Origin of the sequence: Hallella seregens ATCC 51272 (genome assembly GCF_000518545.1) — a bacterium.
GTDB classification, from domain to species: Bacteria; Bacteroidota; Bacteroidia; order Bacteroidales; family Bacteroidaceae; genus Prevotella; species Prevotella seregens.
In genome coordinates, this window is sequence record NZ_JADU01000027.1 from 1 (window position 1) to 46,904 (window position 46,904).

At 59.5% G+C, this 46,904-nt stretch carries 29 protein-coding genes, 3 tRNA genes and 1 pseudogene; 10 read left to right on the forward strand and 23 right to left on the reverse strand.

Annotated features, from left to right (window positions below; genetic code table 11):
- Positions 1-274: 274 nt before the first annotated feature.
- The 3 genes from porE to L888_RS0109015 all read right to left on the reverse strand — a co-directional run bounded on the left by porE (position 275) and on the right by L888_RS0109015 (position 4,880).
- Complete coding sequence (gene porE, locus L888_RS0109005; protein WP_027952650.1) at positions 275-2,365, reverse strand: PorE family type IX secretion system protein; 2,091 nt, start codon at positions 2,363-2,365, stop codon at positions 275-277.
- 3 nt (positions 2,366-2,368) lie between these two features.
- Entirely contained in the window at positions 2,369-3,691 is a 1,323-nt protein-coding gene (locus tag L888_RS0109010; RefSeq protein ID WP_027952651.1) for a DEAD/DEAH box helicase, read from the reverse strand.
- A gap of 85 nt (positions 3,692-3,776) precedes the next feature.
- Entirely contained in the window at positions 3,777-4,880 is a 1,104-nt protein-coding gene (locus tag L888_RS0109015) for an Mrp/NBP35 family ATP-binding protein (protein WP_015310377.1), read from the reverse strand.
- 218 nt (positions 4,881-5,098) lie between these two features.
- On the opposite strand from L888_RS0109015, the gene L888_RS0109020 reads away from it, so the two are divergent.
- Positions 5,099-7,585, forward strand: a complete 2,487-nt coding sequence (locus L888_RS0109020) for a glycosyl hydrolase 115 family protein (protein ID WP_044249049.1) — start codon at positions 5,099-5,101, stop codon at positions 7,583-7,585.
- A gap of 22 nt (positions 7,586-7,607) precedes the next feature.
- On the opposite strand, the gene trmB is transcribed toward L888_RS0109020, so the two are convergent.
- The gene (gene trmB, locus L888_RS0109025; protein WP_027952653.1) at positions 7,608-8,378 is read right to left on the reverse strand and encodes a tRNA (guanosine(46)-N7)-methyltransferase TrmB; all 771 of its coding nucleotides are present in this window, start codon (positions 8,376-8,378) and stop codon (positions 7,608-7,610) included.
- Between the two features lie 317 nt (positions 8,379-8,695).
- Between trmB and L888_RS0109035 the strand changes: the two genes are divergently transcribed.
- Positions 8,696-12,442, forward strand: a complete 3,747-nt coding sequence (locus tag L888_RS0109035) for a glycoside hydrolase family 88 protein (protein WP_027952655.1) — start codon at positions 8,696-8,698, stop codon at positions 12,440-12,442.
- A 194-nt stretch (positions 12,443-12,636) separates the two neighbouring features.
- Here the strand turns inward: L888_RS0109035 and L888_RS0109040 are convergent.
- The 10 genes from L888_RS0109040 to L888_RS0109085 form a co-directional block, all read right to left on the reverse strand.
- Positions 12,637-12,708 (reverse strand) — tRNA-Glu (locus L888_RS0109040).
- Between the two features lie 72 nt (positions 12,709-12,780).
- Positions 12,781-12,852 (reverse strand) — tRNA-Glu (locus L888_RS0109045).
- A gap of 23 nt (positions 12,853-12,875) precedes the next feature.
- Positions 12,876-12,962 (reverse strand) — tRNA-Ser (locus L888_RS0109050).
- A 183-nt stretch (positions 12,963-13,145) separates the two neighbouring features.
- Complete coding sequence (locus L888_RS0109055) at positions 13,146-13,682, reverse strand: TlpA family protein disulfide reductase (RefSeq protein ID WP_027952656.1); 537 nt, start codon at positions 13,680-13,682, stop codon at positions 13,146-13,148.
- 64 nt (positions 13,683-13,746) lie between these two features.
- Complete coding sequence (locus L888_RS0109060; protein ID WP_027952657.1) at positions 13,747-16,554, reverse strand: M16 family metallopeptidase; 2,808 nt, start codon at positions 16,552-16,554, stop codon at positions 13,747-13,749.
- A gap of 65 nt (positions 16,555-16,619) precedes the next feature.
- Entirely contained in the window at positions 16,620-18,212 is a 1,593-nt protein-coding gene (locus L888_RS0109065; protein WP_027952658.1) for a DUF6850 family outer membrane beta-barrel protein, read from the reverse strand.
- A 3-nt stretch (positions 18,213-18,215) separates the two neighbouring features.
- On the reverse strand, positions 18,216-19,349 hold the full coding sequence (locus L888_RS0109070) for a DUF4876 domain-containing protein (protein WP_005846428.1): 1,134 nt from the start codon (positions 19,347-19,349) through the stop codon (positions 18,216-18,218).
- Between the two features lie 44 nt (positions 19,350-19,393).
- A complete protein-coding gene (locus tag L888_RS0109075; protein WP_005846427.1) occupies positions 19,394-19,906 on the reverse strand; it encodes a T9SS type A sorting domain-containing protein in 513 nt (170 codons plus the stop codon).
- A gap of 60 nt (positions 19,907-19,966) precedes the next feature.
- The gene (locus tag L888_RS0109080; RefSeq protein ID WP_027952659.1) at positions 19,967-20,344 is read right to left on the reverse strand and encodes a hypothetical protein; all 378 of its coding nucleotides are present in this window, start codon (positions 20,342-20,344) and stop codon (positions 19,967-19,969) included.
- Positions 20,345-20,347: 3 nt separating this feature from the next.
- Complete coding sequence (locus L888_RS0109085) at positions 20,348-23,341, reverse strand: TonB-dependent receptor (RefSeq protein WP_245594854.1); 2,994 nt, start codon at positions 23,339-23,341, stop codon at positions 20,348-20,350.
- A 250-nt stretch (positions 23,342-23,591) separates the two neighbouring features.
- On the opposite strand from L888_RS0109085, the gene L888_RS0109090 reads away from it, so the two are divergent.
- Positions 23,592-28,148, forward strand: coding sequence for a rhamnogalacturonan lyase family protein (locus tag L888_RS0109090; RefSeq protein WP_027952661.1), 4,557 nt, complete (start codon positions 23,592-23,594; stop codon positions 28,146-28,148).
- A gap of 338 nt (positions 28,149-28,486) precedes the next feature.
- Here L888_RS0109090 and L888_RS0109095 read toward each other — a convergent pair whose 3' ends face one another.
- Genes L888_RS0109095 through xpt form a run of 3 tightly spaced genes read right to left on the reverse strand, consistent with a single transcriptional unit; the run spans position 28,487 to position 30,664 of the window.
- Positions 28,487-28,720, reverse strand: coding sequence for a YecH family metal-binding protein (locus tag L888_RS0109095; protein WP_005846422.1), 234 nt, complete (start codon positions 28,718-28,720; stop codon positions 28,487-28,489).
- A 6-nt stretch (positions 28,721-28,726) separates the two neighbouring features.
- Positions 28,727-30,073: a nucleobase:cation symporter-2 family protein gene (locus L888_RS0109100; protein WP_027952662.1), complete on the reverse strand. Its 1,347-nt coding sequence runs from the start codon at positions 30,071-30,073 to the stop codon at positions 28,727-28,729.
- An 18-nt stretch (positions 30,074-30,091) separates the two neighbouring features.
- Positions 30,092-30,664, reverse strand: a complete 573-nt coding sequence (xpt, locus tag L888_RS0109105) for a xanthine phosphoribosyltransferase (protein ID WP_027952663.1) — start codon at positions 30,662-30,664, stop codon at positions 30,092-30,094.
- 195 nt (positions 30,665-30,859) lie between these two features.
- Here xpt and L888_RS0109110 point away from each other — a divergent pair, with 195 nt between their 5' ends.
- Entirely contained in the window at positions 30,860-32,332 is a 1,473-nt protein-coding gene (locus tag L888_RS0109110; RefSeq protein ID WP_005846419.1) for a flotillin family protein, read from the forward strand.
- Positions 32,333-32,500: 168 nt separating this feature from the next.
- Here the strand turns inward: L888_RS0109110 and L888_RS0109115 are convergent, their stop codons facing one another.
- The 3 genes from L888_RS0109115 to L888_RS0109125 all read right to left on the reverse strand — a co-directional run bounded on the left by L888_RS0109115 (position 32,501) and on the right by L888_RS0109125 (position 34,037).
- A complete protein-coding gene (locus L888_RS0109115) occupies positions 32,501-32,851 on the reverse strand; it encodes a MarR family winged helix-turn-helix transcriptional regulator (RefSeq protein ID WP_005846418.1) in 351 nt (116 codons plus the stop codon).
- A gap of 6 nt (positions 32,852-32,857) precedes the next feature.
- On the reverse strand, positions 32,858-33,367 hold the full coding sequence (gene trxA / locus L888_RS0109120; RefSeq protein WP_156924994.1) for a thioredoxin: 510 nt from the start codon (positions 33,365-33,367) through the stop codon (positions 32,858-32,860).
- 214 nt (positions 33,368-33,581) lie between these two features.
- Complete coding sequence (locus tag L888_RS0109125; RefSeq protein WP_005846416.1) at positions 33,582-34,037, reverse strand: peroxiredoxin; 456 nt, start codon at positions 34,035-34,037, stop codon at positions 33,582-33,584.
- A 232-nt stretch (positions 34,038-34,269) separates the two neighbouring features.
- Here L888_RS0109125 and rfbB point away from each other — a divergent pair, with 232 nt between their 5' ends.
- From rfbB to L888_RS0109140, 3 genes are all read left to right on the forward strand, one after another.
- On the forward strand, positions 34,270-35,409 hold the full coding sequence (gene rfbB / locus L888_RS0109130) for a dTDP-glucose 4,6-dehydratase (protein WP_005846415.1): 1,140 nt from the start codon (positions 34,270-34,272) through the stop codon (positions 35,407-35,409).
- Positions 35,410-35,428: 19 nt separating this feature from the next.
- On the forward strand, positions 35,429-36,484 hold the full coding sequence (locus tag L888_RS0109135; RefSeq protein ID WP_027952665.1) for a mannose-1-phosphate guanylyltransferase: 1,056 nt from the start codon (positions 35,429-35,431) through the stop codon (positions 36,482-36,484).
- Between the two features lie 117 nt (positions 36,485-36,601).
- Entirely contained in the window at positions 36,602-37,633 is a 1,032-nt protein-coding gene (locus L888_RS0109140) for a type I phosphomannose isomerase catalytic subunit (protein ID WP_027952666.1), read from the forward strand.
- Positions 37,634-37,638: 5 nt separating this feature from the next.
- Here L888_RS0109140 and L888_RS0109145 read toward each other — a convergent pair whose 3' ends face one another.
- Together L888_RS0109145 and L888_RS0109150 are read right to left on the reverse strand one after the other, a co-directional pair.
- Complete coding sequence (locus tag L888_RS0109145; protein ID WP_027952667.1) at positions 37,639-38,685, reverse strand: DNA/RNA non-specific endonuclease; 1,047 nt, start codon at positions 38,683-38,685, stop codon at positions 37,639-37,641.
- Entirely contained in the window at positions 38,675-39,556 is an 882-nt protein-coding gene (locus L888_RS0109150; protein ID WP_027952668.1) for a hypothetical protein, read from the reverse strand. Before L888_RS0109150 ends, L888_RS0109145 begins: the two co-directional genes overlap by 11 nt.
- Before the next feature lie 316 nt (positions 39,557-39,872).
- On the opposite strand from L888_RS0109150, the gene L888_RS0109155 reads away from it, so the two are divergent.
- Together L888_RS0109155 and L888_RS0109160 are read left to right on the forward strand one after the other, a co-directional pair.
- A complete protein-coding gene (locus L888_RS0109155; RefSeq protein ID WP_027952669.1) occupies positions 39,873-42,170 on the forward strand; it encodes a thiol protease/hemagglutinin PrtT in 2,298 nt (765 codons plus the stop codon).
- A 215-nt stretch (positions 42,171-42,385) separates the two neighbouring features.
- Positions 42,386-44,500, forward strand: coding sequence for a DPP IV N-terminal domain-containing protein (locus L888_RS0109160; RefSeq protein ID WP_027952670.1), 2,115 nt, complete (start codon positions 42,386-42,388; stop codon positions 44,498-44,500).
- 175 nt (positions 44,501-44,675) lie between these two features.
- Here L888_RS0109160 and L888_RS13525 read toward each other — a convergent pair whose 3' ends face one another.
- The gene (locus L888_RS13525; protein WP_052323295.1) at positions 44,676-46,400 is read right to left on the reverse strand and encodes a hybrid sensor histidine kinase/response regulator transcription factor; all 1,725 of its coding nucleotides are present in this window, start codon (positions 46,398-46,400) and stop codon (positions 44,676-44,678) included.
- A 373-nt stretch (positions 46,401-46,773) separates the two neighbouring features.
- On the opposite strand from L888_RS13525, the pseudogene L888_RS14760 reads away from it, so the two are divergent.
- Positions 46,774-46,904, forward strand: a pseudogene (locus L888_RS14760) (ATP-binding protein); the annotation flags it as partial.

Sequence of the window (46,904 nt, forward strand, 5' to 3'; positions counted from 1 at the left end):
TCACTTCCCGTTGTCTTGGACGAATTTCCCGCGGGAAATGTTCACTTCCCGTTGTCTTGGACGAATTTCCTGTGGGAAATGTTCACTTTTCATTGTCTTGGACGAATTGACGACCGTCGACGTTCACTTCCCGTTTTTTGATGGGTTGACCAGGACAACGGGGAACAACAAATAACAACGGCAGTACCGTGGTGTATGGTTGTTTTCTGTTGTCATGGTTTTCTTTCAAATCCTCATACGCTGTTGCTTTGTGTGCCCTTCATGTGTTGTGCATCTAATTGAAGAGAATGTCGAAGCCGTTGTCGGCCGATGACTCGCCGTTGCGCGGCTGGAGCTTGGGCTTGGGTGGGTTCTTGAGGCGGCCGTTCTCGTCGAACATGCCGTAAGTGGTGCGCAGCACGGTGAACTCCGTGCGGCGATTCATCTGGTTGCAAACCTCCTGTTGTTGTTCGTCCTTGAGGGCTTTGATGAAGGCTTCTGTGAGCACGTCGCCCTCTTTGAGCCACGGATACTTCTCGGTGGTCTTCTTGCGGATGGTCTTGGGCCGCTCCTTGCCGTAGCCTACGGGCGTGAGCCGGTCGGCCGCAATGCCGTGGGCGATGAGATAGGCCACCACCGACTCGGCGCGCCGCTGGGAGAGCCGCTTGTTGTAGTCGGCCGAGCCTTTGTAGTCTGCATGGGCGCTCAGCTCGATGGTGACGTTGGGATTCTCGTTGAGCAGCGTCACGAGCTTGTCGAGCGCGGTCTTGGAACTGTCGCGCAGAGTGGCTTTGTCGAAGTCGTAGAAGATGTTGTCGATGAGCGTGGGGGCCGAGATATTGGCCAGTGCAAACTGGAGTGTGGTCTCGTGCGACTCCTTGGGTGCGGTCTGGGCACGCACTTCTTCCTGATGGTTCAGGAAGCCCTTGCAGGTGGCCAGGAAGAGATAGGACACGCCTTCGTCGAGCACTTTGGTGAACGACCCGTCGCTGCGCACGCTGAGTCGCTCGTTGGTACCGTCGTCGCCGACGACGTAGACCTGGGCGGCGGGCAGCTCGTAGCCCTCCATTTCGTAGACCCATCCCTTGACCGTCTGCACGATTTCGGGATTCTCGAACGCGTAGATATGGTCCCAGCCACGGCCGTCGCCCCGGTTGCTGGAGAAGAAACCGCGGTTGTAGGCTCCCTCGAACGTCATGCCGAAGTCGTCGCCTTGGGAGTTGAGCGGGTATCCGGGGTGGGTGAGATGGTACCGTTTGTCCTTGCCGACATGGGCGATGAAGATGTCGAGCCCGCCAAGCCCGGGGTGCCCGTTGCTGGAGAAATAGAGGTCGCCGTTGGGCCGAAAGGTGGGAAACTCCTCGTCGCCGGCCGTGTTGATGGGGGCGCCCAGGTTCTCTACGCCGCCGAATCCGGCTGCCGTGAGGCGCACGCGCCAGATGTCGAGACCGCCCTTGCCGCCCGGCATGTCGGACGTGAAGTAGAGCCATTCGCCGTCGGGCGAGAGGGCGGGATGGGCAAAACTCGACAGCGTGTCGCTGGTGAGCTTCACCTCCGAGACCTTGCCCCAAGCGGCATCCGCGCGGTTGGACTTCACTATCTGTGCGTAGCGGGGGTATGACGGGTCGGTGAGACACTGCGTGAGATACATCTCGCGGCCGTCTGTCGAGAAGCAGCACGCCCCCTCGTCAAAGTCGGTATTGAGTCCGCCGGTGACGGCTTCGGGCTTGCTCCACTTGCCTTTGTCGTCTTTTTCGGAGAAGAAAATGTCGGCCGGCTTGGTGCCGGTGATGCCGCTGAGCTCGTTGCCCTGCGCCTCGTTGCGCGTGGAAGTGAAGTAGAGCAACTCGTAGTTGTCGCCCTGAAGCATGGGCGAGTATTCGGCCCGACGGGAGTTGAACACCTCCATTTTCCGTACCGTGTAGCGGCTTCCCTGCTCTCGAATGGCGGGGGCTTGGCGCGACGCGTCCAGCCCGTTCAGGGCCAACGTGTTGCCGGGAAGCGAGTCGAGCACAGCCTGGAATAGGCCCTCGGCCTCCCGGTAACTGCCATTCTTGAGCAGCAACCGGGCCATGTCCAGCCGGTCGGCGGGGGTGAGGCGGTGGTAACGCTCGGCATTGCGATAAGCAGCAATGCCTTTTCCTGTTTGCAGGCTGCGGTCGTAGCAGTAGCCCATTCGGCGTGCGATGTCGCCTCGCTTGTCGCGATTCTTGGCTTCGGTGCGCTGATAGGCCTGGCGGAACTCATTGGCCGCATCGTAGTATTCGCCCAGGGCCAGATATTTCTCGCCCCGCTTGATATTGCGGTCGGCCCCGCAGGAGACGGCCATCAAGGCCAGCACCGGCAGGAGCACCGCCCAAAAGAGGTGTCTCGCAGTCTGCTTCATGCCTTATTTAACGTTCCGTCCGCGCGAATATTGCTCCCGCCGGTTGCCCGATTGTGGCGATTTCGGCCGTCGGTTGTGCGGTCGCCGGCCCTGCGTGGGCTGGCTTTTGGGCTGCGTAGACTGCTCGCCCTTGGGTGCCTTGGACTGTTGGCGCGCGGGCTGGGCGGGCTGTTCCTTGGCTGTCTGCGCGGCCTCGGCCAGCGATTCCTGCAATGTGTTCTGGGCGTCAAGGCGGCGACCGGTGAGCTTCTGGATGTCGCGGAGCATGGGAAGATCCTCTTCTGTGCAGAAAGTGACGGCCAGCCCGCTGTGCCCGGCGCGGCCCGTGCGGCCGATGCGGTGCACGTAAGTCTCGGCCACATCGGGCATGTCGAAGTTCACCACCAGCTCCAAGTTGGCAATGTCGATACCTCGGGCAGCGATGTCGGTGGCCACGATGACGCGCGTCTTGTTGTCCTTGAAGTTGGAAAGTGCGCGCTGCCTCGCCGTCTGGCTCTTGTTGCCGTGGATGGCGTCGCAGAGAATGCCGCGGGCTTTGAGCTTGCGTGCTATCTTGTCGGCACCGTGTTTGGTGCGCGAAAAGACCAGGGCCGAGCGGTTCTCGTCGGCAGTCAGCACCTGGGCCAGGCGGTCGATCTTCTGCGGTTTCTCCACATAGTAGAGCTGTTGCTCGATGGTATCGACCACCGACGACACCGGCGCCACCTCGACTCGCTGGGGATTGTGGAGGATGGATTTGGACAGCGTGGCGATGGATTGCGGCATGGTGGCAGAGAAAAAGAGCGTCTGCCGCCGCTTGGGCAGCAGGGGAATGATGCGCCGGATGTCGTGGATGAAGCCCATGTCGAGCATGCGGTCGGCCTCGTCGAGCACGAAGTGGCGGATGGTGGAGAGCGAAATGATGCCCTGTCCGATGAGGTCGAGCAGACGGCCCGGAGTGGCTATAAGGATGTCGACGCCCCGTTGGAGCTGCTGCACCTGAGGTGCCTGGCCGACGCCTCCAAAGATGACACACGAGCGCACCCGGGTGTAATGGGAGTAGTCTGTGACGCACTCTTGTATCTGGATGGCCAGCTCACGGGTGGGCGTGAGAATAAGGGCCTTGATGCCTCGCTGGCGCAGCAGGTCGGGCTGGTCGAGGTGCTGGATGATGGGAATGGCGAAAGCGGCTGTCTTGCCGGTGCCGGTCTGTGCCAGCCCCAGCACGTCCTCGCCGTCGAGTGCATAGGGAATGGCCTGCTGTTGGATGGGTGTGGGCTGTTCGTAATTCTTGTCGGTCAGCGCCCGCAGAATGGGTGCCGAGATGTTTAATTCTTGAAATGTCATGCTTGTTGTGGCCCCGGGATAGCGGAGCGGCGTTGTGAAAAAGCAGCCGCCGATCGGTGGCTGCTGTGAATAAAATAGTGAAAAATCAGTCGTTGTGCACCTTGACAATCTTGGTCTTGGGCATCTCCTTATTGCGGCGGTTGGTCACGGTGACCACGGCCTGGGCCAGATTGATGAAAGCCTGCCCGGTGACGGTGTCGACGTTGAGGGCGGCCGGCGTACCGGCATCGCCGTTCTCGCAAATGCTCTGTACGATGGGAATCTGGGCTAGCAGCGGGCATCCCATCTCCTCGGCCAGCTTCTTGCAGCCGTCCTGACCGAAGATGTAGTACTTGTTCTCGGGCAGCTCGGCCGGCGTGAACCAAGCCATGTTCTCCACAAGTCCCAGGATAGGCACGTTCACCTTGTCGTTGCGGTACATGTCGATGCCCTTGCGCGCATCGGCCAGAGCCACTTTTTGCGGTGTGGAGACGATGACGGCGCCGGTGATGGAGAGCGTCTGGAGCAGTGTAAGATGGATGTCACTGGTGCCGGGCGGCGTGTCGAGGATGAAGTAATCGAGCTCGCCCCAATGGGCATCGGCAATGAGTTGGCGCAGGGCCGAGGTGGCCATGCCGCCGCGCCACAGGGTGGCCGTGTCGCGATTGACGAAGAAGCCGATGCTGAGTAGCTTGACGCCGTACTTCTCCACAGGCTCGATGAGCTGGCGCCCGTCCACTTTCACGGCATAGGGCCGCTCCTCTTCCACGCCAAACATCTTGGGCATCGAGGGGCCGAAGATGTCGGTATCGAGCAGTCCCACCCTGTAGCCCAGCTTGGCCAAGGCGATGGCCAGATTGGCCGAGACCGTGCTTTTGCCCACGCCGCCCTTGCCGGAGCTCACGGCGATGATGTTTTTCACCTGTGGAAGCAGCTTTTCCACCTCGGGGCGCGGGGCCGACTTGAACTCGGTCTCCACGGTCACCTCGACTTCTTTGCCCACATGATAGTGGATGGCAGCCTCGGCGGCCTTGACGGTGGACTTGAGAAAGGGGTCTGTATCGCGTGGGAAAATCAGTGTGATCTTCACCTTGTTGCCGTTGATGCTTGGGGTGTCGGCCAGCATGCCGCTCTCTATGAGGTTCTTTTTGGTGCCTGCATAGATGACCGTGGCCAGTGCATCGGTAATCAATTTGGGATAAATCGTCATCTTGTTCTTGCGTTCTTTTAGGACAAAAGTACCCAATATTTGGCAAAATGGCAAATAAAAACGGAACTATTTCGGATTGTGGCGACTTTTCATTAACTTTGCCTTTGCACCGTGAACACCGTTTCGGGCATCATGCGCCAATGGACGGTCGAAGCTCCATGCAGTGCTGCCTCGATGCGGTTGAGCGGCAGCACACGAATCAAGAACAAATCTACCACATGAGAATCAACAGAATATGGATGGCAGCCTTACTGCTGCTACCCGCTGCTGGACAGGCTCACGAAGTGGCCTGGTACGCGGGCGGACACGTGACGTACAGCGTTCAGAAAAGTCATGGAACAGTTGTCGGGAAAGCCTTGGAGATGTTCCGGGCCGACATGCGGGCCGTCACTGGCAAGGCTGCACAGCACCGCGAGGGCGGCAATGTGGCCGTCTTCCAGCTTGACATGGCCAACAACAAGGAGATGCGGGCCATCAAAGAGCTCGGCGTGCCCTACGAGAAGTTCATCACCAAGCCCGATGCTTTCTGGATGGGAGTGCGCCGGGGCAGGGTGGTCGTCGTGGGCAGCAACGGCCGCGGCACGGCCTACGGCATTCTGGAACTGTCGCGACGGGCCGGCGTGTCGCCGTGGATCTACTGGGGCGACGTGACGCCCGAGCGGCGGTCGCGGCTCACCCTCGACGAGCATTTCGAGACCTTGCAGAGCCCCTCCGTGGAATATCGCGGGGTGTTTATCAACGACGAGGACTGGACCAACCGCGAGTGGGCCCACCGCAAGCTCGACACCCACCAGCGTAAAGGCGTCATGGGCCCACGTTACTACCACAAACTGTTCGAGCTTTTGCTGCGCTTGCGCGGCAATGCACTGTGGCCAGCCATGCACGAGGGCACCGCAGCGTTCTTCAAGGTCAAGGGCAACAAGGAGGTGGCCGACTCATTCGACATCTTCGTGGGCTCGTCGCACTGCGAGCCCATCCTGCGCAACAACGTGGACGAATGGAACACAGCCAAGCGCGGGCCCTACAACTGGATGACCAACCGCGGGGAGGTGGAGAAGTATTGGCGCGAGCGAGCCCGCGAGACGGCCGGCATGAACGCTCTCTATACCATAGGCATGCGGGGCATTCACGACGGTTCGATGGAGGGCGTGAAGACTCCGCAGGAGAAGCTGGACGCGCTGCAGAGCGTCATCGACGCCCAGCGCCGTCTGCTCTCGCAGGAGGTGAACCGCCGCGTGGAGCAGGTGCCGCAGGTGTTTGTTCCCTATAAAGAGGTGCTGGAAATCTATGAAGCCGGGCTCCGGGTGCCCGATGACGTGTGCCTGATGTGGTGCGACGACAACTACGGCTACTTGACGCGCCTCTCTGATGCCGCCCAGCAACAGCGCAGGGGCGGGGCCGGCGTGTACTACCATCTGAGCTATTGGGGCCGCCCGCACGACTATCTCTGGCTCACAACCACGCAGCCGGGCCTCATCTACAACGAGATGCGCGAGGCCTACGACCACCAGGCCCGACGCCTTTGGATAGTCAATGTGCACGACCCCAAGGTGGCCGCTTACCAGCTGAGCCTCTTCATGGACATGGCGTGGGACATCAATGGCGTGACCGCCAACACCTTGCAGCAGCACCTGGCCGACTGGCTGGTGCAGCAGTTTGGCGAAACTGTAGGCCGCAAGCTGGTGGAGCCCATGACCGAGTTCTACCGGCTTTGCGGCATCCGCCGCCCGGAATTCATGGGCTGGAGTCAGGTGGAGCTGGACAAGAAGAAGTACAACCGGGGATGGTCGCCCGTGCAGGACACGGAGTTCAGCGCCGACGAGTTTGGCAATGAGCTGGAACGCTACCTGGCAGACTACGCTGACGTGAAGCGCAAGGTGGGCGAAGCCGAGCAGTTGCTGCGGCCCGAACTGCGGGATGCGTTCTTTGCCGCCGTCAAGTATCCGGTGTTCTGCGCTGCCGCCATGGCCACCAAACAACTGCAGGCCCAGGAGGCTCGCCACCTTGCACGCCCCGCAAACTTCCACAATGACGAGGAAGCCCTGGAGTCGGCCGTGCGCAGTTGGAACGCCTATGTCGAGATACGACAGCTCACCGACGAGTACAATCAGCGCATGGCTGGCGGCAAATGGGCCGGCAACATGGACATAGCGCCGCGCGGCCTGCCGGTGTTCCAGGCCCCGCTGCTCCCCGGTGAGCTCACGGCAGAGGAAATCAGGCGGTACGCGTCGGCCCAGCCCGCACCCTCAAAGTGGGACACCGATGGCTGCATCGTGCGCAATGCGTGCGACTATACCCGGGCCACGCCGGGTGCTCGGATCGTGCAAATGCTGGGCCATTCCATGCAAGCCGTGGCCCTGCCCAAGGGTGGCAGCCTCACCTACAACTTCTATGCCGGCGACGGCGACGCCGTGCTGCGCACCGCGCTGATTCCCACCCAGGCCAACGACAAGGGCGACATACGCTACTCGGTGAGCCTCGACGGGCAGCCGCCGGTGGTCTATTCGCTGAAAGAGAAGTTCCGGTCGGAGCGGTGGAAAGTGAATGTGATGCGCGGACAAGCCATCCGTTCGGAGAACGTCAGGCTTTCGGCGGGCAGCCACACCCTCGTCATCACGGCACTGGACGACCATATTGTGGTGGACCAGTGGATGATAGACTTCGACCCCGACCGCCAGTTCTACGTGTTTCCCACGCATCCTTAAGCGGCCGGTACGAGGTGCTGGCCTATCGGGCTGTCGTCTTGCTGCTCCGCTTGGTGCGGTGATAGCTACGGTATTCGTCGAGCGGAATCTCCACGTCGGGCTCTGTGAGCGTGCCCGCCTGGGGCAGATGGAAGCGCAGGTAACGGATGTTGAGCCCGCGTTCTATCCACATCGACTCATAGTAAGTCTGGATGGTGAGGAGGGGCGAACCCATCAGACCCTCGGGTGTGGCATGGTAAAGGTCGTCGGTGCACACGTCCGTGGGCAGTCCGTTTCGCTCTACCATGAGCCGGGTGTAGGTGAAGAGGAAGTTCGAGTCGGTCTTCAGATGGATGAGGCCGCCGTCGACAAGGAACCGCCGGTAACGCTCCATGAAGAACGTAGAAGTGAGCCGTTTGTGCACGTTCTTCATCTGCGGGTCCGAGAAAGTGAGCCAAATCTCCTGCACCTCGTCGCGGTCGAAGAAGCGGTCTATGATTTCAATGCTCGTGCGAAGAAAGGCCACATTGGGCAGTTGCTGCTCCAGCGCGAGCTTGGCTCCCGTCCACATGCGTGCGCCTTTGATGTCTACACCGATGAAGTTCACGTCGGGATAGAGCCTGGCCAGCCCCACCGTGTACTCGCCTTTGCCGCAGCCCAGCTCCAGCACGATGGGGTTGTCGTTGTGAAAGTATTCGTCGCGCCAGTGGCCTTTCATCGTGAAAGGCACGTTGTCGACCACCGAGAAGGGATATTCAAACACGTTGCTCATCTCCTTCATTTCCGCAAACTTGGCGAGTTTTCCTTTTCCCATGATTCTGTTTTGTGGTGCTAAGATTCTGTTTTTGAGCTGCAAAGTTACAAAAAATCCCTGTTTGCCAAGGCATGCGGGCGCAGTTATCTTTCTCGAATGCGCCGGCAAAGAGCCGGCCATGCTCCCGGTGTTGCCCGAAGTCATGCAGGTATTCCTTATTATAATAGGTGGGAAAGCCATGCGGCGACCGTCGTTTTTGTCCAGAAACGGAGGGGAATCATGGGCGTGGACGTGCATATAAGGGGAAACACGGACGCGCCCATCGGGTTTGGACAATGCGCAAACGGGGTGCGGAGTAAAAAGCATTTCTTTGCAATATGAATCCAAATCACCCTCTCCGAACGATGACGACCCTGAAGCAGGGACTCCTTTTCGTACTTTTGCTGCCGGCCTGCATCGGCATGTGCATGAGTGCCAGGGCTTACGGCCATGCAGCCGCGGCCGGCATTATCCACCCCGGCGGACTGTCCGCGCAAGCGGATTCCGGCCGTGTAAGCATGCTGACGGCAGCCGAAGCTCCGTCTGCGGTGGCGGCCGGCAACGGGCAAAGGGCCAGTCGCAACACCATGAAGGCCCCGACACAACCCGACTGGCGGCACTACCGCATGGCCGGCCCCTACGAGACCGTGGCGCGCGACGGCGCGTTTGCCCACACCAAGCAGGGCAGCGAGCGCGACATGTTTGCAGCCTTGGCATGCGCCCGACTTGCCGGGACGGCCAAGGACAATGCCGACCGCGAGGCCTGTGAGGCCAACGCTCTCGCCATTATCAACGCCTATGCACAGACGCTGCAGGGCTTCGACGGCCACGATGCGCCGCTCTGTGCCATACAGGGTTTCTGGCTGGTGAGGGCCATGACGCTGATGCGGGCGCATGCCGTCCCCGCATGGGCAGCCATGCTTCGCCGCGCCATGCTCCCCATGATGCAGCGATTCGAGGCCGCCAGCCCCTACGCCAATGGCAACTGGGGAGCCATCGTCAACCGGCTGCGCATGGCGTGCGGCATCTTCCTGGAGGACAGTGCGCTGTATCAGGCTTCCGTCGACTACTTTCTTAATGCCAACGACAACGGGTCGTTGCCCCGCTATGTTGGCCCGACGGGACAGTGCCAGGAGAGCGGACGCGACCAGGCGCACGCCCAACTGGGCCTCGGCGCACAGTGCGACATTTGCGAGATAGCCTGGAGCCGGGGCGACGACCTCTGGGGCGCGTTCGACAACCGACTGATGAAAGGCATGGAATATACGGCCCGTTACAACCTTGGCCACCCCGTGCCTTTCGAGACGTGGACGGACTGCACGGGACTGTACTGCGACTGGACGGAGCCGGGCTCCATGGGGCGCGGCCGCATTCGCGACATTTACCGAAAGCCCTACGACCATTACACGCGGGTGAAGCATCAGGCAATGCCCTACACCCGGAGGCTGCTTGCCTTGCAGGCGAGGGCGGAGAAGCGGGGCGAAATGAGGCCCGGCATGGAGGCCGACGAGTTCACGGCGAGGGGCGTTAAGGAGGGCGTCAGGCTTCATCGGGTCTTTACTTATGCTGCCCCGACGGGGGCTCCGCTGAAGCACGACTATGTGGTCTCGGTGCGTCCGCGCGGCAGCGAGGAGTGGACGCAGGTGGATACGTATATGGCAAAGGTCAATGCAGCCGTGGGTTGCAACAAGCACAGCGTGTCGGAAATCAGCTATGCCCTCTTCGACTTTACCGGCGACGTGTTCGTGCGCGTGGTGTGCAAGAAGCGCAAGTTTAAGTCGGCCCGCATACGTCCCGCCTATCGCGGCGTCATAGCCAACGTTCAGAACGACTCCACCGTGCAGTTTCTCCTGTTCCAACCCGAGAATGTAAGCGTGGAGTTCGACGGCGACATCACCGACAACCTGTTGCTCTTCACCTCGAAGCCACCCGTCGGCAAGGAGACGGCCAGGCTGCAGGCCGCCGGCGAGAAGCGGCAGTTCGTCTACTATGCACCGGGCTTTTACGGGCAGGACACCGTCAGAATTTCCTCCAACAGCACCGTCTATCTTGCTGGCGGAGCCTACTTTACCGGCACCTTTGCCATAGAGGACGCCACGAATGTGACCATCCTTGGCCGGGGCATTGCCCGCCCGGAGAACGGTTACGAGGGCTGCCACGTCCACCGTTCAAGCAACGTATTGATCGACGGCCTCGTGGTCAACACCTGCCCCGTGGGCGAAAGCGACGGCGTGACGCTCCGCGACGTGCGCAGCATTTCGCATCCCGGCTGGGGCGACGGCCTGAATGTCTTTGCCAGCAGCAACGTTGTCTACGACCGCGTGTTCTGCCGCAACAGCGACGACTGCACCACGGCCTACGCCACGCGCAAGGGCTTTCGGGGGAGCACCCGCAACGTCACCATGCGCAATTCCACGCTCTGGGCCGACGTGGCACACTCCATCTTCATTGGTCTGCACGGCAATGCCGAGCGCGGCGACACCATCGAGAACCTGCGCTACGAGAACATCGACATTCTGGGGCAGGCCGAACCGCAGGTGGATTACCAGGGATGCCTGGCCATTAACTGCGGCGACAACAACCTCGTACGCAACGTTACGTTCGACAACATCCGCATCGAGCAGATTCTGCAAGGTAGCCTTTTCCATGTGAGGGTGGGCTACAACCGAAAGTACTGCACGGCCCCGGGCCGGGGTGTGGAGGGTGTTGTCTTCCGCAACATACGCTACAACGGCGAGCTGCCCCGCAGCCTCTCCGTCGTCAGCGGCTACGACGGCGGGCGGAACGTGCGGGGCGTCAGCTTCGAGGGGCTGCGGGTCAACGGCCGTCTGCTGCACGACCGCATGGAGGGCAAGCCCGCCTGGTATGCCACGGCCGACTATGTGCCCATGTATGTAGGCCCCCATGCGGGCGACATTGTGTTCTGTGCCGATGCCCGCCACGGCTTGGCCAGCCGGTCGCTGGCCTACTGCTCCCGCCAGACCGACCGTGCCTTGGAGTCGCTACGGCCCTACGACTTCACGATGATGCCGAGAAACGTCCTGCGTGGCGACACGGCATGGAATCTCCGCAAGGCCTCGCCCGAGGAGTGGTGTTCGGGTTTCTGGCCCGGCATTCTCTGGATGGACTTCGCCTACAACCGAAGCGAGGCCGTGCGCAAGGCCGCCGAGGGCTACACCGCGGCCCTGATGCCCGTCCTGGAAAAGCCCGTCTTCGACCACGACCTGGGCTTCATTGCCATCGGCTCCATGCTGAAAGGATACGAGGCGACGCAGAACGAGGCCTACCGCCGGGCCGCCCTTCGCGCCGCCGACTCGCTGGCCACGCTCTTCAATCCCGCCGTGGGCACCCTCCTTTCGTGGCCCCGCCATGTGAAAGACTATGGCGGACACAACACCATCATGGACAACATAATGAACCTCGAACTGCTGTTCTGGGCTTCTGAGCACGGCGGCCCCCGGCGTTTGAGGGACATGGCCGTGCGCCATGCCGAGACCACGATGCAGCATCAGTTCCGTGCCGACGGGTCGTGCTACCATGTTGCCGTCTACAATCCCGTCTCGGGTCGTTTCGTCAAGGGCGTCACCCATCAGGGCTATGCCGACAATTCCATGTGGAGCCGCGGCCAGGCCTGGGCCGTCTACGGCTACACCATGGTCTATCGCTACACCCGCGACCCTCGTTTTCTCGCCTTTGCGCGCAAAGTGACCGACACCTACCTGAAACGTCTGCGCGAGACCAGCGACGACTGCATTCCCCGTTGGGACATGGATGCTCCCGACGATGTGAAGGATGTGTCGGCCGCCTGCATCGTGGCCTCGGCCCTGCTGGAGCTGGCCGACTACCTGCCCGCCGGCCAGTCGGCCCGCTATCGCGACTTCGCCGTTGAAACACTCGGCCAGCTGGCCACCCCGCGCTACCGGGAACAGGGCGGCCGTCCGGCCGCGGCAGGCCAAGCGTCGCTTGCCTTTCTGCTGCATTCCACCGGCCATCATCCCGCCGGAACCGAGGTGGATGCCGGCATAGTCTATGCCGACTACTACTATATAGAGGCACTGTCGAGGCTGTATGGAAGTGGAAAGTAAGGAAGATGCCCTTGCGAGGGCACCGTGGAGGCTGCGCGATTGCGCCGTAACGGCCTTGCGTTTAGGCCGTTATGGCCTCGCGTTTACGGCGTGACGGCGGGGCGAAAAAGGCGTGGACGCAACGCGTGCAAGCCATGGCGGCTGCGCCGTGACCGAATGGAGAGGGATGATGGAGCGGGAGAGGGGTGCCGGTGTAGTCGGTAAGGGAATCGAACCCTTATGCCAAGATTGAGAATCTTGTATCCTAACCGTTAGATGAACCGACCGGCTTGGGCATAAAAAACCTCTGTAATCTGTGACGGTTGCAGAGGTGGAACGACTGCCGCGAGGCAGTGTTGTAGTCGGTAAGGGAATCGAACCCTTATGCCAAGATTGAGAATCTTGTATCCTAACCGTTAGATGAACCGACCGTTAGCCGAAGTTATCGTCCTTGCGGAAGCTGGGGGATTCGAACCCCCGGTACGCAAACGCGCACGGCAGTTTAGCAAACTGCTGGTTTCAGCCACTCACCCAAACTTCCTTTTCGACGGGTTTTCAACCTCACAGCATCCTTTTGAAATGCGGTTGCAAAGGTAGCGTTTTCTTTTCGTTCTGCCAAACGTTTACGGCGTTTTTTCATCAAAAAACCGCCCTTGGGCCCTTTTTCGCATGGAAAGACGGGCCCAGGAGCGGCTGGAGAGGGGGCTGGCGCCGGCGTGCCGGCCTACTTGACGGTGGCGTCGAGCACGGTGTAGAAGCTGTCGTCCTCGCCCACGAAAGTCTTCACCACCTTGCCCTCGGGGTCTACGAGCAGCTTGGTGGGGAAGGCGGTTATGCCGAGCTTCTTGGCGAGGTCGCCGTCGCCGCGGGGGTTGTAGACGTTGACCCAGGGCATGCCGTGCTTCTGCACGGCGGCTTTCCAGCGGGCCTCGCTGTCGTTGCAGTCCACGCTCACGATTTCGAGCTGGCCCCGATGCTTCTGGTAATACTCCTTCATCTTGGGGAATCCCTTGATGCAGTTGATGCACCAGCTGCCCCAGAAGTCCACCACGACGTACTTGCCCTTGAGGCTGGAGAGGGTGAAGGTCTTGCCCGCGAGGTCGGTCAGGGTGAAGTCGATGGCTTCGCCGTCGTTGGGAGCGGGCTGGCTGGCGACGGCCGGAACGGCTGCTGTGGCAACCATGGCCGGGTGCATGGGCTCGGCCGAGGCCCCCATGTGGAGCCCGGCGAGCAGTGTGAAACAGAGGATGGTCTTCTTCATGATGGTGCAAAAATACCTGTTTTCTGCCTTTTCGGCAAATCCGGAGTCTTAAAAGAGCTGAAAACTATTCGGACTGCATGGTCACCTCGATGCGCCGGTGGCTCTGGAGCAGGCGGCCGGCCATCTGTTGCACGTCGGCCGGCGTCACGCCGTCGACCAGCTTCAGGTAGTCGCGGTCGTAGTCGATGCCGTAGCGCAGCTGGTTGTAGAGCACGTAGTTCCAGTAGTCGTTGGTGATGGCGGCCTGGCCATACTGCTTGGACAGATACTCCTTTACCTTTTGCATGCTCGTGGGCTCGGGGCCTTTCCGGGCGATGTTGTCCAGTTGCCTGTAGACGATGGGTATCACCATGGCATACTTGGCAGGGTCGGTGGTGAACTGTATCTTGAGCAGCGACGTGGGCTTGGACGTCTTGTCGATGCTGGCCTCCAGCCCCACGCCGTAGACTCCGCCTTTCTCCTCGCGCACGCTGTCGGTGTAGGCAATGCTGAGCACACGCCTCAGCACGTCGAGCGTGAGGTCGGCTTTGGGCGTGAACGGCTCGTCCCAGGAGTAGAAAATGGTGACCTTGGCGAGCGGAGTGCTCATGGGCCGCTTCCAGAGGCGCGTCTCGTCGGCCTGGCGAATGTGGGGGTAGGTGTCGGCAAAGGTCTCGTGACGGCCCGTGGAGGGCAGCGAGGCCACATACTGTTCGAGCAGCGGACGCACGCGCTCGATGGGCAGGTTGCCCAGCAATATCATCTTGAAGTTGGAGGCGTTGCTGAACCGCTCGCGGTAGATTTGCAGGATGCGGTCGTAGGACACGCGGTCGAGCGTGGCGGCCTTGACGGGCTGCACGCGCGGGCTGTTGCCGTAGACGATGGCGGCCAGCGAGTCGTTGTAGCTCACGTTGGGGCTTGCCTCGCGGTTGGTCAGGAAAGAACGCATGCGGTCCAGCTCGCTCTTGAAGGCCACGTCGTCGCGCCGCGGCTGGGTGAAGTAGAGGTAGACGAGCTGGAAGAGGGTCTCCGCATCTTTCACCGAAGACGTTCCGTTGATGGCCTGGGTCTCGTTGCCGATGCTGGGCTGCACCCTGACGGTCTTGCCCGAGAGCATCTTGCCCAGCGTGGTTTCGTCGAAATTGGCCACGCCGGCCTTGGTGATGGCGGTGGAGATAAGGCTGAAATTGGGCACGTCGGCATCGGGGTAGAGCGAGGTGCCGCCCTCTCCGAAGAAGCGCATCGACAGCTGATCCTTCTGGTAATCGGTGTGGCGGTAGTACACTTTCACGCCGTTGCTGAGCGTGATTTCGGTGGTGCCGTGCATCGATGGCTTCTCGGACACGATGCGTCCCTTGCGCGGCAGCTTGTCCATCAGCCGTTCGGCCACGGGCCGCTCCTGGTAGGGGGCGTAGGTCTGGGCCTGGGCCTCAAGCACGTACTGGCGCAGCTGGCCCTTGGTGGGCACGGCAAAATCAGGTCGGTCGGGGGCATAGACCACGAGTACCTGGTTGCGGTCGCTGATGGCTTCGCGGGTGGCGCGGTTCACTTCGTCGAGTGTCACCTCGCCGGCCAGCTGCTCGCAGAGCTGCCTGTCGTAGGCCTCGGTGGTCATGGGCTCGCCTTGAAGGAAGTGGGCCTGGGCCTTGCGCACGTAGTAACCGTTCTTGCGGTCGTTGCGTTCGTTGTACATTCGGTCGACGGCTTTCTGGCGGAAGGCCTTGGCCCGGTCGAGTTCAGCCTGGGTGAATCCGTGCTGGCGGATGCGCTCCACCGTGCCCACGGCGGCGGCAAACGAGCCGCGAACGTTCTCCTGGCGCGCGCCGAACGAGAGCGAGAAAGCGTCCTTGGTGCGACTGATAAGGAAGCTGCCCAGCCGGGCCGAGGCGCTCAGGCAGGGCTTGGGGTCGGCCTTCTGTATCTCGTCGAGGCGTTCTCCCGTCATGTAGGCTATGAGGTCGTCCACGTAATCCTCGCGCTGATGCTGCACGGTGGGCTTCAGACTGTCGGGCGTGGCCTCGCGCTTCATGTGGAGCGTGGCGAGCATGATGGGCTGTTCCTTGTCCTTGAGCAGGGCCACAATCATGTCTTCGTTGTCGGGCACGGGGTAGTAGATGCGTTCGGCGGCGGCCGGCGGCATGGGAATGGAGCCGAAGACGCTCACGATTTTCTGCTCCATGCGGTCCACGTCCACGTCGCCCACCACGATGATGGCCTGCAGGTCGGGGCGGTACCACTTGTGATAGTAGTCGCGCAGGTCCTGATAAGGAAAGTGGTCCACGATGTCCATGCTGCCGATGGGCATGCAGTCGGCGTATTTGGAACCGCGGTAAACGATGGGCATGGCGTCTTCCGTCATGCGCTGCGAGGCCATGCCGGCCCGCCGCGTGCGCCACTCCTCGTGTATCACGCCGCGCTCCTTGTCAATCTCCTGGTCGGTCAGGTTCAGGTAATGGCTCCAGTCGTGCAGGATGAGCAGGCAGGAGTCGACGTTCTGTTCGCGTGTCACGGGCACGGATGAGACGTGGTACACCGTCTCGTCGATAGAGGTGTAGGCATTGAGGTTGGCCCCGAACTTGATGCCGTGGGCCTCGCACCAGTGCACGATGCTCGGCGAGGCGGCCGTGCCCTGGAAGTTTTGCGACCCGTTAAAGGCCATGTGTTCCAGGAAGTGGGCCAGTCCGCGCTGGCGCGGCTCCTCGAGAATGGAGCCCACGCGCTGGGCAATGTAGAAGTCGGCCATGCCGGCTTCCTTGGCGTTGTGACGTATGTAATAGGTGAGTCCGTTCTTCAGTCGGCCGGTGCGGAAAGCCGTGTCCTGCGGTACGGGCTGGGCCATCAGCGCGGCGGGTAGCAGGGCCACGAGCGCGAGGGCCAGTAGGATTTTCTTCATGAGAGTCTGTTTTGAACGTGAATATTTGTGCGATCGTGGGGTGCGGGGTGTGGTTTCGGGGGTGTTTAGAAAGCGCAGCCAAGGGTGAGCGCGCCCTCCCAATGGCTGCGGCTGGCCTGGGTGGGCAGGTGGGTGTTGGCATGTCGGGTGGAGACTGCGGCCTGTACGTAGGTCTTCAGCCGCGTGGCGGGAAACCGGAAAGCGTAGCGCGCACGGCCTCCAAACTGATATTGCGGGGCCATCAGGCGGGCATACTCGCGCCAGAGCAGGGCGGTGGCCTCGGGTGGAGCCGTCTGTTTGTCCGAGGGGGCGATGAAAGTGCCGTCCTCGTAGGGCTCGCCGCTGCCCTTGCCATAGTCGAATGTCAGTTCCAGCGTGAGGATGCCGCGGCGCAGGAACAGGCTGCGGGCCAGGCCGAGACTCGCTGTAGTGGCGTCCCAATGCTGCCGGCGGTAGTAGGGATAATCGTAGGCTGTGTGCTTGCGGTGCCGGCGGAGAATGGCCGCCGAGACCGTCCACAAAGGCTCTTCGCCCCGCAGGGCAAGGTAGCCGGTATAGGTAAGGTCGGTGCTTGACCACAGTTTGTTGCCGGTCTTCACCGGCTCATAGTAGTCGTAATAACTGCTGCCCGTCTCGCCGGTTTGCTCGCGATAGTGCTGTGCCAGGTTGTCCACGCGGTCGGCTTCGAGGCCGAGAGCGAGCCGGTGCAGGGACTTGCCCCGGCGCAAGGTGAGCGTGGAGGCGTAGCGGTAGTCGTGTCCACGATGGCGCATGTAGACGATGGTATAGGGCGACTGCCGCCCGTAATAGCCGCGGCGCACGTCCATCGACCAGCTGTTGTGCCAGGAGAGCCCGGGCCGAATGTCCCAGCCCAGCTGCACGCCGTAGCCTTGCCGCTCGTCGAAGAAAGGCTGCTCGCGGTTGCTGCCCGTGAGTCCGTCGGTGGCATGCTGCTCCAATTGGCCGATGAATCCGCCGTAGCTGATGAGCGACAAATAGGGGCGGTCGGTCTTTCCATAGGTGCTGTAGCGCACGCTTTCGGTGTGGCGCAGGTAGCGATAGTGGGCCCCGAGGGCCAAGTGTGACCCCAGAGGGAGGTGGAATCCGGCCGTCAAGTCGAGCTGCATGAGCTTGTTTTGATGGCGCATGTCCCTGTACTTGGCATAGTTGGCCGCCGTGTAGTCGAGGCGTGCACCGAGCGAAAGTTGCCGCCACACCCGAGTGCCCAAGGCTCCTGTGAGGCGGTAGGTGTCGAGATGCTTCTTGCCAGCCTGAGCGATCGAGTCTTCCACGATGTCGAAAGGATAGCGCGAGGGATCGATAAATACCGAGCCCGTCATGTCGCGTCCCGAGAAATTGTCGTAGCTCATACGGCCGTAGACCACGGTGTGGGCCGAGAGTCGCTGGTACGACTCCACGCTGGCCCCCGTCTGCCAACTGTGGGGCGACTGGCTGTAGTCCACCAGTCCGCCTTGCCCCGTCCGCCCGTACACCTCGGCCCGGGAGCGTCCGGACAGAGGATAACGGGTGAGGGCGGCGGCATTGTCCTGCCCGAGCCACGCGTCGCGGGCCACGGGCAGGTCAAGGTTGAGCAGCAGCAACGAGTCGGTTGGGGGCGACAAGGCTGCCAAGCCGAGTGTCAGCAACAGGTTCAGCATGCGTTATTCGCCGCGCACCGAGAACTTCTGGCGCTCGTGGAAATCCTGTGTCGAGTTGTTGTTGTCCTGATAAACGATGTGCGCTCCGTTCTTGATGGAGGCCTCGGCATCGATGCCACTGGGGTCGGTGGAGCCGTCCACGCCGAGTGCATAGCCGTAGACCAGCTTGCCTTCGTTCTCGGGCAGGGCCAGCGTGGCGGCCTTGTCCACATTGCGGTAGAGGCTGTGTCCCTTGCGGTTGGTCAGGTTCACGTGGCCGGCATCCACGTCGTCGGTGAGACGCTTCACGCTTGCACTCACCTTGGAAGTCTGCCAAACCTCAATGCCGTCAAGGATCCAACTGTTGGGAATCTTGACACAACGGTGAACCTGATCCTGTTTCTGGCCGGGCATGTAGGTGTAGTTGTCGGCATTGTTGGCGAACTCTGCGGGGCTGACGCCCTTGGTCTGGAAGATGACAAAAGCCGGGCACATCACGCTGAGCGGCCAGGCATTGCCTTGCCCGTACTCCACAGCCTTGAGATAATGAGACGTTGGAATCACGTCGGCTGGCGTGGGATAGTAGGCGGTATTGTTGTAGCCCGACTCGGGATCGTACATGGCATAGTAGGCCGGATTGGCGTAGTTCACGCTCTGGCTGTAGGTTTTTGTGTTGTCGATGGAGCCCATGCAGCTCACCACAATCTGGGAGTAAGGCTCTATCACGAGGGGCTCCTGGAAGTACCAGATGCCGTAGATGGCCGGAATCCAGCCCTGGTCAGCATAGGTGAGCTTGTCGTTTTCGTACCACCCATTGTTGGCATGGGCGTTGGCGGGATCCACTTGACCCACGGCCAGATTGTTCACTACGGCCTGCTGCGGGCAGTTGTTGTAGAGCACAAAGCCCTTGTCCATCTGGAAATAGCCGGTGCCCTCGTCCTTGGGGCATCCACCGACGTAGAGCTCTTTGATGATTACCTGGTCTGCGTTGCGGTCTTCGAGGGTGGTCGAGGCGAACGTCACATTCTTCACATTGCTGGCTGCGATGGTGTCGCGCGTGCCGTCGTTGTGGGTGATGACCATCTTCCAGACGCTCTGTGCGCTGGCACTTGTTGCCACGGCAAACAGGGCCGTGAGGGCGAGTAAAATCTTCTTCATGTTTTTGGGGCAGGCTCTTGTGCCTGCGGGGAATGGTTGTTGACTTATCGGTTTACAATTTTAAAGCTCTTGCCGGGTGTGCGCAGGATGTAGATTCCCTTGGGCAACTGGCTGAGAGAGAGGGCTGCCTTGCCGTCGGTGCCGGCCACAACGGCCGCCACTTGCTTGCCGTCGGTGGTGTAGATGGCGACGCGTGCGCCGGCCTTGAGGCCTTGCACTTCGGCGTTGGCAAACGAGACGGCACTGCCGTCAGTGCCTGCGGCGGATGCGGCGGGCACCTCGCGGATGCCCGTGCTCACCTTTTGGCTCTCGATGCGATAGTTCTTGACTCCCGACAATGCCGTGGAGAGCGTGTCGGATTGACTGGCTACGATGAGGTTGCCATTGTCGAAAGAAATCACCGGTTCACTGGTCAGGGCAAACCGCACGGTGGTTGTTTCCTGTTCCACCACGAGGTAAGCCACGTCGGTGAGCTTCTCCTCCGTCTGGGCTTGTGCGCCCAGAGGGAGTGCCAGCAGGGCGGCGAGTCCCAGTTTTTTTATCAGATTTTTCTTCATGTTATGGATAAATATTAAGTGGATATTTTGTTGACGATGAGGGTGTTGTCGGGTTGCCGGTCAGTGGACAATGCGCTTGCGCGACATGGTGAGCGGCAGATGGATGCGGTTGGCCGAGTCGCTGGCCACCACGATGCGGCTCTTGGTGCCGTTGAAGAGGTAGCGATAGTCGGTCGTGAGCTTCTGCGAGGAGCTGCTGGCAGCATAGATTCCGGGCGGCACCACGAAGTGGGCCGTGCCCTGCGCATCGGTGGAATCGACGAAAGTGCTGGCTGTTGCATCCGTGAGTTCCACGCGGATGCCGTCGCGCGAGCCGTCGTAGACCGACGGAAAGCCGAGCTGCACCTGCACCTGCAACACGTCGAGGGTCTCGTCGTAGCCGCATGCACAGAGCAGTGTGCCTACACCTATTATTATATAGAGCAGTCGATGGGTCATGTTTTAGAGCTTGAGTTTGAGTGAAAGACCGTAGTAAAAACCGGGGATATAGCTGCTGCCGAAGAGCGATGTCTTCTGTCCCGTCTGCGAAGAACGCACGCGGCCCATGTTGTTGAAGAAGTTGTTGGCATAGAACGACACCGACACGTGGTCGCCAATTTCCTTGGTCACACTGAGGTTGGCCGAGTAGTAGTGCGAGAGTCTGTTGGGGTTCATGGTGTAAGGATAGTTCGAGCGCACCACGAGTTTCGACAGGTCGTTGTAGAGTGCCGGGTCGTTGGCGCGTGCCCAGGCGTACTTTTCGGCAAAGGGGATGGCGTGGTCGGGATCGTCCCAGGTGGTGTAGTATTCGGGATAGACCACGACGGTCTGGTCCTTTGCGGTGCCGTCGTAGGGCTTTCCGAAGTTTTCGGCACCTTCCACGGCATAGCCGCGCGTGCCGTTGCGGTATTGGCTGAGGGCTCGGCTGTAGTGATAGAGCGAGCATTCCACACGCAGGGCCGCCACCATGCGGATGCGCGGGATGTGCGTGGTGACGGTGGCATTGACGTCGATCTGGCGAGTCAGTGTCCCGTTGCTCACCGAGGCGTTGGCCGTAGAGCCGGTCGAGGTGGTGTTGGTGCCGCGGTAATAACCGATGTACTGGTAGGGATCGCCGTTGGTCATGCGGGTGTTCACCCCCAGAGGAACATCGGCATAGACCGTCTCGTCCAGTCCGTTGTAGTGATAGTAGCGGCCGTCCACCCGCACTTGGGTGCGCAACGGACGTATCTGTACGAAGTCTACAATCCACTCCAACCCGTAGCGGCTCGTGGGTGAAGCGTTGATATATTTCACGTTGGAGACGTAGGTGTTGCGTGCCTGCCAGTCCAGCGTCACGGGTTGATGGGCTCCTGTGACGTCGGTCACGGTGACGAGACCCGTCGTTCCGTCGATGGAGAAGCGGCGGTTGCCCACTGCAATGCCGCTCTGTTGCAGGGCGGTGGGGGTGGTGTACTTGTAGGTGAAGGGACTGTAAACGCTTGTTGCCATGTAGGGATTGAACGTCTTGTGGTAGAAAGCCGAGAGCGACACAGAGGCCACACGCGTTTTCATCTCCACACCCACGTCGGTCTGGTGGGTGTATTGCCATTTCAAGCCCGGGTTGTAAAGGGCTGTTGAGGGGTGGGTGTAGTAGGCGTAATAGGAGCGGTTCTGGGCATCGCTCGTCGACGAAAAGGCCAGCCGGTCGCTGTACGACGGTGAGGGATAGAGCACTTGAAAGGAGGGCAGCTTCACCGATTTGCCCCAGCCGCCGTAGAGGCTTAGGCTGCCCACCCATGCCTGGCGGTTGTGCCAGAACACGTAGCGGGCATTGACACGCGGCGACAGGCTGCCCGCCGTGCCGTATGCCGACCCGGCAATGCGTGTCAGGTCTTCGCGCAGTCCGGCCGTGAGGGCCAGCGAGGCCGTGCGGCCGGTGGACAGCGTAAGTCGGTTTTCTATGTAAAGGGCCATGTTGGTCATGGCCGGCAGCTCGTCGTATCGGTATTCACGCCACGTGGGGGCATAGCGCAGGTCGGCGTAGTACGTGCCTCGGCCATAGTTTTTGCTGCCTGTCAGTTCGGTGCCCGCCATCAGATGGTTGCGCATGCGGCCGGCCGTGCGGTTCCATTCAGCTTTCAGCTTCACGGCCCAGTCCAGCGGCTTGCTGTCGTTGTAACGCCTCACGTACCAATATCCCGTGGGCCCCAGCACGATGCCGGCCGAGGGATTGGCGTCGTAGTCCTCGGCGATGTGATAGCCTTCCTCGCGGGTATGCAGGTAAGGCTGGGTGGAGGCACTGCTCGTGTTGGTGTAGGTCTCGGCCTGTCGGTCGGTATAGTTCAGGGTGGCGGCCAGCCGCAGGCTCGTGAGCCACGGCCGGTTGGGCAGCCAGTCGGCCGAGGCATGCGCGCTCACATGGTTGTCGCGGGCCTTGCTGTAGTCGTCGAGTTCTTCGTCGGGGTCGGCTTTCGAGTTGTATCCGCCCACGTTGCCGCTCACCCCTGCGTTCAGGTTCAGCGGCATGTCAGGGCCCAGCCGGAGGGTCTTGGCATAGTTCAGTGTCAAGCTGTTGCGCTGGTAGGCGGTGTGTGGGGAGGCTGCATCCAGGAACGAGCGGGCGTGTTCCAGCGAGAAATTGAGCATGCCGCCCTTGCGGTTCAGGTCGAATCCCTTGCTCACGGCCACCTGCCGGGTGTGCTGGTTGAGCTTGCCCTCGACGATGAAAGGCGACTTTCCCTTGCGTGTGTTCACCTTGACGATGCCGTTGCTCAGGTCGCCGTACTCCACAGAAGGGATTCCTGTCACAATCTCCACACTCTCGATGTTGGCCGAGCCCAGCCTTCGGGTGCTGGCTCCGGCCGTTTCTCCCATGGCCGCATTGTTGCCCACGCGCACACCGTCCACGTCGATGGCCGTGCCGAACGAGGCGTTTCCTTTCTCCCTGCCCTCGCTGCGCAAAGCCAATCTACTGTCATCCATCAGTGTGCTGTTCACGGTTTTACCACCGGGCAACAGCGACATCACGTCCGAAAGATTCAGCACTTGCTGGTTGTCCAAGGCCTGGCGGCCGATGGTGTAGGCCGTGGTCTGCTCGTCTTCCTTGCGTCGGGCCACCACCTGCACCTCGTTCAAGCTCAGGTTGTTTTCCCTCAGCCGGATGGCCATGTCGCGGCGGTCGGCTGTCATTTCCAGCACCTGGGTGTGGGTGGCGTAGCCCAGGCAGCGCACCGTCATCGTCACCTGGCCGCGGGGCACATGGGTGATGCGGAAGCAGCCGGTGCTGTCGGTCACGGCCCAAAGCCCGTTCTCGTTCAGCAACACCGTGACAAACTCCAGCGCACTGCCGTCGCCCGCAGCCGTGATGCGGCCGCCAAGCGTGAACCCCTGGGCCTGCACCCGGGTGCCCATCCCCGTCAAGGGGAAGAGGAGGAATGCGAGAAATATCTTGTGCGCCATGTGCTTTGCTGCCATAATAATGTACAAAGTTACAACGGTTTTTCCAATGTCGCAATACCTATATGTTGCTATTTTAAAAGGATTAACCCGTAATGGCGTTGCGGCTACGGGCTAATCGTTGCGCGATTTTCCGAAAAAACATGGGCGATTTAGGCCTAAAACTGCCGCGTTTTCCGTAAATTTGCAGCACCGGTGTGGCGTTCCGAAAGCGATTGGACCGCTGCACGGTGCATCAACAAAATACTAAAAACTTAAAGGCAAACCCATGAACAGATTTCTTTCTTCGCTGCTTCTCATGGCGTTGCTCCCGTCGGCGGGCCTTGCCCAGCGCATGATGCAGAAGATGGGACGTGGCGTTGTGGCCGTGAACCGCACCCAGGGCGACATCCGCTACAATCGCGGCAGCTGGCTTGTCAGCTGGCGACGCTTCGCCGAGGAACCTGAATCCACCCGCTACCGCGTCTACATCAATGGCAGCCGGGTGGCCGAAACCGCTAACACCAACCATGTGCCCGCCAGCCTTCACGATGGCGACCGGATTACGGTAAACCCGGTCTACGACGGGGTGGAGGATGCCACGCAGGGCGGCAGCTATGCTTATCGGGAGCGGTTGGCCAATGTTTTTATGGACATTGACTTCGAGACTACGGTCTGTCCGCCCGACAGTTTCCGCACGGCTTTCGTCTTTCCGGGCGACCTCGACGGTGACGGCGAGACCGATTGGGTAGTGGTTCGCAACACCGCGTCCGGCTCCTACAACTCCATGGCACAGGCTTACAGGAGCGACGGCACCTGTCTCTGGACGCTCGACTTCGGCCCCAACCTCGACCCCGTGGCCGTTCAGAACGATATCATCAACGTCTACGACATCAACTGCGACGGCCGGGCCGAGGTGATAACCCGCACCTCGGACGGCACCCGCTTTTGGGACAAGGCGGCCAACGACTGGGGGCTCTATGTCAAGGGAAGCGTCACGGGCGACACCGACGGCGACGGCATCACGGACTATACGCGGCAGAAGAAGCGCAACCCACCTTATTATATGTCGGTCATCAACGGCGAGACCGGGGCCGAGATGGACGTCTGCGAACTGAACTATGCCGATGTGCACGACGGCCAAGACCAGTACGGCCGCGACAACCGCGCCGACTACATGGACGACAGCGGCGGCAAAGAGTATGCCTTCATGACGGGACACAACATCGTGACCTATGACGACGGCGTGCATCCGATGGTTATGGCTGAGTGTCTTGACCGCACGCGGAGCGACGGCCGGCACCACAACTACGTCTTCGGATTCACTTATGACTGGGCCGACGGCGTGCCCTCCAACTGGCATCACAGCTATACCTGGAGCCGCAACGACAAGACTCCGTGGCCCGCCGAGGGCCACCAGCTGCGCGGTGCCGACGTTGATGGCGACGGTCACGACGAGTTGTTGCAGATAGGCTACGGCGTGAACACCGGCAAAGGCATGGTGTTTTCGGCCGGCATCGGCCATGGCGACCGCTACCGCACGGGCGACCTCGACCCCACGCGGCCCGGCATGGAGACCTATGCCATCCAGCAGTCCGACCTGCTAGGACAGGTGGTTTACGATGCGGCCACGGGCCGGCACCTCAAGGAATGGTACCTCCCCTCGGTCTATGATGTGGCTCGTGGCGAGTGCATGGACATCGATTCCACCCGCCTTGGCTATGAAATCTACTCCATGATGCCCAACTGCTACGACATCAAGGGCCGCCTGTTGCACAGCGGAACCAACCCTTATCCCTACGAGGGCGTGTGGTGGGACGGCGACCTGGGCCGTGAGAAGCTGGGGTCGCCCGGCGGCAGCGGCTTCAGCAGTAACGCGCACATCGAGAAAGACTACGGCGGCCGGCTGGCCGAATTTTCGCGCGAATCGAAGTATGCCATCCATGCCGGCTGGGCCAATCGCGCCGGTTTCTGGGGCGACATCATCGGCGACTGGCGCGAGGAAGTGGTGCTCATGAAGCAGACCAACGAGCGCGGAGCCACCGGCATCGTGGGCTACAGCACCGACGAGTACACGCCCCACAGCTTCTATACACTGATGCAAGACCCCCACTATCTGGAGGATTGCACCACGCGCGGCTACTATCAGGCTCCTAATACATCGTTCTATCTGGGCTACCAGATGAAGTACCCGCCCCTGCCCGGCACGGTGCGGGCCGACCTGCGCTGGCGCAAGGGCGGCAGCTGGGACAGCTCGTCGCCCAACTTCGTCTCCTACGACGGCCGCCAGGCCACGGCTTTCCGCGACGGTCAGAGCGTGCTCTTCGACGTCTCGGGCGACTCCACACAGACCATTTCTCTCCCCTCCACGGTACGCCCCTCGAAGACATACTTTATGGTTCCACTGGGCCATGCCTACACCATCGGCGGCTCGGGAGCCATCGGCGGCACGGGCGAGGTGTGGAAGAGTGAGCGTGGCCGGCTGACGCTCAACGCCGACCTCTCGACCACGGGCCGCACGGTGGTGTCCAATGGAACCCTCTGTGTCAACGGCACCATTGGGGGACCCGTCAGCGTGCGGGCCCTGGGCACGCTGGCCGGCAAGGCTGTACTCAACGGCAATGTGGCTTTCGAGGGCTCGCTGAACTATGCCGGCAGCCGGCTCATGCCCAGTGGTGTGATGACTTTCGGCAAGAGTTTGACCATCGACCGGCAGGTGTACGACGAGGTGACACTGGGCGGCGGCACCGTGGACAAGCTACTGGTGAAGGGTGACCTCACGGTGAAAGCCCCGCTCACGTTCACTATCAATGCCACCTCCACCGACAACAGGCAGCTGGCCGGCGACTATACGTTGGTCGAAGTTACGGGTGCCATCGTCCTGGCCAGCGACACGCTGCTCTCCGTGCGTGCGCTGGAGGGCCAGCCCTATACGCTCCGCACAGAGGGCAACAGGATAGTGCTCTCCATCCCCGAGACGCGAACCGCCGGGGTTGTACACTGGCGGGGGACGGTCGGCAACGTGTGGGACTATGCCGCCGCCAACTTCGACGGCGACGGTGGGGCGACTCCTTTCGTGCAGAACGACCGGGTGACCTTCGGCGACGAGGCCGGCCGGTTTGATGTTCGGCTCCATCAAAGAATGGTACAGCACGGCGTGATCTTCGGCGGTAGCCGTGACTACACGCTGAGCGGACCGGGCGGATTGAGCGGCGAGGGCGACTTGTTGAAGGAGGGCAGCGGCGAACTCACCATCACTACACGTGACAACGACTTCACGGGCCAGACCATAATTCGTGGCGGCACGCTCACCATCGACGAGCTGAACGACGTTGGTCTCAACAGTTCGCTGGGCTCGGGCCCCCGGAATGTCAGGATAGCGGGCGGCACGCTGCGGGTCGTTGCCGACAATGTGGCCACCAATCGCGGCCTCGACATTGCCGATACGGCCACCGTTTGCGTGGCCAATGCCGACGGCAGTGTGTCGCTCAAGGCACCGGTGACAGGGCCGGAAGCCGTCTTCGTCAAGGCTGGCCCCGGCCAGCTCAACTTTGCTTATCCCGGCTGTTACACGTTCCGGGCCTTGGTGATGAGGGAGGGCACGCTGTCCCAGGGCTCGCCATCGGCCACTTTCGGGCGGGTTCCCGTCTATGCCCGCAACGGCCGGAGCCGCATCAACATAATAGCCAACGGCTCGTTCCCGGGCATTGTCTACGACCATCCCACCGATATTTCGTCCGAAGCCGCGCTCACACTGGGCGGCGGCGAACACGGCAATCAGCGCGGCGGCGTGCTGGGCAGCTACACGGGCCGGGGCACGCTCTCGATCCTTTCGGGCGGCGTGCGTTTCTACACGGGCGGCGACTTCAGTCGGTTTGAGGGCACGCTTCACTTCCAGGGAGCGGCCAATCTGCGCGAGAGCGTGACCGACATGAGGAAGCTCACCCTTACGTTGGGCGACGGTAGCACGCTGCGCCACATCAACGGCAGCTTCGGATCGGCCGCCGCTGCCCTGCAGGTGGGTGCACTGGCCGACGCTCCGGGCACGGCCTACAACACGTTGCCGCAGTTTGGCGGCCCCACGGAGTCATGGGAGGTGGGCCACAACCACCAGGACGCTACCTACAGCGGACTGCTCACGGCCCGGCTTGTGACCAAGGTGGGCACGGGTGCATGGACGCTGCGCAGCACGTCAAGCACGTCGAGCATCACCGTGAGCGGGGGCTCGCTGCTGTTCAGCAACTACTCGGGCACCCTCACCACGGGCACCCTCACCGTGAAGGACAGCGGCTATGTGTCGGGCATCGGCACCACCAACAGCGTCATCGTCGGCAAGGGTGGCACGCTCTCGGCTGGACTGCAACGCGATGCAGTGGGCATGTTTGCATTCAAAACGGGCTCCAACCTCATTGTCTATGGCGGTGGCACGCTGCTGGTAAAGGCCGACGGCCAGCGGAACGACCGGTTTCAAGTGGGCGGTACGGTGTGTCGGTTCATGGCCGGATCGCGCATTCGCATCGAGGCCGTGGGCGGGGCATCCTTTGCTGTGGGCGACGAGCTCACGGTGTTCACTCCGTCCAGCCGCAAGCCCGTCGTGCCCGAAAACCTTAGTGTAGAGAGCAACGATGGCTCGGTGTGGAGCGCGGCGAAGCTGGCCGCCGAGGGCAAATTGGTGTGCACAGCCGCCACGGGCATCCACCGCACGCCGGCCGACGGCTCCCTGCCCGTGAGGGTTTATACGCTCGACGGCAAACTGATTGCCACGGGCATCGATGCCGACCATGCCCTCCGCGGACTGCCCCGAGGCGTCTATATCGTCGGTGCCCGCAAGCTCACGATCCCTTAGCCCCCTGGGACAGGGGGTTGGGGGTCCGAACATCCCAACTTCTTCTTGGATATAAACTCCACCGTCAACTCTAAAAACCACCGCTGCACACCATAGTAAAAGACAACAGGAATAACGTAGAACAACCCTGCGCACCATAGACAACGCTCATGGTGACAACACAAAACAACCCTGCCCGGCTTGCTGGAGTGTCAGCAATTGCCCGGGCAGGGTTGTTTTCGTACTTGTTGTTGCTGCGGGATGAGCTGTTCGTGGGGCGGCACCCACCCGAAGCAACGGCGGCGCTTATCTGAAGCAGGGGCGGTGCTTACCCGAAGAAGAGGTTGCCGCCGCGGCCGTCAGTGGTTGCAAATCTTGCTGGCATCGGCGGTGAAGCCGTCGCCCCCGGCCGGCATGAACTTGCCGCGCGCTTCGAGAAAATCGACCAGTTCGGCGGCGGTCATGCCCTCAGCCGAGCAGGTGTAGAACAGTTCTTCGGGGCCAAACCGGCGGATGATGGCCTCGATGAGGCTCTCGCGGGTGGGGTAGCTGTGGCCCTCCATCATGTGGAGGACTTCGTGTCCGTGTGTCATTTCTTGTTAATCTTTGATGTGTATGAGTGCGTTGGAGACGATGGCGGCCAGTCCACCGGTGGTGATGCCGCTGGAGAAGATGCTCTTGATGATGGCCGGCATCTGGTCGAGAATGTTTGGAACGAGCTCCACACTCAGGCCCAGGGAGAAGCTGATGGCCATCACGAGCACGCCCTTGCGGTCTATCTTCGTGGCGGCAATGATGCGGATGCCGGCCGCTGCCACGGTGCCGAACATGAGCAGGGTGGCTCCTCCGAGCACGCTGTCGGGGATGAGCGAGAACAACTGACCCACCACGGGGAACAGTCCCAGCACGAAGAGAGCCGCGGCAATGAAGTAGCCCACGTAGCGGCTGGCCACTCCCGTGAGCTGAATCATGCCGTTGTTCTGGGCAAAGATGGAGTTGGGGAACGAATTGAACACGGCAGCCAGCATCGAATTGAAGCCGTCGGCCAGAATACCGCCCTGTGCCCGCTTCATGAATACCGGCCCCTCCACGGGCTCTCCGGAGATAAGCGAGTTGGCAGTGATGTCGCCGAAGGCCTCCACGGCGGTGACCAAATAGATGAGTCCAAGGGCTATGATGGAGCCCGGATCGAAGTTGAGGCCGTACTTGAATGGCATGGGCACGTTGACAGCCCTGGCTCCCTGAAGCCGCGAAAGGTCGATCATGCCCAGCGCATAGGCGGCCACGCAGCCGATGACGAGCCCCAGCACGATGGAGCCCATGCGCAGGTAGCGGTTGGACGAGCGGTTGAAGAAGATGATGCTCACCAGCACGAGCAGGGCCATGCCTAGGTGGGACATGGAGCCGAAGTTGCCCGCATCGACAGCCGTCTGGCCTCCACCGCAGGAGTTGATGCCGGCCTTGATGAGGCACATGCCGATGAGACTCACCACGATGCCCGACACCAGCGGGGTGATGACCTTGCGCGTGTAGGGCAGCAGCCGGCTCACGGCCATCTCGACGACCGATGCCACGAGGCAGGCACCGAAGATATAGCTCAGCGCCGTCTCCACATTCATCCTGCCGCCAGCCATGCCCAGCATGCCGGCGCCGATGATGGGGCTGATGAAAGAGAACGACGTGCCCTGGATGCAAAGCAGTCCTGTGCCCAAGGGGCCCAGTCGGCGGCACTGGATGAACGTGGCCAGACCCGACACGAAGAGCGACATGGAGACGAGAAAGCCCGTGGTCTCGAGGTCGAAGCGCAGGGCTGAGCTGATGATGAGCGGCGGCGTAATGATGGCCACGAAGATGGCCAGCAGGTGCTGCAGGGCGGCAAAGAGGGTTTCGCGAAGGGGTGGACGGTCGTTGAGTCCGTAGATAAGTTCTCGAGTTTGTTGTTCCATGATGCGATGTAGAAAGTGCTATTCCTGTTTCAGTTTGATTTGGCAATTGTCGAGCGAGTCCACCACGGCCAGGCTTTCCACGCGGTAGCCCAGCTCCTCGAGCACCCGGCGGCCGTGCTGGAACGACTTCTCGATGATGAAGCCCATGCCTTCGAGCTTGGCCCCGGCCTGTTGGCAGAGGTCGACGATGCCCTTGGCGGCATTGCCGTTGGCCAGAAAGTCGTCAATGAAGATCACGCGGTCGTCGGCCGTGAGATACTCTTTGGACACCACAACGTTGTAGTTTTTCTGCTTGGTAAACGAGAAAACCGTCGTCGACAGCATGTTGCCCATCGTCGACGGTTTCTTTTTCTTGGCAAACACCACGGGGACGTCCATCAGCAGTCCCACCATCACGGCGGGTGCAATGCCGCTGGCTTCGATGGTGACAATCTTGGTAATGTTGCACGAGGCAAAGCGGCGGATGAACTCCACGGCTACCTGCCGCATCAGGTACGGGTCCATCTGGTGGTTGATGAAACTGTCCACTTTGAGGATTCCTCCGGGCAGACTCCTGCCGTCTTTGAGGATGCGCTCTTTTAATGCTTTCATGTTGGAATAGAGTTAATGGTGCAAAAGTACGAAAAAACGGCGAAACGGGTGCCTGTGGCCGCCTTTTTTCATGTCCGGGGCACACTTTTCGCGTCCAAGCCTTGCCGCCTTGTCAATTAATGTTTACCTTTGCGGCGTAGCCTATTGGACACACCATCGATGCGTCAATACATTCAAATCTTAAAACGATAAACCATGATGTTACCCTTGATTATTGCTGCAGCCGTGGTGCTGCTTGTGTTCTTCGTGTTGGTTTCCTACGTGAAGGCACCCCCCTCGTATGCGTTCATCATCTCCGGTCTGAGCCGTGAGCCCCGCGTGCTCATCGGTTCGGGCGGATTGCGCGTGCCGTTTCTCGAACGGCTCGACCGCGTCTATCTGGGTCAGATCACGGTGGACATCAAGACCGAAGAGAGCGTTCCCACCAACGATTTTATCAACGTAGACGTGGATGCCGTGGCCAAAATCCGCGTCACGCCCAATGCCGAAGGCACGCGGCTGGCCGCCAAGAACTTCTTAAACATGACGCCCGAAGACATTGCAAACCAGCTGAAAGACTCGCTGCAGGGCAACATGCGAGAGATCATTGGCACGCTCGACCTGCGCTCGCTCAACACCGACCGTGACGGTTTCTCCGACCAGGTGTTGCAGAAAGCCACGCCCGACATGAACAAGCTGGGCATTGAAATCATTTCGTGTAACATTCAGAACGTGACCGACAAGGAGGGACTCATCCACGATTTGGGTGCCGACAACACGGCCAAAATCAAGAAAGACGCCGCCATCAACCGGGCCAACGCCGAGCGTGATGTGAAGATTCAGGTGGCCCACGCCGATAAGGACGCCAACGATGCCCGCGTGGATGCCGACACGGCCATTGCCATCAAGAACAACGAGCTGGCCCTGAAGCGGGCCGCGCTGAAGCAGCAAGCCGACACGGCACAGGCCGATGCCGACGCCGCCTACTCCATACAGCAGCAGGAACAGCAGAAGACCATCAACGCCAAGACCGTGGAGGCGCAGATCGAGAAGACGCGCCGCGAGCAGATTCTCTCGCAGGAACAGATCGTCATCAAGCAGAACCAGCTGGCCGCCGAGGTGGAGAAACAGGCCGATGCCGACAAGTATCAGATACAGAAAAACGCCGAGGCCGACCTCGAACAACGCAAGCGCGTGGCCGAGGCGCAGAAGTACGAGGCCGAGCAGAAGGCCTTGGCACAGAACGCTGCATCCGACGCAACACGCTATCAGCTGGAGCAGGAGGCCATCGGCATCAAGGCCAAGGGCGAGGCCGAAGCCTATGCCATCCAGAAGAAAGGCGAGGCAGAGGCGGAGGCCATGAACAAGAAGGCCGAGGCTTACAAGAAGTATAACAACGCCGCCATTGCCCAGATGATGATCGAGGTGCTGCCGCAGATTGTGGAAAATGTGGCCAAACCCATCAGCGCCATCAAGGATGTGAACATCTACAGCGGCGACGGACAGGGCATTTCGGCCATGAGCGGCAACGTGCCGGTGGCCATCAGGCAGGCCTTCGACGTGCTCAAGTCGGCCACGGGAGTGGATATGGCCGACATCATGATGGGCCAGTCGATCGAGGCCAAGACCACGCACAACATCAATCTGAACGGCGAGGCGCAGGACCTGGCCGAGGGATTGAAGAAATAGCACGCCGCAACGGCCGCGCGATTGCGCCGCAACGGCGCGGCGAAAAACCCGTAGCGGCGCAGCGAAAAACCCGCCAACACGATGCGATGACGGCGTTATGGTTTTGCCATAACGCCGTCATTGTTTACGGTGCACGGAGCTGCCGTTTGCAGTCCGCAGTTTTGTCGGTTACAGTGCGCGGAGCTCGGGCGGCATCTGCAGGTCGTCGCAGTGGATGCGTTCGAGCTTTTCGAGTCCGCGTGGGCCGATGTGGAACAGCTGGCAGCGGCTGTCTTCCTGGCAGGTCTGGCGCAGGATGAGCCCGTGCCGCTCCAGCGAGGCTATCACCTTGGAGGCGTTGGAGCGCGTGAGTCCCAGCTCGTCGGCAATTCGGCCGGCAAGCCGGGTCTCTCCGTCGGACAGCAGACAGAGCAGCATGGCCTCGTTGATGTTGAGTCCCGTGGCCCGTTGCAACTGCAGCTCAAAATGGGTGATGGCCCTGTAGATGTCCCTTATTTTGCAGATACATCCGTTGTCCATCGCGGCCTATTTGAGCAGTGTTTGCTTGATGGCATCCTCGAATTGGCTCTTCATCATGGCCCCGACGGCCTTCTGGGGTTGCCCGTTCTTGGGGATGAAGAGAATGGTGGGGATGGACTGAACACCGAACAGACCGGCCAGTTCCTGCTGCTGGTCTACGTCGACTTTATAGACGTCGATCTTGCCTGCATACTCTTGCGCAATCTCCTCGACCACGGGGGCTATCTGCTTGCAGGGGCCGCACCAGGTGGCATAGAAGTCGATGATGGCGGGCTTGTCGCCCTCGAACTTCCACTCCTTGGGGTTCACCTCGTAGTTCATCACGCGTTTCTTAAACTCTTCTTTGGTCAATTCTGTTACCTTCATGTTCTTTTTCTCCTTTGCTTGTTTGGCTTGTGAGGTTTGTTTTTCGGATGCGTTGGCACCGGCTTCACGGCTTTGTCCCGTGCAGGAGGCGGCTCCCAGGAGGGTCAGTGCGGCCAGCATCGCGATTCCTTTTCTTGTTATTCTTACCATGATTTCTATAATTTCCTGTGGAAAACAGTGCAAAGATAGGCAATCGTTTCGTGCCAAACAAATTTCCTTGGGAAAACAATCACTTTTCTAACGCTTGTTAACCAAACGGCGATTGAATTAACGTTTTCCAACGGAAAACGGAACGCCACCGCCCCGGCTGCAGCTTGCAACGCAACCGGGGCGGTGTGGAGTGGGGCGGCCTGGCGGGCGGAGGCTACTCGGCGGGCAGGATTTGGGCGGCGTGTTCCTTGACCTTGATTTGCCGGGGCGTGAAGATTTGGGTGACGGTGCCGTGCTCGTCGGTGACGAAAGTGGTGCGGAAAGTGCCCATGGTGGTCTTGCCATACATCTTCTTTTCGCCGTACACGCCCAGCGCGGTGACCAGCGTCTTCTCCGTGTCGGCTATCAGCGGGAAGGGCAGCTGGTATTTCTCGATGAACTTGCGGTGCGACTTCTCGTCCTGAACGCTCACACCCACCACGGCGTAGCCCAGTGCGAGGAAGCGTGTGTAGTTGTCGCGCAGACTGCAAGCCTCGCTGGTACATCCCGGCGTGGAGTCGCGCGGATAGACGTAGAGCACGAGTTTCCGGCCCTCGAAATCACTCAGTTTCACTTCGTTGCCGTCCTGGTCTCTGCCCAGAAGCTCCGGCAACCGTTGTCCTATTTCCATATTTTACATGATTAAAGGGTTGGTGTGGGCCCGCCGCGCGGGTGTCGGCGGGCGTTGTGCAAATGTACGCCAAATCCCGGAAATCCCCAAGCAAAGCCCCCGGAAAAGCGTCGCGGCGGCCGCAAATCGGCTGTTTTTCGGCCGTTTGGGCAAATAAAGCTCTGTTGAGGACGGCTAATCGGCCAAAAAGCCTTACCTTTGCACAAGTCAATTTATATCTAATTCATCAGCTATGGATTATAAGCACAGCATTCTGATTACCGGCGGAGCCGGATTCATCGGCAGCCACGTGGTACGCCTTTTCGTGAACAAGTACCCCGACTGCCGCGTTATCAACCTCGACAAACTCACGTATGCCGGCAATCTGGCCAACCTGAAAGACATTGAGGATCGGCCCAATTACGTCTTCGTCAAGGCCGACATCTGCGACTTCGACCGCATGCTCCAGCTGCTGCAACAGTATCAAGTGGACGGCATCATCCATCTGGCCGCCGAGAGCCACGTGGACCGCAGCATCAAAGATCCCTTTACTTTTGCCCGGACCAACGTCATGGGCACGCTGTCGCTGCTGCAGGCCGCCAAGCTCTATTGGGAGGGTCTGCCCGAGAAGTACGAGGGCAAGCGCTTCTATCACATCTCGACCGACGAGGTGTATGGGGCTCTGGAGCTCTCCCATCCCGAGGGCGTCGACTCGCCTTTCACCACCAAGGCCTCTTCGGAACACCATCACGCCTACGGCACCGACTTCTTCACCGAGGACAAAAAGTACCAGCCCCACAGTCCGTATTCGGCCTCGAAAGCCGGCAGCGACCACTTTGTGCGCGCGTTTCACGATACTTACGGCATGCCCACCATCGTGACCAACTGCTCCAACAACTACGGCCCCTACCAGTTTCCAGAGAAACTTATCCCCCTGTTCATCAACAATATCCGCCACCGCAAGCCCCTGCCCGTGTATGGAAAGGGCGAGAATGTGCGCGACTGGCTCTATGTGGAGGACCACGCCAGGGCCATTGATCTCATCTATCATCAGGGCAAAACGGCCGAGACTTACAACATTGGTGGGTTCAACGAGTGGAAGAACATCGACATCATCAAGGTGGTCATCAAGACCGTGGACCGGCTGTTGGGCCGACCGGAAGGTGCCGACGACGACCTCATCACCTATGTGACCGACCGGCCGGGACACGACTCCCGCTATGCCATCGACAGCCGCAAGCTGCAGCGCGAACTGGGCTGGGAGCCCAGTCTGCAGTTTGAAGAGGGCATCGAGAAGACCGTGAAGTGGTATCTCGACCACCAGGAATGGATGGATCAGGTGACCAGCGGCGACTATATGAAGTATTACGACGACATGTATCAGGGTCGGTAAGCGTTTTTACAACAGCCAGATGAATACAATGCAAAACCATGTGGTCATCATGGCCGGCGGCATAGGCAGCCGCTTCTGGCCGATGAGCACCCCGCAATATCCCAAACAGTTCATCGACGTGATGGGCATGGGCAAGTCGCTTATCCAGCTCACGGCCGAGCGGCTGGCCCCGCTGGCCCCCATGAGCAACTTCTGGGTGGTGACGAGCCGCCGCTATGTCGACATCGTTCGACAGCAGTTGCCCGGCATCCCCGAGCAGAACATCCTGGCCGAGCCCGAGCCGCGCAACACGGCTCCGTGCATTGCCTATGCCTGCTGGAAGATTCGCAGGCACCATCCCGAGGCCAACATCGTGGTGACGCCGTCGGATGCACTGGTGGTGGACACCACGGAATACCAGCGCGTCATCGGCCAGGCCCTGGCCTTTACGGCCGAGGGAAGCAACATCGTGACCATCGGCATCAAGCCCTCGCGGCCCGAGACCGGCTACGGCTATATTGCCGCATCCGGACGGCTCGACGGCAGTGAGATTCAGCGGGTGGAGGCTTTCAAGGAGAAGCCCGACGCGGCAACGGCCGAGCAATATCTGGCCGCCGGCAACTATTTCTGGAATGCCGGCATCTTCGTGTGGAACGTTTCGACCATCACCGAGGCCATCCGCCGCTACACTCCGGCACTGGCCGAGAAGATGGATGCCATGGCGCCCGACTTCTATACCGAGCGCGAGGCCGACACGCTGGCCCGCATTTTCCCCACCTGTGAGAAGATCAGCATCGACTATGCCGTCATGGAGAAGGCCGACAGCATCTTTACACTCCCGGCCGAATTCGGCTGGAGCGACTTGGGCAGCTGGGGGTCGCTGCACGCACTGCTGCCCCAAGACGCGCAGGGCAACGCCCAGGTGGGCGAGGGCATCAGTCTCTACGACAGCCGAAACTGCGTGGTGCACGCCCAGGATGCCCGTCAGGTGGTGGTGCAAGGACTCGACGGCTACATCGTGGCACTGCGCGACGGTCGGCTGTTGGTGTGCTCGCTCGACCACGAACAGCTCATCAAGGAATACTCACAAGGGTAGACAGCCGACGCAAGACATGCAAGACAACGCCTGAAACAGCATAAGGTGACACTCCATGCAGCATGGTGTGCCACCTTATTTAATAAGGTATAGATAACCGTTTAAAAAGTCAGTTTTATGGAAAACCGTTTTTATCCTTTGCTCTTTGAGCCCAACCTGCACCCCGTGGTATGGGGTGGCGACCAGATAGAAAGGTGGAAAGGACTTCCCGACAGCGGCCGACCCATCGGCGAGTCGTGGGAGGTGAGTGCCGTGCCGTCGAGTCTGAGCATCGTGGCCAACGGCGCATACAGGGGCAAGGACTTGGCCGCCGTGATAGCCGCGCACCCCGTTGAGGTGTTGGGCAGGCACGTGGCCGCCGAGTACGACAACCAATTGCCGCTGCTTGTGAAGTTTATCGACGCCCGTCGCGACCTCTCCATTCAAGTGCATCCCGACGACGAGATGGCCGCACGGGAGCATGGCAAGCGGGGCAAGACCGAGATGTGGTATGTCATCGATGCCCAGCCGGGAGCCTTTCTCTACGACGGTTTCACGCTGGCCATGCCGCAGGGCAGTCGGGAGGAGGCCGCCGCCGAATACAAGCGGCGCATTGCTGACGGCACCATCACCGAGGTGCTGGCCCGCCATGAGGTGCATGCCGGCGACGTGTTCTATCTGCCGGCCGGCCGCGTCCACGCCATTTGCAGTGGCATTCTGCTGGCCGAAGTGCAGCAGAGCAGCGACGTGACCTACCGCATATTCGACTACAACCGGCCGGGCATGGACGGCAAGCCGCGTGAGCTCCATACCGAGCTGGCTGCCCGGGCACTGAACTATCAGGTGGAAAAGGAATACCGTACGGCCTACGACTACCGTGAGGGCTGTGCCAACGTGGTGGTGGACTGTCCGTTCTTCAACGTGCGTGTGGCCGACGTGCAGGGCGAGCTCCATCGTGATTTGCTGGCGGCCGACAGCTTTGTCATAGCCATGTGCATGCGCGGCAACTGCCGCATCCGCGTGCGCCGGACGGGTGAGGAGGTGCAGCTGCGCGAGGGATTCAGCACCCTCATACCGGCTGCCACAGCCGATTACGACCTGATTGCCGACAACAAGGACGGGAGAAGCCAGGTGCTTGAAGCCTATATCGACGGCTCCAAGCACGCCTGACGCCATTATTTGAACCTGCCGCCTATCTGGCGTTGCACCGTGGCTTCGGTGCCGTCGGGCAGGTTGCAGAAGAAGTCGATGCCGGTGCGCCGCTCCAATTCGTCGATGGTGAGGTATTCTGTAGTGCTGTCACCGGCATGGGGCGACCAGATGCCGATGGCCTGATAGCCGTCGGCGGCTTTGTCATAATAGAGCAAAGCCATGTAGAACACCTTGGGCACGATGAGCCCCGCCTTGGTGTAACCCATGATGTTGGCCTCGTCGATGGTGGCCGCTTTTACCACGTAGAGGGTGTCGCCACTGCCGCTTGCCGGGGCCCACACGTTGCGCACCTTGCTCTCCAACATGGCCCACACGCCGCTGTTGTGCGCTGAAAGCTGTGGTTGCATGTTGCTCATGTAGAACGTTTGCTTGTTTTGAGCGGCCGAGCAGAGGCGGTCGCCGGAGGGGCACAAGTGCCCGCGCGTGTAGCCGCTGCCCGTGTAGTCGCTGCTCTTGGTACGGTAGGGAGCCGGGAGTGACGGGTCTTCCACGAATCCGTCCTGCCGTTTGGTGTTCTTCTGCATGTTGCCCTCGTAGAGCTCATAACAGGTCCATCGGTTGGCTTTTTTCGTGCCGTCCCACTCCAAGGAGTAGGTGATGCCATAGTCATCTGTGCGGTGCGTCACCTCGAAAGTGGTGTCCGTGCCATGGTAAAAGCGCGGAAACTCCAGCCGCCAGCCCTCGCCGTTGCGGACCAAGTCGGCTGCATCGTTGCGGTTGGTGTTGGTCGAGTCGCTGACTTCTGCCGTTGGCCAGAACTCCACCCGGCTGATTTGGGTGTACAGATAATCCTCCGAAACACCTGCGCCTACGTAGACTTTGATGCCCAACGAGTCGCCCTCCGGAGTGAGAATGACGCGTGCACTGTCTTGTGCATCGCGGTCGTAGGCAATGGTGGTGCCGGTTCGGAGTACCACGTTTTTCACTTTTTGCTCATGCTGGGCGGCCGCCTTGGGGCCGAGGGCAAGGGCCATCAGTACGATGGTAAGGTTTTTGAGCTTAGTAGACATACTTCTTTCCTTTGACAATGTAGATACCCTTGTTCATGCGGGCTGTGCCGACGCGCCGGCCGGCGAGGTCGTAGACGGTCTCGGGCAACGGCTGCACGGTGGCTGCGGGACGGATGCCCGTGCCCGTGGTCATGGCCGGATAGAAGGTGAATTGCGTCCAGTCGGGATTGCCGCGACGCGCCATGGCCTCGTTGGCGATGGGGCAGAGCAGGTGGGTACCGGCGGCCGTACCCACCACGATGCCCGAGACTTGCCACGACGATCCGGCGGCAGGGGTTTCGTAACCGGCCGTGTTCAGCGCATTGACGACGTGCACGCGGCCCGTCGCATCCTGGCCCGTCTCGCTGTCCTGAAAGACAAGACTGCGCACCGTCACCCAGTTGGAGAGGTGCCCTGACAGTTTCCCGGCTGTGACGGTCACCGGCTCTACGTTGGGCTCCGTCACGGGCTCGGCCATGGCCAGACGCGTGAGGTTGGTATGCTCGGTGCCCTTGAATACGGGCATGCTGCCGGTGCTGGTCTTCCGGCCGGTGAGGAATCCGGCCCAGTGTTGGTTGTAGGCCATGGCCGAAGTCTGCGGCAAGCCCTCCAGGCAAAGGCTTCCCGACGCATCGCGCAGGTAGACTTGGCCCCCGGCCACACAGGTGACACGGGCCCGGGCGTCGGGGGCCAGATAGAGCGTGGCCTCGGTGCCGTCGGGCAGTGCACAGAACGCAGCGATGCCGTTCACGCTGGTGACGCTTTCCGATGGCATGCTGCCGGCAGCTGCAAATACGCTGCCGGCAAAGGTGTTGGTGTGTTCAGCGACCGCAAGGCACTGGCTGGAGAGCGCCAGCAAGGCGGCCAATCCTGTTCTGAAAATGGAGTTCATTTCTCTTGTTGGGGTGAATCGTGTGGCGGGGGCACCGTGCCCCCGTTTTCCCTGCAAACTTACGAAAATAATCCGTAATCCAAGTATGCGGCCCCCACAGATGTTCTTTCACCGTTCGATTTTGGCCACTTCTTACCTCCTCTTTCCTGTCTTTGATCCACATACAGCCATGCAAATGGACGATTTCCCGCTTTTTGTTAGTACCTTTGTACCCGTCTGATTACGAATCATAAACTTAAAAAACAAGTCCGGGACATGGCGAAAGACTGGTTGCGGGCAAGAAAAGGAAACGACATTGAAATAAAATCTCAGTAAAATGAACCACAAAAACAATATCCAAAAATACAGACAGGCGCGTCTGTCCAACCGATTCGTGACTCCTTTCCGACTCTCACTTGTGTTGTCGGTGCTTGCGTTTTCGTCCCTTCTGCGGCTCCATGCCAAGCAGGTTTCGGCTCGACAAGCACTCGACATCGCACGGAAATATGTTACACTTGACCGCCGTCTGACCGCCGTTCCGAGGACTCGAGGCAACGGGCGGCCGGCAACAGAACCCTTTTATGTATTCAACGATGCACGCGGCAAGGGTTACGTGGTGGTTTCTGGCGATGACGCCATGGGCGAAATTCTCGCTTACAGTGATGCGGGAAAGCTGGACACGCTCAACGCCAATCCCGGCGCAAGGCTGTTGCTGCAGGCTTATCGTGAGCGTTTTGCGCAGCTGCAACAACAGCCAGAAGCAGCTCAATCCGTTACAACGCAACCCTCTACGCGTGCACTGCCCGGCTACAAGGCTGTGGCTCCGCTGCTGACATGCAAGTGGGATCAAGTTTTTCCATACAACAAAAATACGGGCTATCCCTACACCGGATGCGTGGCAACGGCGATGGCGCAGGTGATGTTCTACCACAAGTGGCCCGTTCAGGGACGCGGCGAAAACAGCTATACCGTAGTGTATGACAACCAAGTGAAGCATGCCGATTTCAGCCAGTCTTACTACGACTGGGGGCACATGAAGAATGTCTATAACTATTATCATCCTTCGACCGATGTGGAGAAAGACGCCGTTGCACTGCTGATGAGCGACATTGGCATCGCGACAGGGATGCAATATACAAACCGTGCGAGCGGTGCTTACAACGAACAGGCGGAAAGCGCGTGGCAGAAGCACTTCGATTACACCACCGCTTTCGTGAGGAGAGCCGATGAAGGCACGGCCGGCTTCACCGAAATCGTGCGACAGGAACTGCTCGACGGATTCCCCGTTTACCTTTCGGGCTATTATGCCATTGAGGCAGACGGACACGCTTGGGTAACCGACGGAATGGACAGCAACGGACTTTTCCATATGAATTTTGGCTGGGGCGGACAGAGCGACGGTTACTTTTCGCTCACGGCTGCCGATGTGGCGCAGAGCGGCGGTGAGTTCGGGGGACGCCCATTGTCGTTCAAGGTGGGGCTCATTGCCATTCTGACCCATCCCAACAAGCCAGGCAAGAAGATAGATCCCTCGCTGCTTGCAGACAGTCCGAAGCTAAGGTTTACCTTGGAGGGCAGTCTCACTCTGCCCGACGGACATGCCAAAACATTCGCCGTAGGGGAGATGCCAGCTGTAGAGATGGCCTACTTTATCAATAAAGGCTCCAATTTTAAAGGTGACATTGGCGTTGGCATCTTCGACATGAACGGCAAGATGCTCACCCCCTGCGCCTCAGACGACCACGCTGCAGGCGGATTCACCGATCGGGTGTTTGGGAAATACGACGATGGATACATGAAGAAAGACAACGTGATAGTCACTCCCCAGAAGATAAAAGTCAGCCTGACGGACCCTGCAAGACTGGGCGACGGCTATTATCAGCTCCTGCCCATCTGCGTGCCCAAGAGGGAAGACGGCAGCTGGGGTGAGTGGGGGCGCATGAAGTTGGCCCCGCGCATGGTGATCGAAATCAGCAACGGCAGCGTGCGCGTGGTGGAAGAAGACTTCCTCACGGCCGGATTCCAATTCGCCGAACAGCCCTCGGTAAGGCATGTCAAACCGGGAAGCGAAGAGAAAATATACTTCTCTATAAGAAACAAAAGCGGACTGGAACGCACTTGCCAAGCCAAACTCCAACTGCTCAATGCCGACGGAACCGTGGCGCTCGAAGTGCGGCGCGAGCAAAAGACCGCCTTTAGCGGATTTGATACCACCCTGTTGCCTTTCGCCGTCGACATCCCCGCCTCGTTTGCCGAGGGCCAATATCGTATCGCGATCGAATTGATCAAAGAGAACCCCATCGGCATCGACAATCCCGCAGCAGAGCGTTATGCTGTGGAAAAGCTGTATGGCAAAGACGACACTTTCCTCGACATCTCGCTGCTGCCCACCGGCATTGACAACACGACGGCCCCCGATTTTCATCTGACCCATGACGGCAACACGCTCACCCTGCAAGGTTGTCGTCTGCAATGGGTGAAGCTCTTCGACACCAATGGCCGGCTGCTCAAACATTTTCCTGCCGCCGCGCAAAACCAAGCCAGCCTCTCGATTGCCGACCTTGCGCCGGGCATATATCTTGTGCAGACAGCGGCTGACGGACATATCCGCGCTCACCGTTTTGTCAAACAATAGCATTTCTCCTGTCCCCGGCGTTGTATCGTGATAGGGAAACCCTAGAAATTATGAGTTTCAGCCGGGCTCTTGCCGCCTGTAACATTTGGATAATGAATAAAAGATACGGACACATGAAATCTTGTTTAATTGCTTTTCTGCTCGCTTCCACAGCCTTTGGCGTGTCGGCGCAGCATACAGACACCCCCGCTGCATCGGCCGCATCGGCACAGGGCATGGCCTTGACGGCAGCCTTTGAGGCCCCGACACAAGGCACTGCGGCTGATTACAACCGGGCCTATGCCCTTCGGCAGTGGTTCAGCAGGGACTCCGTGTTCCACTGGGCCCGTGACGTGGCGTGGAAAGACTCGGCGCATGTCTTCCATTACCAAGTCTCCACGCGCGATGGCCAACGCTACGTAGTCTATGATGTGGACAAGGCAAGCTCGCAGACTTACACCACTCTTGAGGATATGGAAAAGGCTCTCGGCATGCCGCCGCGCCAGCCGCGCCAGCCCGTTTACGGGCGGCGGCATCAGCGGCATTGGATGGAGGTGGACGAGGAAAAAGAAGTGATTCCCGTGCCCTCTCCAGACAGCACACGCGTTGCCTATGTCGAGGGCTACAACGTAGTGGTCTCTTCGCTCAATGCGAGGGACAACAGCGCGGCTCCCGTCCGGCAACTTACCCAGGATGGCACCATTGCCAGCTACTACAGCAACCGCATACAGTGGAGCCCCGACGGCAAATACATTTTTGTCTGCAAGCGGCGTCCTGTTGAGAAACGCTACGCTTATTATGTGGAATCGTCGCCCACAGACCAGCTGCAACCCATATTGCACAAGCAGGAATACGCCAAGCCCGGCGATGAACTGCCGCAACTTCTCCCGGTAATCATCGAAGTGGAGACGGCCAGAAAGGTGGAGGCTGATGCACACGCTTTGGAAAACCAGTATAGTCTGGACTGGATGCAGTGGACGCCCGACAGCCGGGAGGTGACGATGGAGTATAATAAGCGTGGGCACAAAACCTACCAAGTGCTTGCCATGGATGCAAGGACGGGGACGTTGCGCACGATTGTTGACGAGCGGGCCAACACCTTTGTCAACTACTCCCGCTTGTGGCGGCAGTTCATCCATGGCGGCAAGCAGCTGCTATGGACAAGCGAACGCGACAACTGGAACCACATCTACCTGTATGATATGGTCAAAGGCCGGCTTGCGGCACAGGTAACCAAGGGGGCGTGGTGCGTGCGCAGTGTGCAGCACGTAGACGAGAAAAGCGGGACGATTTACTTTTCGGCCAGCGGCGTGAACCCTAAGGAAGACCCTTATCTGATACATTATTATAAAATAGGGATGGATGGAAAGAACATGGTGTGCCTGACCCCCGAAGACGGCAACCACCATGCAGTATTCAGCTCAGACTACAAATACTTGGTCGATACCTATTCCAAAGTGGACCAAGCACCCGTGACGGTGCTGAGGGATGCGGCCAACGGAAAGCTCGTCAAGACGTTGGAGACTGCCGACATCAGCAAGCTGAAACAGCGCGGCTGGGCCGCCCCGGAAGTGTTTGCGGCCAAAGGCCGTGACGGCAAGACCGAGATGTGGGGCATCATACAGCGCCCCACGAATTTCGATCCAGCCAGGAAATATCCGGTTATCGAGTATATCTATGCTGGGCCGGGCGATGCGTACACGCCCAAGAGCTTCCAATCCCACAACTGGAACATGACTCCGCTTGCCGAGCTTGGCTTCATTGTCGTGCAGCTTGATGCCATGGGAACATCATGGAGAGGCAAGCAGTTTGAGGAGCTGTGCTATAAAAATCTGAAAGATGCCGGCTTCCCCGATCGCGAATTGTGGATTAAGGCTGCATGCAAGAAATACTTCTACATGGACTCTACCCGTGTCGGCATTTTCGGTGCGTCGGCAGGAGGGCAGGAGAGTACCACAGCAGTGCTGCTTCATGGCGATTTCTACAAGGCAGCTTACAGCAGTTGCGGATGCCATGACAACCGTATGGACAAGATTTGGTGGAACGAGCAGTGGATGGGTTATCCCGTGGATTCTGCCTACGTGGCGTGCAGCAACGTCTACAATGCCCACCGGCTTTCCCGGCCGCTGATGCTTGTAGTGGGCGAGTTGGACGACAACGTAGACCCCTCGAGCACGTATCAGGTGGTCGATGCACTCGTCAAAGCAAACAAGGATTTCGAGCTCGTGGTTCTCCCCGGTGTGCATCACACCATGGGCGAACAGTTTGGCGAGCACAAGCGTTTCGACTTTTTTGTCAGGCATCTCCTTGGCGTGGAACCGCCACGATGGGACGAAGTCAAAACAAAATAATCGTGTAATTGAGTGGTATTCTCGTAACAATATCGTCTTCACCCGTGTAAAGCAGCTTTTTTCTACTGGGGGACAAAATAGTCCCAGGCAGTCTTCCCACGATTGTGTTCATCTCCCAGTCGCTCAAGGCCTGTCTGTTGGGGTGGGTGGGCCTGTTGTCAATGGAAACCTTAAGTCATTCGCCGGAGCTCTTGTGGGCTTCATGCCCCAGCTGCAATACAGACGAAGGCGTTATTCCAAACTCTCGCTTGAAGTTCTCGCGGAAACTGCCGAGGGTTCTGAAGCCGGTAAGCATGGCCACCTCGGTGACATTGTAACGTCCCTCTTTCAACAGCTCCATGCTTCGATGCAGTTTGCGTTTGCGTACATAGGCGTTAGCGCTCATCCCCGTGAGAGCTTTCAGTTTGCGGTAGAGCGTGGATATACTCATCGCTACCTTGTCGGTGAGGAATGCAATGTCTATTTCCTCGGTGCTGAGGTTGTCGTCGATCAGTTTGTTAAGCTTGTCCAGAAAATCGCGGTCAAGCTTGCCGAGCTGTGGTTGTAGGCATTCTTCTGTCAGCTTTTCAGCCTGTGAAGCATGAGTTATGGGGTGGAGTAGGATGGTCTGTCCGCTATTGATATATTCGGCGAGCCGCCTACGTCCGGTCATGATGTTGCGTATGCGGCTTCTGAGTAGTTTTGCACTGAAAGGTTTTGTGAGGTACGAGTCTGCACCACTGTCGTAACCCTCCTCTTGAGAATCAATGCTGGTCTTTGCCGTAAGCAGTATTATGGGTATATGGCTTGTGCGTATGTCAGCTTTTAGCGTGCGCGTCAGTTCAATGCCGTTTGCCTCAGGCATCATAATATCGCTCACTATAATATCGGGAATTTGCGAGAGTGCAGTATCAATACCCTCGCGCCCGTTTATGGCCTGTATGATCTGGAAGTCGTCAGCCAGCGAGTCGTCGATATATTGGCGTATGTCGGAATTGTCTTCCACAACCAATATCATTGGCTTGTCGCGCTCTAAGTTTTCAGTCTGGACTTCTTCTTGCTTCTCTGTTTTCTTTTCTTCCGTGTCCTCTTTGTGCAACGCATCTGGGTAGTTGTCGGTTGTTGAGAGCGTGAAGGTGAAAGTGCTACCCTTGCCCTTTTGGCTTTCCACCGAGATGCGTGCATGGTGCAACTCGGCGAGCGACTTCACCAAGGCAAGGCCTATGCCTGTTCCCGACGCTTGGTGGACGCCTCCCGCCTGGTAGTAACGGTCGAAGATGTGAGGCAGCGCCTCGGCATCTATTCCGTAGCCAGTGTCTTCTACAGTGATGTTCACATTGTTATCTCTGCCTTTTCTCATAGAGAGCGTTACGCGACCACGTGGAGTGTACTTCATGGCGTTTGTCATGAGGTTGGTAACAACAGTGGTGACGACCTCAGAGTCGAAGTAGATGAGGACGATGTCGTTTAGAATGTTTATCTCAAGCGTGGTGCCCTGCTTGTCGGCCATCTCTTTGAAGCTCATGCCCACCTCTCGTATCAGTACACCCAAGTCGGCTTTTGCTACCGTGAGGTGTCGGTTCTGTGTCTCTGTCTTTCTGAATTCGAGTAGCTCATTCACCAGCCCGAGCAGCCGCTCCGCACTTGCCAGTACGCCTTTCAACCGTTTACGCAACCTGTCGGACAAACTGTTGTCGTCGGCTAAGTCCTCTATTGGCCCGAGTATGAGCGTGATCGGTGTGCGTAGCTCATGGATGATGTTTGTGAAGAAGCGCATCCGCTCCTCGTCCAGCTCCTGCCTGTGCAGGCTCTCCCATCGGCTCTGCGTTAATGAGTTTCGTATCAGCAGCTGTCTTTGATACTGCTTTAGGAAGAAAACCACGATGTGGAAAAGCCACGCGATTTTGATACTTTTGGCCAAATAATTTTGCTCCTATTGGCTAAAATATGATTGCCCCCCCCTTGGCCAAAATAATATAAATCACTTGATGCAAGTGTTGTTAGAGATTTTTTGTAGATTAGTGTACCCGAGTCCTGGTGTAGCGGGTAACTATAAAATCTATACAAATGAACAAGAGAATCAAAAGCATCTTAAGGAGTCGTCCGGAATGGGAATCAAGGAAACGTCAGATGCGTTTCACGCTTCCCGTAACACGGTTCGCAAGTATGTCCGCCTGTTCCTTTCAAGCGGAAAGAGCATTGACCAGCTTCTGTCCCTCTCCGACGAGCAGTTGCATGAGCTGTTTGGCTGTGGGGAATCCCGTCGTCGGGAACCGTCACCAAGAAAGGTTGAGGGAAAAAGCTTTCTGGCATATGCCCTCGGCCACGAGGCGTGCATAAGGGGATTCCGCACTTTCTATGCCAATGCCCCAAAACTGCTCGGGGCACTGAAAGTGGCCAAAATCAAAGGTACACTCGAGGCAGA

Excerpts from the sequence above, each read along its gene's own strand:
- L888_RS0109065 (WP_027952658.1), bottom strand. The coding sequence starts at position 18,212 with ATGCTGAACCTGTTGCTGACACTCGGCTTGGCAGCCTTGTCGCCCCCA.
- L888_RS0109155 (WP_027952669.1), top strand. The coding sequence starts at position 39,873 with ATGAACCACAAAAACAATATCCAAAAATACAGACAGGCGCGTCTGTCC.
- L888_RS0109115 (WP_005846418.1), bottom strand. The coding sequence starts at position 32,851 with ATGGACAACGGATGTATCTGCAAAATAAGGGACATCTACAGGGCCATC.
- L888_RS0109070 (WP_005846428.1), bottom strand. The coding sequence starts at position 19,349 with ATGAAGAAGATTTTACTCGCCCTCACGGCCCTGTTTGCCGTGGCAACA.
- L888_RS0109010 (WP_027952651.1), bottom strand. The coding sequence starts at position 3,691 with ATGACATTTCAAGAATTAAACATCTCGGCACCCATTCTGCGGGCGCTG.
- L888_RS0109160 (WP_027952670.1), top strand. The coding sequence starts at position 42,386 with ATGGCCTTGACGGCAGCCTTTGAGGCCCCGACACAAGGCACTGCGGCT.
- L888_RS0109140 (WP_027952666.1), top strand. The coding sequence starts at position 36,602 with ATGGAAAACCGTTTTTATCCTTTGCTCTTTGAGCCCAACCTGCACCCC.
- L888_RS0109100 (WP_027952662.1), bottom strand. The coding sequence starts at position 30,073 with ATGGAACAACAAACTCGAGAACTTATCTACGGACTCAACGACCGTCCA.
- rfbB (WP_005846415.1), top strand. The coding sequence starts at position 34,270 with ATGGATTATAAGCACAGCATTCTGATTACCGGCGGAGCCGGATTCATC.
- L888_RS0109060 (WP_027952657.1), bottom strand. The coding sequence starts at position 16,554 with ATGAAGAAAATCCTACTGGCCCTCGCGCTCGTGGCCCTGCTACCCGCC.
- trmB (WP_027952653.1), bottom strand. The coding sequence starts at position 8,378 with ATGGGAAAAGGAAAACTCGCCAAGTTTGCGGAAATGAAGGAGATGAGC.
- L888_RS0109075 (WP_005846427.1), bottom strand. The coding sequence starts at position 19,906 with ATGAAGAAAAATCTGATAAAAAAACTGGGACTCGCCGCCCTGCTGGCA.
- L888_RS0109020 (WP_044249049.1), top strand. The coding sequence starts at position 5,099 with ATGAGAATCAACAGAATATGGATGGCAGCCTTACTGCTGCTACCCGCT.
- L888_RS0109125 (WP_005846416.1), bottom strand. The coding sequence starts at position 34,037 with ATGGAAATAGGACAACGGTTGCCGGAGCTTCTGGGCAGAGACCAGGAC.
- L888_RS0109110 (WP_005846419.1), top strand. The coding sequence starts at position 30,860 with ATGATGTTACCCTTGATTATTGCTGCAGCCGTGGTGCTGCTTGTGTTC.
- L888_RS0109085 (WP_245594854.1), bottom strand. The coding sequence starts at position 23,341 with ATGGCAGCAAAGCACATGGCGCACAAGATATTTCTCGCATTCCTCCTC.
- L888_RS0109135 (WP_027952665.1), top strand. The coding sequence starts at position 35,429 with ATGAATACAATGCAAAACCATGTGGTCATCATGGCCGGCGGCATAGGC.
- L888_RS0109150 (WP_027952668.1), bottom strand. The coding sequence starts at position 39,556 with ATGAACTCCATTTTCAGAACAGGATTGGCCGCCTTGCTGGCGCTCTCC.
- porE (WP_027952650.1), bottom strand. The coding sequence starts at position 2,365 with ATGAAGCAGACTGCGAGACACCTCTTTTGGGCGGTGCTCCTGCCGGTG.
- L888_RS0109090 (WP_027952661.1), top strand. The coding sequence starts at position 23,592 with ATGAACAGATTTCTTTCTTCGCTGCTTCTCATGGCGTTGCTCCCGTCG.
- L888_RS0109035 (WP_027952655.1), top strand. The coding sequence starts at position 8,696 with ATGAATCCAAATCACCCTCTCCGAACGATGACGACCCTGAAGCAGGGA.
- L888_RS0109095 (WP_005846422.1), bottom strand. The coding sequence starts at position 28,720 with ATGACACACGGACACGAAGTCCTCCACATGATGGAGGGCCACAGCTAC.
- xpt (WP_027952663.1), bottom strand. The coding sequence starts at position 30,664 with ATGAAAGCATTAAAAGAGCGCATCCTCAAAGACGGCAGGAGTCTGCCC.
- L888_RS0109015 (WP_015310377.1), bottom strand. The coding sequence starts at position 4,880 with ATGACGATTTATCCCAAATTGATTACCGATGCACTGGCCACGGTCATC.
- trxA (WP_156924994.1), bottom strand. The coding sequence starts at position 33,367 with ATGGTAAGAATAACAAGAAAAGGAATCGCGATGCTGGCCGCACTGACC.
- L888_RS0109055 (WP_027952656.1), bottom strand. The coding sequence starts at position 13,682 with ATGAAGAAGACCATCCTCTGTTTCACACTGCTCGCCGGGCTCCACATG.
- L888_RS0109080 (WP_027952659.1), bottom strand. The coding sequence starts at position 20,344 with ATGACCCATCGACTGCTCTATATAATAATAGGTGTAGGCACACTGCTC.
- L888_RS0109145 (WP_027952667.1), bottom strand. The coding sequence starts at position 38,685 with ATGTCTACTAAGCTCAAAAACCTTACCATCGTACTGATGGCCCTTGCC.